Origin of the sequence: Kribbella sp. NPDC056861 (genome assembly GCF_040687575.1) — a bacterium.
Lineage (GTDB): Bacteria > Actinomycetota > Actinomycetes > Propionibacteriales > Kribbellaceae > Kribbella.
Genome location: NZ_JBFBNQ010000002.1, coordinates 1,380,738 through 1,424,805, shown reverse-complemented (window position 1 = coordinate 1,424,805; position 44,068 = coordinate 1,380,738). Strand labels below are relative to the sequence as shown.

Below are 44,068 nucleotides of genomic sequence, written 5' to 3'. Positions count from 1 at the left end.
GGTCCGCAAACCCCTTTCCCCCAACCCCCCGCTCTTCCGATCTTTTCGCTCTCGTGGCTCTTAGGGCCCCGCTCGTCACCACGGTGACGAGCGGGCCGATCGTCGTTTCAGGTCAGCGATACGTCCAGGAGAACGCGTAGCCGATCGAGCACTGGATGTCGTGACAGGCGTAGTAGTACTCGTAACACGACTTCACGATCCGGATCGAGCTGCTGTGACCGAGGCTGCGCTGGTTGGTCTGGCAGGCCTTCATCGTGTTGTAGGCGTTCGTGTACGTCGTACCGGCCTCGGCGGGACCGGCGGTGATGGTGAAGCCGGCGATGGCGAGACCGGCGGCGGCGATCGCGCCGGCCGTCCGGCGGCGGGACGAACGGGGGGCGGGTGAACTCATGGGCAAAGGTCTCCTCAGGACGATTGGGTCACGAAAATACTTGGGCGACGAGGTCGTCGGTTAGGTTAGGGGAACCTAATAACGACTGTGAGGTCCCTCTGATGCGTTCCATCCTCCGGCCGCTCGCGCTGCTGGTCGCTGTGCCGTTGCTCGCGCTCACTGCCTGTGGAGGTGGTGACGACCAGGCCGCCGATCCCCAGACTCGGACGGGGGCCGACGCCGGGGCGTTCCCGGTCTCGATCAAGAACAAGTTCGGCACCGCGGAGATCAAGGCGGCGCCGCAGCGGGTGGTCGTGGTCGGGTTGGTCGAGCAGGACGCGCTGCTGGCGCTCGGCGTCACGCCGGTCGCGACCACCGAGTGGTTCGGCGACAAGCCGGGCGCGCTGTTCCCGTGGGCGAAGGAGAAGCTCGGCAGCGGTGAGGTGCCGCAGGTGCTCAGCAACAAGGACGGCATCCAGTTCGAGAAGGTCGCCGCGCTGCGGCCCGACCTGATCATCGGCCTGTACGCCGGAATCACCGCCGACGACTACAAGAAGCTCACCGCGCTCGCCCCGACGGTCGCCCAGCTCCCCGGTTCGCCTGACTACGGCGTCGCCTGGCAGGACCTGACCCGCACCGTCGGCCAGGCCGTCGGCAAGGCGCAGGAGGCCGACGAGATGGTGAAGGGGATCGAGGCCAAGTTCGAGCAGGCCCGTGCCGATCACCCCGAGTTCAAGGGCAAGACCTCGCTGATGGCCTCGCCGTACGAGGGCTACTTCATCTACGGCAGCCAGGACCCACGCTCGCGGCTGATGACGGATCTCGGCTTCGCCCTGCCGGCCGACCTGGACAAGGCGATCGGCGACAAGTTCGGCGCCAGCATCAGCGCCGAGAAAGCCGACCTGCTGAACCAGCAGGTGGTCGTCTGGTTCCCCGAGAAGGGCGGCACCCAGAAACTGAAGGACGACAAGGTCTACCAGGCCCTCGACGTCCGCAAGCAGGGCCGGGACGTGTTCATCGAGGAGAACTACGACAACGACCTGTACGGCGCCACCACCTTCGTCTCGATCCTCAGCCTCCCAACCGTCCTGGACCAGCTGATCCCCCAGCTCGCCAAGGCCGTCGACGGCGACCCGGCCACCACCTAGGCCCAGACCACCCGATCCAGAAAGTCCTCGACCGCCGTCGCCACTTCACCAAGCACAGCGGCCGACGCCGCCAGCCGACCCGGGACATACATCCCGTGGTCGGCTGCCGCAATTTCCAGCACGTACGGCGTGAGCTCCCGCGCCAGTCCGGAATCCCACAGCGCATCAGCCGTCCCGCCCACCAGCAGGAACGGAGCTGTTGCCCGCCGCAACCCGTCGACCACCCACTCGCTCGTCAGCACCGGCGTCAACCACACCGCAGGCAACGCCAACTCGGCCGCCACGACGGAAGCATGGCTGGCCAGCGACTTGCCGATCAGCAGCGGCGTACCAGGCCCGGCCGGCGAGCGCAGGGACGGTACGGCGCGGTCGAGCTGGCTGACCACCCAAGGGCCGAACTCCTCCGGGGGCTTGGTGCGCAGTTGCTCGGGACCTTCCCAGTGCACCGGCGTCAGTTGGGCGCCGCGTTGTTCGGCCGCATCGCCGGCGAACATCAGCAGCGGGGCGTGCGGCCCGTTCTGTCCACCCGGCAGGATGACGGCTTCGCGAGAGCTCATAATTTCGACCCTATGCCCAGGTGAAAGCCGCCCGGGTGTGGTGAAGAGCCGGGTCGCTGGCAGAATCGGCTGCATGTCAGCAGCCGTCCCTGGGGACACCCCTGTGCAGGCCGCCGGATCGGAGCGACGCCCCCGCGTCCTCTCCGGTATCCAGCCGACCGCGGATTCCTTCCACTTCGGCAACTACCTGGGTGCGGTTCGCCAGTGGGTGGCGCTGCAGGAGGACCACGACGCGTTCTACTGCGTGGTCGACCTGCACGCGATCACGGTCGAGTACGACCCGAAGGTACTGCGGGAGCGCACCCGGCGGTCCGCGGCCCAGTTGCTGGCCGCCGGCATCGATCCGGAGCAGTCCACGCTGTTCGTCCAGTCGCACGTGCCCGAGCACGCGCAGCTCGGCTGGGTGCTCGGCTGCATCACCGGGTTCGGCGAGGCCAGCCGGATGACGCAGTTCAAGGACAAGTCCGCCAAGGGCGGCGCGGACCGGGCCACCGTCGGGCTGTTCACGTACCCGATCCTGCAGGCCGCGGACATCCTGATCTACCAGGCCGACCGGGTCCCGGTCGGCGAGGACCAGCGCCAGCACCTGGAGCTGACCCGCGACCTGGCGCAGCGCTTCAACCACCGCTTCGGCAAGACCTTCCGGCTGCCGGAGCCGCACATCGTCAAGGAGACCGCGAAGATCTCCGACCTGCAGGAGCCGACCGCGAAGATGAGCAAGTCGGCCTCCTCGCCGGCCGGCATCATCGAGCTGCTGGACGACCCGAAGGTGAGCGCGAAGAAGATCCGCTCGGCCGTCACCGACTCCGGTCGCGACGTCGTCTTCGACCCGGAGAACAAGGCCGGCGTCGCGAACCTGCTGACCATCTACTCCGCCCTGAGCGGCAAGAAGGTCAGCGAGCTCGAGGACGAGTACGCCGGCCGCGGCTACGGCGACTTCAAGAAGGACCTGGCCGAGCAGGTGGTCGAGTTCGTCACCCCGTTCCGGGAGAAGACGATGGCCTACCTCGACGACAAGGCCCAGCTGGACGCGATCCTGGCGGCCGGCGCCGAGCGCGCCCGCGCCGTCACCGAGCCGACCCTGCAGCGGGTCTACGACCGGCTCGGCTTCGTGCCCGGCCCAGGGTCAGCCTCCGGGCTGGGCCGGTAGGCGCCGGATGGCGACGATCGGCGTGGCGATCCCCATCGCGGAACCCTTCGGCACCGAGCTGCAGAAGTATCGCGAGGAGTTCGGCGACCCGATGGCGACCTCCATCCCGACGCACGTGACGCTGCTGCCGCCGACCGAGGTGGCCGACGGTGATCTGGCCCTGATCGACGAGCACCTGCTGGAGGTGGCGGCCCGGTTCCCGAGCTTCCGGATCCGGCTGCGCGGTACGGCGACCTTCCGGCCGATCTCGCCGGTGGTGTTCGTGCCGTTGGCCGAGGGGATCTCGTCGTGTGAGGTGCTGCAGTCCCAGGTCCGCTCCGGTCCGCTGGAGGTCGACCTGCGGTTCCCGTACCACCCGCACGTGACGGTGGCGCACGACCTGGACAAGGACGCCCTCGACCAGGCGTACGACGCGCTCTCGGAGTACGACTGCGCCTTCGACGTGGCGGCCTTCAGCCGGTACGAGCACGGCGCGGACGGCGTGTGGCGGCCGCAGCGGTCGTTCCCGCTGGCAGGGTAGGACTCCTTACCCGGGGTACAGGAGTCGTATGGGGATCATGGATCGGGCCAAGGCCGTCTGGGCACGCTTCAGCCGGACACAGTTGTGGCGGGCCTGGAAGCGGTACGGCGATCGGCGCGGAAACAGGTTGGCCGGAGCAACGAGCTTCTTCGGCTTCCTGTCGATGTTCCCGCTGATCGTGCTGGCCGCGGCGGTCACCGGCAAGCTGCTGAACAAGGACGCCGTCAGCCGGCTGAAGACCGCGCTGACCACGAACCTGCCGGGCATCGGCGACAAGATCGACCTGGACTCGCTGATCAACAACGCGGGCACCATCGGTCTGATCTCGGCCGCCTCGTTGCTGCTCACCGGCCTGGGCTGGATCGACTCGCTGCGCGCCTCGATCCGCTCGATGCACGAGCTGGACGACCAGCCGGGCAACGCGATCAAGCTCAAGCTGGAAGATCTCGGCGCGCTGGTCGGCCTCGGCGTGATCGGCGCGGTCGCCACCGGAGCCTCGTCGATCCTGACCGGCCTGTCCGAGAAGATCATGGGCTGGACCGGCCTGCAGGGCACCTGGTTCGCCAGCTGGGGCCTGGACGCGATCAGCATCGTGGTCGGGATCGCCGCCGGCGCGGTGCTCTTCCTGTACCTGCAGACCGCGATGCCGCGGATCATCCTGCCCCGCCGGGTCGCGCTGATCGCGGCCCTGGCCGGCGGCATCGTGTTCTACCTGGCGCAGAAGCTCGGCAACGGCTACGTCAACGGCGTGATCGGCAACAACGCGGCGTACGGCACCCTCGCCCTGCCACTGGCCCTGCTGGTCTGGATCTACCTGATGACCCGCGTCATCATGCTGATCGCCGCCTGGACCAAGGAAGCGACCCTCGACCACCGCTGGCACACCGGCGAGGCCGAAGAAGCAGCCCGAGCCGCGATGCCGTTCGAATCAGACCCCATCAGTACGCCCTACGCGCCTGCGGCCCGCTCAGCAGCCCCTGACGGCCTGCTGCCGGGCCCTCCCGGCAAGAAGTACAAGGTCGTCCCCATCCCGGCCCGCAAAGCCGACACAGTCGCTGTAGCCGCCGGCGCCTTGCTGGGAGTCACCGCCTCAGCCATCGCAGTCCAACTGGCTCGAGTCGGCCGCTCCCTCAAACGCTAACCATCGGACGCAGCCACCGCTCACCCTTGGGGCGGACTCCGCTCCAACAACTACAGCGGCGCAGCGGCGGGAAGCGAAGACGGCGTGCCCGCCGCCATTGAACCAACAGAAGCTAACGGAGTCTGGCTTTTGCTGCAGCTTTGGCTCGAGCACGAAGCGCCTTGGGCCGCCGGAGGAAGAGCGGAAGAAGCAGCAGCGGCGGCAACGCATAAGCCCACACCGGGATGCGATAGACAACCGACTGCGTCACCGCAGCAGCGACAAGAGCAGCGCGGTTCCGGCGCGGCGGCAGAGCCGAGGCCTTCTTCGAGGTGTTCGGCCCCGACGACTCACCCTCAGCGGTCTTCGGCGGTGCCGCGACAACCGGCTTGACCAGCGTGCCGACCGGCGACAGCGCGGAGTACGACGTGAAGCCCCAGTCGAGCAGCTTGGTGGCGTCCTCGGTGATCCCGTGTGGCGAGTTCATCAGCGTGATGACGAGCGTGTGCCCACCCCGACGCGCGGCGCCGACGAAGGTGTTGCGGGCCAGCGTCGTGTAGCCGGTCTTCACGCCAAGCGCGCCGTCGTAGTTGAACAACAGCTTGTTCTGGTTGGCGACCTGGTAGCTGCCGCCCTTCTTCGCCAACGGGAAATTCGTGTACTTCGTCGACGCGTACTTCGCGAAGTCCGGCCGCCCCAACCCAGCTTGCGCAAACAACGCCAGGTCGTAGGCGCTCGAGTACTGCCCATCGGCGTCCAGCCCGGTCGGGTCGGTTACATGCGTGTCCAGCGCGCCGATCTCGCTGGCCTTCTTGTTCATCCGCTGGATCGTGTCCGGCACCCCGCCCTCGTCGTGGCTGACGAGCGCGTTGACCGCGTCGTTGCCCGACGCCAGGAACATCCCCTGGAACAGCAGATCGACCGAGTAGCGCAGCCCGGGGTACACCCCGACCTTGCTGCCGATGATGCCGGCGTCCTGGTCGGTGCCGACCACCTGGTCGGCCTTGTTCAGCCGCGGCAGCAGTACCAGCGCGGTGAGCGTCTTGAGCGTGCTGGCCGGCCGCAGCTTGGCGTGCGGCGCCTTGGCCGCGAGCACGTTGCCGGTGTCGATGTCAGCCAGTACGTACGCCGACGCCTGGACGGCCGGCGGCGTCGCGCCAGTGGCGACAACCGTCGGCTCCGTCGTCAGCTGGGCGCCGCCGACCGGAGTACGGACACTCTGGTCGGCGGCGGTCGCAGCAAGAGGACCGGTCACCGCGAGAGCCGAGCAGGCTACCGCGGTGGCGCAGGCCGTCAGGAGGACACGCATCGCGAGAGACTCTAGACGGCCCGCGGTTCAGAAGTCACGCGCGGTATGCGGTCCACGCGTTGGAGATCCGGGTGCTCTGACCCGGGGTGAACTGGTTGTAGCAGGAGTCGTAGGAGTAGTCCATGTAGTTGTGGATCGGGTCCACGCCGGGCAGCGAGCAGGAGTTCCGGCCGGTCGGGCAGCCGGAGCTGGCGCTGCTCTGGGCCGGGGTGTCGCTGACCGAGTCGTTCGTGCTCGTGCAGCCACCCTGGAAGGTGTGGTAGAGCCCGAACCAGTGGCCGGCCTCGTGGGTCGCGGTCTTGCCGAGGTTGAAGTTGGTGGCCGAGCCGCCCGGCAGCGAGCTGTACTGCACCCGGATGCCGTCGATGGACGGGTTGCTCGAGTAGTCCCACGGGAAGGTGGCGATCCCGAGGTACGAGAAGTTGACCAGCCAGATGTTCAGCGCGTTCTTGCCACCCTTGCGGGTCTGCGCCCGGTACGTCGTGCTCTGGCCGTCGGTGTGCCAGGTGCTGTTGTTGTACCGGTAGGTGCCGGCCAGCGTGAAGGTGAAGCCGGTGTTCGCCGCGGCCGACGACTCGCCACCGGCGAAGTCCTGGTTCAGCTCGGCGATCTGCTGGCTGATCTGGGTCGCGGTCACGTCACCGGCGCCGGAGCTGCTGCGCATCACGTGGATGTAGACCGGAACGTTGGCGGCGGCGAGCTTGCCGGCCTTGGGGGCCAGCCCTCGCGCCTGCTTGGCGGCCACCAGCACGGCCGTCCTGGCGTCGATCGACTTCTGCTCGGCGGCCGACAACTCGCGGTGGTCGGCCCCTTGGCCGCCACGCGCCGAGGTGGTGTCGGCCGGCGTGTAACAGGGATTCGTGAGGTGTTCCACCGGCAGCTTCGCGTTGGCCTGACCACCAAGCGGGCTGAAGGCGAGCGCCGTACCGGCAACGAGAACGGCAACGGCGCGGGGGCGGATGCTGAGAGATCGCATAGGAGCGCTCCTCGGAGTTTGGCCGCTGGGCGGTGCGACCGGATCAGCCGATTTTGAGCGCGATCCCGGCAACTGCAAAGCCGTTCCCTGGCGGAAAAGTGCCAAGGCAGTGTCAGGACACGGGTCAGGACAGTTCGGATTCTGCTTGCTGGATGGCGGCGAACTCTTCCTCCGGGGCTGAGGCGACCAGGTGGTGGCGGCTGTAGAACCAGAAGTAGGCGAGGGCGACGACGAAGATGCCGGCGGTGATCGCGGCCGCGAACTTGTCGACGAAGAAGGTGGCGATGACGGCGGTGATCGCGAGCACGAGGGCGACGCTGGTGGTGCCTACGCCGCCAGGGGTTCGGTACGGGCGGTCCAGCGCAGGTTCGCGGACTCGCAGGACGATGTGGGCCAGCATCATCAGGACGTACGAGACGGTGGCGCCGAAGACGGCGATGTTGATCAGCAGCGCGCCGTCCTGGGTGATCGCGGCGAGCAGGAAGCCGATCAGGCCGGGGACGGTCAGGGCGAGGTACGGCGTCTTGCGCTTGCCGGTGACGGAGAGGAAGCGGGGGAGGTAACCCGCGCGGGATAAGGCGAACAGCTGCCGCGAATAGGCGTAGACGATGGAGAAGAAGCTTGCCACCAGGCCGGCCAGGCCGACGTAGTTGACGAAGTCGGCGACCCACGTTTCGCCGCCGAAGGCAGTACGCAAAGCCAGTGGCAGTGGGTTGTCGGACTCGGCGATCACGGCCGAGCCCGCGCCGCCGGCGGTGAAGACGAGCATCAGGGCGGCGAAGACGAGCAGGATCAGCATCGCGGTGATGATGCCGCGCGGCATGTCCTTGCGGGGGTCGCGGGCCTCCTCGGCGGCGAGCGGAACGCCCTCCACCGCGAGGAAGAACCAGATCCCGTAGACCAGCGCGGCCAGCACCCCGGCGTACCCGAACGGGATGAAGTCGCTCGCCCCGGCAGCGTTGTTGGGCACGATGTCGAACAGCTTGTCGGCGTCGAACTTCGGCACCATCGCGATCACGAAGACCACCAGCGCGACGACGGCGATCGCGGTGATCCCGAGGGTCAGCCGCAGCGCCTCGCCCACGCCGTACAGGTGGATGCCGATGAAGAGCACGTAGCAGCCGAGGTACACCGGCCAGCTCGACGTCAGCCCGAACAACCCGAGCGCCTCGATGTACCCACCGATGAAGGTGGCGATGGCCGCCGGGGCGATCGCGTACTCGATCAGGATCGCCGTCCCGGTGGCGAAGCCGCCGAGCGGGCCGAGCGCGCGCCGGGCGAACCCGTACCCCGCGCCGGCCACCGGGATCGCCGAGGCCAGCTCGGCCAGCCCGAACACCATGCAGGTGTACATCGTGGCCATCAGCACGGTCGCGATCAGCAACCCGCCCCAGCCGCCCTCGGCCAGGCCGAAGTTCCAGCCGGCGAAGTCGCCGGAGATGACGTACGCGACCCCGAGGCCGGCCAGCAGCACCCAGCCCGCCGCGCCGCGTTTGAGCTGCCGTTGTTCCAGATATTCCTGACCGACCTGCTGGTAGTCGACGCGGGCTTTCTTCCGGCTCATCGCTGCCTCCCAAGGGTCCTGAGTCATCTTGACATTGCGACCCGGGGTTGCGTCAATGGACTGACCGCATACCAATAGAACTCAGGAGTGCGACCGTGGCCGAACTGACCGTACAGAAACTGCGGGACCTGATCAGCGAGGGCCAGATCGACACCGTGCTGGTCGCGATCACCGACATGCAGGGCCGGTTGCAGGGCAAGCGGTGCGGCGGCCGGTACTTCGTCGAAGAGGTCCTCGAGCACGGCACCGAGGGCTGCAACTACCTGCTCGCCGTCGACGTCGACATGAACACCGTCGACGGCTACGAGATGTCGTCCTGGGAACGCGGCTACGGCGACCTACTGATGGCACCGGACCTCGACACCCTGCGGCTGGTGCCCTGGCTCGAAGGCACCGCGATGGTGCTCTGCGACGTCCAGTGGCTCGACAAGTCCCCGATGCCCGCTTCACCGCGGCAGATCCTCAAGGCCCAGCTCGACCGGCTCGCCCAGCGCGGCCTGAAGGCGTACGTCGGCACCGAGCTGGAGTTCCTGGTCTTCAACGACACCTTCGAGCAGTCCTGGACCAAGCGCTACCAGGGCCTCGAGCCGGCCAACCAGTACAACGTGGACTACTCACTGCTCGGCACCACCCGGGTCGAGCCGCTGCTGCGCGACATCCGCAACTCGATGGAGGGCGCCGGCCTGTACGTCGAGTCGGCCAAGGGCGAGTGCAACCTCGGCCAGCAGGAGATCGCCTTCCGGTACGACGAAGCGCTGGTGACCTGCGACAACCACTCGATCTACAAGAACGGCGCCAAGGAGATCGCCTCCAAACACGGCAAGAGCCTCACCTTCATGGCGAAGTTCGACGAGCGCGAAGGCAACTCCTGCCACATCCATCTGAGCTTCCGTTCCGACGCCGGCGAGGCGGTGCTGGCCGGTGATCGCGAGCACGGGTTCTCCCAGCTGATGGAGCATTTCATCGCGGGCCAGCTGGCCTGCCTGGAGGAGTTCACCTACCTGCTCGCGCCGAACATCAACTCCTACAAGCGTTTCGTACCAGGGAGCTTCGCGCCGACCGCTGTCGCGTGGGGCCTCGACAACCGCACCTGCTCTCTGCGCGTGGTCGGCCACGGCGAGTCCCTCCGGGTCGAGAACCGGCTCCCCGGCGGCGATGTCAATCAGTACCTCGCGGTCGCCGCGCTGATCGCGGCCGGCCTGCACGGCATCGAGAACGAGCTCGAACTGGAGCCGATGCTCGAAGGCAACGCCTACACCTCCGACAAGCCGCACGTCCCGACCACCCTGCGCGAGGCCGCCGCGTTGTTCGCCGGCTCGAGGATCGCCCGCGAGGCGTTCGGCGACGAGGTCGTCGAGCACTACGTCAACGCGGCCCAGGTGGAGTTGACCGCGTACGACGCCGCCGTCACCGACTGGGAGCGGATCCGTGGCTTCGAGCGCCTCTGAGCGGCCGCGCATCGGCATCACGACCTATCTGGAACCGACGATCTGGGGAGTCTGGGAGCGTGACGCAGCACTGCTGCCGCGGGTCTACCTGGACTCCGTGGCCGCGGCGGGCGGCGTACCGCTGCTGCTTCCGCCGGTCGGCACCGACCCGTCCGTGCTGGAGATTCTCGACGGCCTGATCATCGCCGGCGGTTGTGATGTCGACCCGGCCTCGTACGGCGCTGTGCCGCACCCCGAGACGGTCGGCACCAGGCCTGGGCGAGACGAGCACGAAGCGATCCTGATCGCGGCGGCGCTCGACGCCGACCTCCCGTTGCTAGCCATCTGCCGCGGGCTGCAGATGCTCAACGTCACGCTCGGCGGGACGCTGCAGCAGCACCTGCCGGATGCCGGCGCGCACGAGCAGCACCGGCCCGCGCCCGCGATCTTCGGCCGGACCGAGGTGAAGATCGAGCCGGATACCCGGACCAGTGAACTCTTCGGTGAGAGCACGACCGTGCACTGCTACCACCACCAGGCGCTCGACGTCGTCGCCGACGGGCTGCGGGTGACCGCCCGGGCCGGGGACGGCACCGTCGAGGCGGCCGAGGTGGATGGCCGGAGCTTCGCGCTCGGCGTCCAGTGGCATCCCGAGGAGAACCCCGAAGACCTGCGGCTGTTCGCCGCACTCGTTGCTGAAGGCAAGAAGAGGAGCAAGCGCCGGTGACGTACGACGTGATCAATCCCGCGACCGAGAAGGTGGTGCGGAGTATCGAGCTCGCCTCGGTCGAGGATACCGACGCCGCGATCGCCCGCGCGGCCGAGGCGTTCACCACCTGGCGTGCGGTCGCGCCCGCCGACCGGGGCCGGTTGCTGCGCCGGTTCGCCGACGCGGTCGACGCCGATCTGGGGAACCTGGCCGCGCTCGAGGTCGAGAACGCGGGACACACGATCGGCAACGCCCGGTGGGAGGCCGGCAACGTCCGTGACGTGCTGACCTACTACTCGGCGGCGCCCGAGCGATTGTTCGGGAAGCAGATACCCGTTGCCGGAGGCATCGATCTGACCTTCCACGAGCCGCTCGGCGTGGTCGGCGTCATCGTGCCGTGGAACTTCCCGATGCCGATCGCCGGTTGGGGGTTCGCGCCGGCGCTGGCGGCCGGCAACACGGTGGTGCTGAAGCCGGCTGAGCTGACGCCGTTGACCGCGATTCGGCTGGGTGAGCTGGCGTTGGAGGCAGGGCTGCCGCCGGGGGTGCTGGAGATCGTGCCTGGTGCGGGGACTGTGGTGGGGCAGCGGTTCGTGACGCATCCCGCGGTACGGAAGGTGGTCTTCACTGGGTCGACCGGGGTCGGTAAGCAGATCATGGCCGGTTGTGCGGATCAGGTGAAGCGGGTGACGCTGGAGCTGGGTGGTAAGTCGGCGAACATCGTTTTCGCTGACTCGGATCTGGCGAAGGCCGCGGCGCAGGCGCCGGCGGGGGTATTCGACAACGCGGGGCAGGATTGTTGTGCTCGGTCGCGGATTCTGGTGGAGCGGTCGGCGTACGAGAAGTTCATGGAGTTGCTGGAGCCGGCGGTCAAGGCGTTCAGGGTTGGGGATCCGGCTGACCCTGCCAGCGACATGGGACCGCTGATTTCTGCTCGGCAGCGCGAGAGGGTGGCGGCGTATACGGAGCGAGATGTGGCGTTCGTGGGGAGTGCGCCGGAGGGGCCGGGGTTCTGGTTTCCGCCGACGGTGATCACTCCGGCGCCTGGGTCTGCTGCGTTGACCGATGAGATTTTCGGGCCGGTGGTGGCGGTGGTCCCGTTCGAGGACGAGGCCGATGCGGTCAGGATCGCCAACGACTCGGAGTACGGGCTGTCGGGGTCGATCTGGACCCGGGACGTCGGTCGCGCGCTGCGGGTCGGGCGCGGGGTCGAGGCGGGCAACCTGTCGATCAACTCGCACTCGTCGGTGCGGTACTCGACGCCGTTCGGCGGTTACAAGCAGTCCGGGCTCGGCCGCGAGCTCGGACCGGACGCGCTCGACGCGTTCACCGAGACCAAGAACATCTACATCTCGACAGAGGACTGAGAACATGACAGACGTGCAAGCGACCCGGCTGGTGGGACGAGTCGCCGTGGTGACCGGTGGCGCGAGCGGGATCGGGCTGGCCTCGGTCCGGCGGCTCGCGGCCGAGGGCGCCAAGGTGGTGATCGGCGATGTCGACCCGGCGGCCGGCAAGGCGACCGCGGACGAGGTCGGCGGTTTGTTCGTGCAGACCGACGTGACCAGCGACACCGATGTTGAGAACCTGTTCCAGCAGGCCTACGACACCTTCGGCAGCGTCGACATCGCCTTCAACAACGCCGGCATCTCACCGCCCGAGGACGGCTCGATCCTGGAGACCGGCCTGGAGGCGTGGCGCAAGGTGCAGGAGGTCAACCTGACCTCGGTCTACCTGTGCTGCAAGCACGTCATCCCGTACATGCAGCGCCAGGGCAAGGGCTCCATCATCAACACCGCGTCCTTCGTCGCCGTGATGGGCGCCGCCACCTCGCAGATCTCGTACTCCGCGTCGAAGGGCGGCGTGCTCGCGATGAGCCGCGAGCTCGGCGTCGAGTTCGCCCGGCAGGGCATCCGGGTCAACGCGTTGTGCCCCGGCCCGGTCAACACCCCGCTGCTGAAGGAGCTGTTCGCCTCCGATGCCGAGCGGGCGCAGCGCCGGATGGTGCACGTGCCGATGGGCCGGTTCGGCGAGCCGGAGGAGATCGCCGCCGCGGTCGCCTTCCTGGCCAGCGACGACTCGTCGTTCATCACCGCCAACACGTTCCTGGTCGACGGCGGAATCTCGGGTGCCTATGTGACTCCGCTCTAGGGTGAGCCGAAGGCCAACGGGGAAGGTGGGAAGCAGTGGCGACTGCGGACGAGGCGGTGTTCCGGCCGGTCCGGGCCGGCAACCCGTTCGAGGAGACGGTCGAGCGGCTGCTGCAGGCGATCAAGCTCGGCGTGGTCGCGCCGGGGGAGCGGCTGCCGGCCGAGCGGGAGCTGGCGGCCCGGTTGAGCGTCAGCCGGGACACCTTGCGGGAGGCGATCAAGGTGCTCACCGACTCCGGGTACGTCGAACCCCGCCGCGGCCGGTACGGCGGCACCTTCGTCAACGAGCGGCTGCCCAAACCTCGCCGGGTCGGTGCCAAGCGGATCGCCCGCGAGTTGGGCAGCGGCCTGGAGGACGCCCTCGTACTGCGGGCCGCCCTGGAGGTCGGCGCGGCGGAGGCCGCGGCCGCACGGGAGTTGACCGCCGAGGAGTGCGAGCAGTTGCGGGGCCGGCTGGCCGACTCGGCCGGCGCCAAGCTCGCCGACTACCGCCGGATGGACTCGCGGCTGCACCTGGCGATCGCCGAGCTGAGCGGTTCGCCGTCGCTCACCTCGGCCGTCGCCGACGTCCGGATGCGGCTGAACGCCCTGCTCGACGCGATCCCGCTGCTCGAACGCAACATCGTGCACTCCGACGAGCAGCACCGGGCCGTGGTGGAGGCGATCCTGGCCGGCGACGCGCCGACGGCCCGGGCGGCCATGCAGGAGCATGTCGCCGGCAGCGCGGCACTCCTGCGGGCCTTCCTCACCTGAACCAGTCCACATACTGGTCTGACCGTCGATTTTGGCCGACACGCCGGTGAAATGCGCAATGCTGCGCGACGCGCCGGGGAGAACAGGTGGGTAACGAGCGTATGGCCGGACGATCTCCATATGTGACACTCGCCGTGTCCATTGGCACTCGACTGTGATGTCGGCGAATGTAATCCTTCGGGGAGAATGTGGATCGATGACTGACGACGAGCTGGTGGGGCGTGCCACGCTGGTCGAGCGCGCCAAAAAGCAGCTCGAGACCAGTGGCAGCGTGTTGCTCTATGGCCCGACCGGGATCGGCAAGTCCGCCACCGGCCGGGCACTGGTCGCTGACCGCGCCCGGGCCGGCTGTCGCGTGCTCAGCGCCGCGCCCTCCCAGAGCGAGGCCGGTCTGCCCTACGTCACGCTCCTCGACCTGCTCTCCAATCAGCTTGAGCTCGCCTGGCAGGTGCTGCCCGACCACCTCCGCCAGCCGCTGGAGGTGGCCCTGCTCAAGGCGAGTGCCCCCGACACCGTCCGCGACGAGCTGGCCGTGCGCCTCGCAGTACTGCACGTACTGCGTCGCCTGGCGGCCTCTGGTCCGGTGCTGCTGGTTGTGGACGACATCCAGTGGGTCGACCCGTCCAGCCTCGAGGTGCTCACCTTCTGCGCCCGCCGCTTGACCGAGGGTGTCCAGATGCTCGCCACGGAGCAGGTGGCCGACGGCGACCTGCCGGTGATGGCCGAGGCCTGCCCCGAGCCCGTGCTCCAACTTGAGGTCCCGCCGCTCGTCGAGGCCGACGTACTGGCCCTGCTCCGCAACAGGCTCTCCAGCCCCCTCCCAGTCCGTACTGCGCGCCGCATCTTCACCGCGAGCGCGGGCAACCCGTTCATGGCCCTGGAGCTGGGCCGGGCGATCCTGCGCCACCCGCAGGGCGTCTCGCCGAACGACCCGCTGCCGGTGTCCAGCCGCCTGAAGACCCTGTTGGGAGATCGGCTCGCTGACCTCACTCCTGCGACGTACGAGCTGTTGCTGCACGCCGCCTCGTCTCCGCGCCCGACGACCAACCAGCTGACCCAGTCGCTCAGGCGGCCACTCGATGCCGAGCTGGCCGAGGCGGAGGGGCTCGGGCTGATTGACGTGTCGTCGGAGCGGCTGCGGTTCTCCCACCCGCTACTCAGAGAGTTCGTGTACGCCGAAGCGACCTCTGCGGCCAGGCGGCAGGCACACGCCCAGCTGGCTGCCGTGGTGAACGAGCCGGTCGAGAACGCGACCCACAGAGCGCTGGCGACCCAAGAGGCCGACACCGAACTGGCAGCAACGATCGAGGCTGCCGCGGTTGTCGCCGGCGGTCGCGGTGCGCTCGGTGCCGCCGCAACGCTGTGGCGACTCGCTGCTGAGCGCACGCCGGTCAACGAGCAGGACGACCGCGCAATGCGGCTCTCCCAGGCAGCGGACGCAGCTGCCGCGGCCGGGCATCTGGTGGAGTCCGCGGAGATGGCGCGCCTCGCAGTACAGGCTGCTACTCGTCCTGACACCAAGGTGGCTGCCCTGCTGCTCCTGGTGGACGCTGCCTGGCCGGAGCGGGAGCAGCGGCTTGCCCTGCTCGCCGAGGCCTTCGAAGCTGCGGCTGGTGACCTGCAGCTCGAGGCGCGAGTCCGGATCCTGCGCAGCAACAGCGCGTACTTCGACCGCCGGCTCGACGACGCCCAGACCGATGCGCAGGAGGCCGAGCGGCTGGCCCGCGAGTGTGGCGACACGGAGGCGCTGGTCGATGCGCTGAGCGCGGCCAGCAGTGTCCAGATCGCCCGCGGTGGCGACCACAGTTCCGACTCCCTGCTGGAGCAGGCAGCGGAGTTGTCCCGTGGTCTGCCGCTCACCAAGGCGGTCGTGGGCGCTCGCCAGATGGCGGCGATGCGTGAGCTCTTCCGCGGCCGCACGGACGCGGCGATCGAGTCGATCAGCACGCTGGTCGACGAGGTCCGGACCGCCGGCGCGGTTCGCTGGCTGGCCTCGATCCTGATCTCCGCGACGGCGATCTACGAGCGCAGCGGTCGCGGCGCCGAGGCGCTGGCGGCCGGGCACGAGTGCTACCAGTTGATGCAGGACCTGGGTGACGAGCCCGAGGTCGGCATGGTCGTGGCCGGCCGCGCCGAGTGGGCCGGTGGGACGGCGACGATGGCGCGTGAGCTGGCCGACGCGGCGCTGGAAGGCTGCCGGCTGGTGGGCAACGAGGAGTGGACCGGGCCCGCGCTCACGTGCGTTGGCATCATCGGCGTACTGACCGGGGATCCGCAGCGTGCGGTGGAGGCGTTCGACGCGATCGCCGGCTCGGGCGAGGCGGCGATGCCGTACGACCCGGCCGTCATCCCGTGGCACGCGGACTATGCGGAGGCCCTGGTCGCTGCTGGTCGCCTGGACGACGCTGCCGCGCTGATCGCGGAGATCCGGGAGCGGGCCGAGGTCCTGGACCGGTCCGTCGTACTGGTCGGGCTGGCGCGCTCCGAGGCACTGCTGGTCGCCAAGCAGGGCGACCCAGCGGCGGCGCTGGAGTTGCTGGAGAAGACGATCACCACTGCGGGGGACCACGTCTACCCGCTAGACCTGGCCCGCTGCGAGCTGACGCGTGGCCGGGTCGCCCGGCAGGCTCGTCGCCGGTCAGTGGCGCGGACTGCGTTCCTGGATGCCATCGAGCAGTTCGAGGCGTACGGCGCTCCCGCCTGGCGCGAGGTGGCCGAGACTGAGCTGGCGCGACTCGACGTACCGAGCCGGAGCCGGCAGCCGTCCGAGCTGACCGACAACGAGCTGCAGATCGTGGCGATGGTCCGCGACGGCTCCACCAACCGGGAGATCGCAGCGGCGCTCTACCTGAGCGTCAAGGCGGTCGAGTCGCAGCTGACCCGGCTGTACCGGCGCTTCGGCGTCGCCAACCGCACCCAGCTGCTCCGCACAGTGGACCGCGGCGGACAATAGCTCTGTGAAGCTCGAGCGCAAGCACGCCCTGGTCCTGATCGGGATCGCCGTCTGGAACGTCGTCACCTATGCGACGTTCATCAAGAACCTGGCCGGCACCGAGGGCCGTCCGAAGGGCTACTACATCGCCCACAGCGTGCTGATCGTGGTGAACCTGGTGATCGCCGCCGTGCTCGGCAAGTGGGGCGTGACCGCCCTCAAATCCGCGCGAACCGCGAAGGACTGACCCCGAGCATCCTGCGGAAGTGCCGGTTCAGGTGCGACTGTCGTAGAACCCAGCCAGTACTGCGACCTCCGCCGCAGGCCGCCCGTCGACCAGTACTTCGTTCGGGGGCAGCAGCGACACCTGCGCCTGGGCCAGACCGTGCTCGCGGTGATCCAGGCCGTCACCTCCGCGCCGCCGCTCGTGATCAGAACATACGCTCGGAGGATGAAGGTCTACCTGAGCGCGGACATGGAAGGCATCACCGGTCTCGTCGACGCCGAGGACGTCCAGCCCGCTGGGCGCGACTACGAGCGCGGCCGGGTGCTGATGACCGAGGACGTCAACGCGGCCGTTCGCGGGGCCTTCGCGGGCGGGGCGTCGACGGTTCTGGTCAACGACGCCCACGGCCCGATGCGCAACCTGCTGCCCGATCTGCTCGATCCGCGGGTGACGCTGATCAAGGGCCGGCCGAAGCCGATGGGGATGATCGAGGGCCTCACCCCGGAGTACGACGCGGTGGTGTGTGTCGGCTTTCACGCGCGGGCCGGGATCCTCGGCGTGCTGAGCCACAGCTTCATGGGGCACGAGATCGAGGACATCTGGCTCGACGACCGCCCGGTCGGGGAGATCGGGCTGCTGCACGCGACGGCCGCGGCGTACGGCGTACCGGTGGCGCTGCTGACCGGCGACGACGCGGCGTGTGCCGAGATGACAGGCTGGGACTCGTCGGTGGCGACCGTCCCGGTCAAGTTCGCCAAGGACCGCTTCGCCGCTCAGCTGGTACCGGTCGCCGAGGCGCGGGCCGCGATCGAGACGTCCACCCAGGCAGCCCTTCGCGTCCAGCGGACCACCCCGACCGTGAGCCGAAGCGCCCATCGTTTGGCGGTGCGCTGGCAGAACGCCTCGGTCGCCTCGCACCTGCCGGCTATCCCCGGCGTCAGCCGCACCGACGATCGCACGGTCGTCGTCGAGGCCCCGATGCCCGATCTCTACCGGCTCTTCAACCTGTTCCTACGCGTCGCGACCGCCATCACCAGCAACCCGCCGTACTGCTGACAGCAGCAACTGCGGGCTCTCGAGCTGCGGCAGGTGACCCGTCTCAGCCAGTACTTCGAAGGTCGCGCCGGGGATCGCCTCGGCGAAAGCGCGACCGTACTCCGGACCGACGATCTGGTCGCTGTCTCCCCAGATGACGTGAGCCGGCACCTTGATGCCGGCCAGCCGGTCGCGCAGCGTCGGGTCGGTCATAGACGTCGCGTAGACCGCCAGGGTGGCGCGGTTGCCGGCCAGCACCGCCTGCGCGGCCGGCGGCAGGGCCGACGGGTCGATCCGGAACGTCTCGGGATCGAAGTAGCTGAGCTTGGCGATGGAGGGGAAGTCGAGCGCGAAGAAGTCGACCACCGGGTGGTCGGCCACCTCGATGCCGACCGCGTCGACCAGGATGATGCGGCTGACCCGGTCGGTGCCGAGCAGCGCGAGCTCGGCGGCGATCCAGCCGCCGATCGAGTTGCCGATGACGACCACCTCGTCCAGGTCGAGCTCGTCGAGCAGCTCGGCGTAGTGCTGGGCCAGGCCGGCCACGGTGGTCAGGTGATCGGGGCGCGGAGTACCGCCGAAGCCGGGGTGGGTGGGGACGACGACGTGGTGGTCGGCGCTGAGCAGCTCGCCGAAGGCGGCCACCGTCTGCGGCCCGCCACCACCGTGCAGCAGGAGAATGTTCATATCAGGAAACTTAGATCAGCATTCTTATATAAGCAACCTGGTAAGATGGCCGGATGGAAGCATCGGTACACGACCTCGGGCGCGCGGTGAAGCAACTGCAGTGGCGTCATCACAGTGAGGCGAGCAAGCAGTTGGCGGAGCTGGGCGTCTCACTGCCGCAGTGGGATGTACTCCGCCGCCTGCACGACGTCCCGGACGCGTCGCTGCACGACCTGGCCCAGCTGACCTACCAGACCGACCAGTCGATGGGCTCGCTGGCGACCCGGATGATCGCCCGCGGCCTGATCGAGCGGCTGGCCGGTCCCGGCCGGGCGATCCGGCACCGGCTGACCCCGGAAGGCGAGCGGATCCGCGAGGCAGGCGCCGAGCTGTTCACCGGCGTCCTGGAGAACTCGGTCGGCAACCTGTCACCGGCCGAGCGCAGTACCTTGCTGAAGCTGCTGACGAAGGCTCTTGGTTAGAAACGTACAAGACGTACGAGGATGCCGACGGCACGCGGTACCTGCCGATGTTCCGGCAGCCGGTGCTGGTCTTCGAAGGAGCAAGGAGTTCCTGCCGGTCGCCCACCAGCGCGCTCTCGGCCGCGGGCTGACCCTCGCCGTCTTCACCCAGGATCTGTTTGCTACCGGAAACGACCGCGACAACCGCGCGGCCGTGAAGGCGGTCCGGCAGAGCCAGCTCGACCTGGTCGGGCTGGCCCTGCACGGACCGAAGAACGCGGTGGACAAGATCCTGAAGGGATCCCGGATGCACCCCTAGCGCAGGGTGAAGCTCTCTCGGGAGGTGGATTCCGGTTGCATCAGACCCGGCGGAAGATCAGGGCGCGCTTGACCTCCTGGATCGCCTTGGTGACCTCGATGCCGCGCGGGCAGGCGTCGGTGCAGTTGAAGGTGGTCCGGCAGCGCCAGACGCCCTCCTTGTCGTTCAGGATCTCCAGCCGCTGCTCGGTGCCCTCGTCGCGGCTGTCGAAGATGAACCGGTGCGCGCCGACGATCGCCTGCGGGCCGAAGTACTGGCCGTCGGACCAGAAGACCGGGCAGGAGGTGGTGCAGGCGGCGCAGAGGATGCACTTGGTGGTGTCGTCGAAGCGTTCCCGGTCGGCCTGCGACTGGATCCGCTCCCGGCTCGGCTCGTGCCCGTCGGTGACCAGGAACGGCATGATCGCCCGGTAGGCGTCGAAGAACGGCTCCATGTCGACGACCAGGTCCTTGAGCACCGGCAGGCCCTTGATGGGCTCGACGGTGATCTCCTTGTCCGGGTTCAGGTCCTTGATCAGCGTCTTGCAGGCCAGCCGGTTGCGGCCGTTGATCCGCATCGCGTCCGAGCCGCAGACCCCGTGCGCGCAGGACCGGCGGAACGTCAGGGTGCCGTCCTGCTCCCACTTGATCTTGTGCAGCGCGTCCAGCACCCGGTCGCCCGGCTGCAGGGTGACCGCGTAGGTGACCCACTCGGACTCGTCCAGCACCTCGGGGTTGTACCGAAGGATCTTGACCTTGACGTCCATCAGTACTTCCGCTCCATCGGCTTGTAGCGGGTCTGTACGACCGGCTTGTAGTCCAACCGGATATTGATGTTGCCCTCGGCATCGACTGTCCGGTAGGCCATCGTGTGCCGCATGAAGTTCACGTCGTCGCGCTTGTCGTAGTCCTCCCGGAAGTGCCCGCCGCGGGACTCCTTGCGGGCCAGCGCGGAGACCACCAGCACCTCGGCCAGGTCGAGCAGGAAGCCCAGCTCGACCGCCTCCAGCAGGTCGGTGTTGAACCGCTTGCCCTTGTCCTGCACCGACACGTTGGCGAACCGTTGCTTCAGGCCCTCGATATCGGTGAGCGCCTGCTTGAGCGAGCCCTCGGTCCGGTACACCTGCGCGTTGATGTCCATGGTGGCCTGCAGATCGGTCCGGATCGCGGCCACCCGCTCGGTCCCGGCGGCGTCCCGCATGCCCTCGATCAGGTCGACCACGAAGGCCTCGGGGGCCTCCGGCAGCTCCTCGAAGACGGCCGTCTCGGCGTACTCCGCGGCCGCGATGCCGGCCCGCCGGCCGAACACGTTGATGTCCAGCAGCGAGTTGGTGCCGAGCCGGTTGGCGCCGTGCACGGACACACAGGCGACCTCGCCGGCGGCGTACAGGCCGGGGATGACGTCGTCGTTGTTGGCGAGCGCCTCGCCCTTGATGTTGGTCGGGATGCCGCCCATCGCGTAGTGCGCGGTCGGGAACACCGGGATCTGCTCGGTGTACGGCTCGACCCCGAGGTAGGTGCGGGCGAACTCGGTGATGTCCGGCAGTTTCGCGTCGATGTGGGCCGGCTCCAGGTGGGTCAGGTCGAGCATCACGTAGGCCTTGTCCGGCCCACACCCGCGCCCTTCCCGTACTTCGTTGGCCATCGCCCGGGCCACCATGTCCCGCGGCGCCAGGTCCTTCACGGTCGGCGCGTAGCGCTCCATGAAGCGCTCGTTGTCCGAGTTCCGCAGGATGCCGCCCTCACCGCGGGCGGCCTCCGACAGCAGCACGCCGAGACCGGCCAGGCCGGTCGGGTGGAACTGGAAGAACTCCATGTCCTCCAGCGGCAGGCCCTTGCGCCAGGTGATGCCCATCCCGTCGCCGGTCAGGGTGTGCGCGTTCGAGGTGGTCCGGAAGACCTTGCCGAAGCCGCCGGAGGCGAACACGATCGACTTGGCCGAGAAGATGTGCAGCTCGCCGGTGGCCAGCTCGTAGGCGACCACGCCGGTCGCCTTGCCGGCCACCATCAGCAGGTCCAGCACGTAGAACTCGTTGAAGAACTCGACGTTCTGCTTGATGCACTGCTGGTAGAGGGTCTGCAGGATCATGTGGCCGGTACGGTCCGCCGCGAAGCAGGAACGGCGGACGACGGCCTCGCCGTGGTTGCGGGTGTGGCCGCCGAAGAAGCGCTGGTCGATCTTGCCCTCGGCGGTCCGGTTGAACGGCAGGCCCATCTTCTCCAGGTCGAGGACCGCGTCGACGGCCTCGCGGCACATCACCTCGGCGGCGTCCTGGTCGACCAGGAAGTCACCGCCCTTGACGGTGTCGAAGGTGTGCCACTCCCAGTTGTCCTCCTCGACGTTGGCCAGCGCGGCGCACATGCCGCCCTGGGCCGCGCCGGTGTGCGACCGGGTCGGGTAGAGCTTGGTGAGCACCGCGGTCCGGGTCCGCTTGCTGGACTCCAGAGCGGCACGCATACCCGCTCCGCCCGCGCCGACGATGACGACGTCGTACTGGTGGCGCTGCATCTCAAACCTCTCTAGAAATTACTGGCAGACCGACAGCGTCGAGCTGGGGTCGAGGCAGGGGTCGAAGGTGAAGATGACCAGGGTGCCGAGCACCACGATCACGATCGAGGCGGTGATCAGCAGGCTCTTCAGCCAGAACCGGGTCTGGTCCTTCTCCGCGTAGTCGTTGATGATCGTGCGCATCCCGTTGGTGCCGTGCAGCATCGCCAGCCACAGCATCAGCAGGTCCCAGACCTGCCACAGCGGGTTGGCCCACTTGCCGGCCACGAAACCGAAGTCCAGCGCGGTGATCCCGCCGCCGAGCATCAGGTTGACGAACAGGTGGCCGAGCACCAGCACCACCAGGGCCAGCCCGGACAGCCGCATGAACAGCCAGCTGTAGAGCTCGAAGTTGGTCTGGCCGGACCGGTTCCGGCCGCCGCCCTTGAGGGTCCGGCCCCGGGTGGAGGACCGCGGTACTGCGATCTCGGACATACTCACTCCCCGCCGAAGACGTGCATCAGGTGCCGGACCACGAACGGCACGAACAGGACGATCCAGACCACGCCCACGCCGATCATCAGCTTGCGCTGGTTGCGCGGTCCCTTGGCCCAGAAGTCGACCAGGATCAGCCGGATGCCGTTGAAGGCGTGGAACAGGATGGCCCCGACCAGGCCGACCTCCATCAGGCCGACGATCGGGTTCTTGTAGGTGCCGATCACCTCGTTGTACGCCTCGGGCGAGACCCGGACGAGTGCGGTGTCGAGCACGTGCACGAGGAGGAAGAAGAAGATCCCGACCCCGGTGATCCGGTGCGCCACCCACGACCACATGCCTTCGTGACCGCGGTACAGCGTGCCGATTGGCTTGCTGGGCAAACCGATCCTCCGATCGGACGACAGACCAGAGCCGGTGAACGCGGCGACTCCGGGGCGTCTGAACTCAGCAAAGGGGCCGCGATCGGCTCGGCCCGGAAGGGAACCAGGCCGTTCTTGATGCTATCGCTGCGGTACCCCGCTACAGCGCCGCTCCCGTGTGACATCGCTCTCTGAAGGGCGCCGGATCGCTGACTGTCACCGCGCGATCACGCTCGACCGAGCAGTTTGTTGACTTCAAGTGCGGTCGAGGGCGGAGGCTGCAGTGGCCCGCGTGACGCGGGGTGAATTGGCCCGTGGCCAGGAGCCCTTCGAGCTCTAGCGTGGGGTCAGCCGAGACGACGAGGAGAACGACAGTGAGTTTCTGGATCTGTGAGACCTGTGCGGTCGAGCACTCCGAGCAGGTGCCGGTGTGCGCCATCTGCGCCGACGAGCGGCAGTGGGTGCCCGCCGACGGGCAGCACTGGACCACGCTCGAGGAGCTGAGCGCGGCGGGGTACAAGGTCGAGGTGAAGGAGGTCGAGCCCGGCCTGTACGGCGTGACCTCGACGCCCAGCGCGGGAATCGGTCAGCAGTCGATGCTGGTCCAGACCGCTGAGGGCAACCTGCTGTGGGACCCGATCGGCTACCTGGACGACGACGCGGTCGAGCAGGTCCTTGCGCTCGGCAACGTCGCGGCGATCATCGCCAGCCACCCGCACATGTACGGCGTCCAGGTGGAGTGGAGCAAGCGGCTCGGCGGCGTACCGGTGTATGTCTCGGAGGCCGACAAGGAGTGGGTGGCGCGGGACGACGAGGCGATCAAGACCTGGTCCGGGACCCTCGACCTGCTGCCCGGGGTGACGTTGATCCAGCCGGGCGGGCACTTCGCCGGCAGCGCGGTGGTGCACTGGGCGGCAGGGGCCGAAGGCAAGGGTGTGATCCTGGCCGGCGACACGATCTTCGCCAACCCGGACCGCACCTCGGTGAGCTTCATGCGCAGCTACCCGAACCGGATCCCGCTGTCCGGCGCGGTGGTGGACCGGGTCGCGAAGGCGCTGGACGTGTTCGAGTACGACCGGCTCTACGGCAACTTCGGCGGCTGCATCCCGGTCGACGCCCGGGCGGTCGTCCGGTTCTCGGCCGACCGCCACGCGGCGTGGGTCAGAGGTGACTACGACCACCTGACCTGAATCGAGCTGGGATCAGATCGGGCTGGAGCAGGTCTTCGTCCAGACGTTGGTGCCCGGGTTGTACTGCCGCCAGTTCATCGCCGAGCGGGTCTGCGGGCCGTACACGCCGTCCGCCGTGAGCTTGTGCAGCTTCTGCACCCGCTTGACCACGGCGGCGGTGTTGGCGCCGTACTTGCCGTCGATCCTCAGGGTGGAGCCGTAGCAGAAGTTCAGGTTGCGCTGCAGCGTCTTGATCGCCGCGGTCGGGTTGCCGAACGGGTTCTGCGGGTCGCGGTTCGGCAGGTCGCCGAGCTTCAGGTTGCAGCTGAAGTTGTAGTCCTCCCAGACGCCCGGGAGGGTGATCTGCCAGCCACGGGCGAGCTTGACTGGGTAGGCGTCGTCACACTGGCTGAGCTTGGCGGAGGCCTGGGCCGGTGCCGCGGAGGCGGGCAGTGCGAGTGCCAGAGGCGCCAGCGCCATACCGACGACGGCCATCGCTGTACGAACGATCATGGTGAGACTCCCTGTATCGGTCCGGGCGGCCCCTCTGCCAGCCCAGTGCCGATTGAGACTCCGCCCGGCCCGCGATAGTTCGAGCGTTCTTGATGCTGAGATGTGGCTGCAACAAACTCGGCTCAGGCCGCCAGCCGCTTCATCGCCAGCCTGGTGTGCAGGTTGAGCATGTGCCGCACGCAGGTGTCCCAGTCGTAGAGCTCGGCCCTGCGCCGCGCCGCCTTTCTGCGATCCGGCTGCTTCGCCAGTTCCAGTACTGCGTCCGCCAACGCCGCCGCGGTCGGCCGTCCCCAGCGGCCGCAGGTCTCGTCGATGAGTTCACGCGCTCCGCCGGTATCGGCCGTGACGACCGGCGTACCGGCTGCCAGCGCTTCCAGTACTGCGAGGCCGAATGTCTCGCCCGGGCAGACGGACAACGCGATATCGGCCTCCGCGAGATGCGTCGCGAGCTTGACCCGGCCGTCGACGTACCCGTGGAAGACGATCGGCGCGCTGCCTGCGATCGCGACCAGCTCGTCGAGGTGAGGGCCGGATCCGTAGACGTCCATCCGGAGCTTGACGCCTCGCCTGTGCAGCTCGGCCGCGGTGGCGACGGCGAGGTGTGGGCTCTTCTCGCGGGACAGCCGGCCGGCGTGGACGAGCTTGAGTACGCCGTCGTCGGCTGGTTGGGCTCGGGCCGGGTGGAAGGTGTCGAGGTCAACGCCCAAAGGGATCCGGACCAGCGGAGTGGTGACTTCGTCGAACTCGGCGGCGGCGTAGCGAGACGTCACCACGACGGCGTCGTACGTGCGGCTGAGCAGTTTGTAGAGCGCCCCGACACCCGCTGCCACCCCGAGTTGGCGGCCGGTGCGGAGGGACAGCATCGCGTCCAGGCGCTCGTGGCTGAACAGCACCGAGCCGATCTCGTTGCGGCGCGCCCACCTTGCCACCGGCAACAATGTTGACTTGTCCGAGATCTCGACGGTGGTGGGACGGAAGCGTTCGAGGGTCTCGATCACTCGCCAGGGATCGGTGATCAGCCGGTAGCCGCCGCCGACCTTGGGGGCCTTCATCCGGACGATGGTGCCGAGCTCGGTCTCGATCACGGTGTCCCGCTCGCCGGGGGTGATCAGGATCCGCTCGGCGCCGGCTTCGCAGTACCCCTGGCCGAGGTGCTCGATCGCGGTCCGCATCCCCCCGGAGGTCGGCCCGACGAAGTTGGCCAGCTGGGCGATCCGCAGGCTCATGCGGCGACCTGCTTGGCGGCGGCTTCTCGCAGTACTGCGGTGTAGTGGTTGTCGACCAGGTCATCGACCACGGCCGGCCAAGTCCTCGTCTGCACTCGCTGCTGCCCAGCCGCCGCCATCTCCGCGCGCTGCCCAGGGTTGTCCAGCAACTGCGCGACGGCCTGCCGCAACGACCCGGCCAGCCCAGGCTCGAACAGCAACCCGTTGACCCCCGGCAGAATCAGATCGAGCGGCCCGCCCGCCGCCGGTCCGACCGTGACCACCCCGGACGCCTGCGCCTCCTGGATCGTCTGGCAGAACGTCTCGTGCTCACCCGTGTGCACGAACACGTCCAGCCCGGCGAAGATCGACGCCAGATCGGCGCCCCGCCGCATCCCGAGGAAGGTTGCATCAGGCAACGTGTTCTCCAGTGCTGCCCGATCCGGCCCGTCGCCGACCACGACCACGTGACAGTCCAGGCCGGCCAGCTCGGCCAGCCGCTTGACCTTCTTCTCCGCGGCCAGCCTGCCGACGTACCCGACGATCGGTTTGCCGTCCGGCGAGATCTCCCGCCGCCACTGCTCGTCGCGGTTCGCGGGATCGAACAGCTCGAGGTTCACTCCCCGCCCCCAGGTGTGCACCCGCGGCACCCCGGCCTGCACCAACTGAGCCACCGAGGCCGACGATGGCGCCAACGTCCGATCCGCCCGCGAGTGCACGCGCCGGATCCATGCCTGCACCCCACGGTCGGCCTTCGCGAACCACGGATACTGCCGGGCGAACGCGGCCAGATCGGTCTGGAAGACCGCCACCGTTGGCAACCCCAACCGACGCGCGCTCCGCAACCCGTAGGCCCCGAGCACGAACGGCGACGCCAGATGCACCAGATCCGGCCTGAACTCCGCCATCGCCCGCTCGATCGCCGGATCGGGCAACCCGACCGGAAACTCCTTGTAGCCAGGAATCCCGAAGCTCCGGGCCCGGACCACCCGGACCCCTTGATAGCTGTCAGGCCCGGGCCCGGCAGCAATGACCAGCACCTGGTGCCCCTGCACCAGCAACCGGTCGGCGACGTGGCGAACCGTGTTCGCCACGCCATTGATCTGCGGCAGGAAGGACTCAGCGACCAGCACTATGCGCACACCGCGAGGTTCCCGACCCCGTGTGAACCCTGAGCGACACTGCCATGACTCGCAGTCGACGCTTCCCCGTCGGACAACCTGCCGGGCCGGGCGAGATCTCGGTCACGTAGAGGTGCTGGATGTCACCAGCATGGTGCGTACCAGTGTCGGGGTGGTTCGGCCTACGGTTGTGGGATGAGTCATCAGACCGAGTCGGGATGGGACTTCGAGGCGGTCTACGGGCCGGACAAGCTCGAAGGGTTCGACGCAGCGGAGAAGTTGGGCGTGCCGGGGGAGTATCCGTTCACCCGGGGCGTCTATCCGACGATGTACACCCAGCGGCCGTGGACGATGCGCCAGTACGCCGGGTTCGGCACCGCGGCCGAGTCGAACCAGCGGTACCACCAGCTGATCGACGCCGGCACGATGGGGTTGTCGGTGGCCTTCGACCTGCCCACCCAGATGGGCTACGACTCCGACGCGGAGATCGCGTCCGGGGAGGTCGGCAAGGTCGGGGTGGCGATCGACTCGATCGACGACATGCGGATCCTGTTCGACCGGATCCCGCTGGACCAGGTCTCCACCTCGATGACGATCAACGCGCCCGGGTCGGTGCTGTTGCTGCTGTACCAACTCGTCGCGGAGGAGCAGGGCGTCTCCGGTGACAAGCTCACCGGCACGATCCAGAACGACGTGCTGAAGGAGTACATCGCCCGCGGCACCTACATCTACCCGCCGAAGGAGTCGCTGCGGCTGATCAGCGACATCTTCGCCTACTGCCAGACCGAGCTGCCGCGCTGGAACACCATCTCGATCTCCGGCTACCACATGGCCGAGGCCGGCGCGACGCCCGCGCAGGAGATCGCCTTCACGCTGGCCGACGGGATCGAGTACGTCCGGACGGCGGTCGCCGCCGGCCTCGACGTCGACACCTTCGCGCCGCGGCTGAGCTTCTTCTTCGTCTCCCGGACCACGCTGCTCGAGGAGGTCGCCAAGTTCCGCGCGGCCCGCCGGATCTGGGCGCAGGTGATGCGTGACGAGTTCGGCGCCAAGAACCCCAAGTCGCTGATGCTCCGCTTCCACACCCAGACGGCCGGCGTCCAGCTGACCGCCCAGCAGCCCGAGATCAACCTGGTCCGGGTGGCGATCCAGGGCCTGGCCGCAGTACTGGGTGGCACTCAGTCCCTGCACACCAACTCGTACGACGAAGCGATCGCGCTGCCGACCGAGAAGGCGGCCCGCCTCGCGCTGCGCACCCAGCAGGTGCTCGCCTACGAGACCGACATCACCGCGACCGTCGACCCGTTCGCCGGCTCGTACGTCGTGGAGTCGCTGACCGACGAGGTCGAGGCGGCGGCCCGCGAGCTGATGGACCAGGTCGAGGAGTTCGGCGGCGCCGTCGCGGCGATCGAGAAGGGTTTCCAGAAGCAGGAGATCGAGCGGTCGGCGTACCGGATCGCGCAGGAGATCGACCACGCCGAGCGGGTCGTGGTCGGGCTGAACAAGTACCGGATCGCCGAGGAGGAGCCGTACGAGCCGCTCCGGGTGAACCCGGCGATCGAGGCCGAGCAGGTCGCCCGCCTCGCCAAGCTGCGCGCCGAGCGCGACCAGGCGGCCGTCGACAAGGCGCTCGGCGACCTGCAGGCCGCTGCCCGCGGCAACGACAACTGCCTCTACCCGATGAAGGAAGCCCTCAAGGCCCGCGCCACGGTCGGCGAGGTCAGCAACGCACTTCGCGAGGTGTGGGGCGTCTACGTCCCCGCGGACACCTTCTAGTCCAGCAGTGCGGCAGCGGTCAGTACTCCGGTGCCGAGCGCGATGGCTTCCTCCGACGGGTTGAAGCCCGGCGTGTGCAGGTCGGCGGAGGTCTCGACGCCGACCGGGCGGACGCCGAGGCGAGCCATCGCGCCGGGCACGTGTTCGAGGTACCAGGCGAAGTCCTCGCCACCGAGACTCTGGTCGGTCTGCGCGATCGCACCCGAGCCCATGGTCTGCTCGACGGCCGCGCGGAACACGTCGATCGCGGCGCCGTCGTTCATCACCGGCGGGACGCCGTGCGTGACCTCGGTGTCCACCTGTACGCCGTACGGCGCGACGAGCTGCTCCGCGAGCGTCGGGATCAGCTCGGCCGCGAGGCGCCAGGCGTTGACGTCGAGGCAGCGCAGCGTGCCCTCCGCCTCGCCACGAGCCGGGATCGCGTTGGCCGCTGAGCCGGACGTGATCCGTCCCCACACCAGCGACATCCCGGCGCGAGGGTCGACCCGGCGGGACAAGGCGGCGGGCAGTTCGGTGACGAGCGTGGCCAGCGCGTAGACGAGATCGCCGGTGAGGTGCGGGCGGGACGTGTGACCGCCAGGACCGGTGAGCCGGACCAGGATGCGATCGGCGGCAGCGGTCAACGCGCCGGTCCGCAGTCCGACCTGACCGACCTCGAGGCGTGGGTCGCAATGCAGCCCGTAGATCCGGTGCACGCCTTCGAGCCCACCAGCGGCGATCACTCCGAGCGCACCGCCGGGCATGACCTCCTCAGCAGGCTGGAAGATCAACCGCACGCGACGATCGAGCAGCCCGTCGCGAGCCATGCCCGCGAGCACGAGACCGGCGCCCAGCAGAGCAGCAGTGTGTACGTCGTGACCGCACGCGTGCGCGGCCCCGTCGATGGTGGATCGCCAAGGCGCCTCCACCGCATCCGGCACCGGCAACGCGTCGATGTCGGCCCTGAGCGCGACACACATGTCGCCGGACCCGATATCGCAGATCAGCCCGGTCCCGGTCGGCAACACCTTCGGTGAGAGCCCGGCTTCGGTGAGTCGCCGCATCAGCAGTTCCGTCGTCCGGACCTCGTGCCAGCCGAGCTCCGGGTGGGCGTGCAGATCACGGCGTACCGCGACCGCCTCGTCCCGGCCCTCGTCGACGCGAGCCTTCACGTCGGCCAGCAGCAGACTGTGCGAAGTGGTCATCCCCGGATGATTGCATATCGCCACCGGACCGAATCTCAGCCATCCAGCGCGCGGATCCCGAGTTCGTTGCCCTCGGGGTCGGTAAGCGTTAGCCCGTCGGGCAGCAGTTCTCCACCGGCCGCAAGGCCTGTGGCGACGCGAGTCTGGACCTGTTCCCGGGGCACCAGCAGCTCGAGATGGACGCGGTCGCGTTGCTGCCGGCGCGGATCGTCGGCGTCCAGCTGCTGGAACATGATCACCGGGTTGAGCCGGCGCGGGTCGTAGATGTCGCTCAGGAACTCGCGCGGATCACGCTGGTAGCCGAGCACCGCCAACCAGAACGCCTGTACTGCGGGGATGTCGACGGCATCGAAGGCGAACTGGACTAAGCGCACCCGCGTCGGGTCCGCCGTCAGGCCCAGCTCGCGGGCGGCGGTCTGGACCTGAAGGGCCAGCGCCTTGAAGGCCTCTTCGTCGTTCTCCCACTGGTCCTTCCCGGTGTCGATCGCGACACCTTCGGGTCGGAGATCGATCAGCAACGGCCAGCCCGCGGCATCCGCCAGCTCGGCGACTGCGGTCGCCAGTTCGATGGCCTGCTTCGACGAGGTGGTCGGGTAGAAGGTCATTGCGCCGAACAACAGCCGCCAGTCGGGGGCCTCCGGCAACTCATCACCCGGCACCAGGTCTATTTCGTTGCCCTCGGCATCGGCCAGGGTCAGGCCGTAGGCGCCGTACGGCTCCAGCCCCTCGGCTGCCCGGAACGCCTCGACGGCTTCCGCCGTACGGACCACGTCGACATGGATCCGGTTCCGCAGCACCCGCGGCGGATCCTGTGGACCGAACGAGAGCGCCGGATCCCGCCGCAGCGGATCCACCAGCCCGTCGTACCCGAACGCACCCTGCCAGAACGCCCGCACAGCCTCTTGGTCCACAGCATCGATCTGCACCTGCATGCTCTGCACCGCAGTGTCATCCGCGGTCAGCCCGAGCTCCGGTAGCTCCGCGCCCACCCGTACGCCGCCGGCGCGCAGCTCCAGATCCGGCAGCGGCCCACCCAGCTCGGCGATCCGGGCGGCCAGCGCCGCGCTAGCGGTCAGGGACGAGGTGTCGTACCAAGCAGTCATCACCCCAGGCTAGGACTGTTCGCGGACGATCCCCGTCCGCAACCACTCCGTACTCCGGCGCAGCAGCTCGGCGTGCTCGGGGGATTCGTACGAGCGTTCGTCGTGGCCCAGCGCGCTGTAGACGACCCGCCCGGCGCCGACCTCGTGCGCCCACACCAACGGATGAGTCACGCCGTCGTGCTCGTGCACATAGAGCGGCTCGGTGGCGAGACCGTCGGCGAGGACGAGATCGGAGTACCGCTCGTCCTCCACCCAGAAGTCGCCCAGGCCGTCGGCGATCGGGTGCTCGACCTTGGTACGGCGTACCAACGTCCGGTCGAGCGGTGGGTGGAAGGACTTGCCGTGCTCCCAGCTCGCACCGATCGTCCGGTGCCAGGTCTCCAGGCCGGGGAAGGCGATGGTCGAGCTGTGGACGGCGAGCAGCCCGCCGCCGCGGGCCAGGAAGCTGTCGAGCAGGCGGCCGAACTGCTGGTCCGCGGGGGACGGACCGGTTCGGTCGGCGCCGGCACTGGCGTTGACCACCAGTACTGCGGCCTGGTCCAGCCGGGCAGCGAGTTCGTCGGGCGTGCTGACGATCTGGGCGGGACCGAAGTCACGCAGTACGTCCGACAGCCGGGCCGTCGTCTGCGGCAAGGCGTGCCAGGGATCGGCGTCCGGGCCGGCCCCGGAGTAGATGATCAGGTCGGTAGGCAATGGGTACTCCTCGGTGATCACTCTGCGTGACCGACGGGCGGCGGTCAGCAGATGTTTCGTTGCAAAGCTTCTCGTGCCGGTCACTTTCCGGTATCGAGCGTCTTTGGCCGTTCATAGATGGGCGGAGTCGCACCTATAGTCTGCGGATGCGGCACCTGGGAAGGCCTGCCGTTGACAGAACTTGGTCGACAAAGGAGACGTCCGGTGAAGAAGTACGTGCGGGGACTGGCGATCGTGAGCGTAGTGACGCTCGCCGTCGCTGCTTGTGGCAGCAAGCCGACTGAGGACACCGCCGGGGGGAGCGCCAACAAGGACTTCAAGGCCTGCATGGTCTCCGACTCGGGCGGCTTCGACGACAAGTCGTTCAACCAGACCTCGTACGAGGGGTTCCAGGCCGCCATCAAGGCGAAGGGCCTGACCGAGCAGAAGGCCGAGTCGAAGTCGGACAACGACTACCCGACCAACATGACCGCGATGGTCAGCGCCAAGTGCAACGTGATCATCGCCGTCGGCTTCAAGCTGGAGGACGCCACCGACAAGGCGGCCACCGCGAACCCGGGCATCAAGTTCGCCATCGTCGACTCCGCGCCGGAGAAGCCGATCGAGAACGTCAAGCCGCTGGGCTTCAACACCGCCCAGTCCAGCTTCCAGGCCGGCTACCTGGCCGCCGCGATGTCCAAGAGCGGCAAGGTCGGCACCTTCGGCGGCCTGAAGATCCCGCCGGTGACCATCTTCATGGACGGCTTCGCCGAGGGCGTGCGCTACTACAACAAGCAGAAGTCGAAGAACGTGGCCGTGCTCGGCTGGGACGACGCCAAGCAGGAAGGCCTGTTCGTCGGCGGCTTCGAGGACAAGGCCAAGGGCCAGAACACCGGCCAGAACCTGATCACCCAGGGCGCCGACATCATCTTCCCGGTGGCCGGTCCGGCCGGTCTGGGCGGTCTGCAGGCGGCCAAGGCGAGCAACGGCAAGGTCAACGCGATCTGGGTGGACACCGACGGCTGCGTCAGCGCCGCGGAGTACTGCTCGGTGCTGATCTCCAGCGTCAAGAAGGGCATGGACGTCGCCGTCCAGGACGCGGTCACCTCGGTGGTCGACAACAAGTTCGACAACAAGCAGTTCATCGGCACGCTGGAGAACGGTGGCACCGGGCTGGCCCCGTTCCACGAGTTCGACTCCAAGGTCCCGGCCGAGCTGAAGACCGAGCTGGACACCCTGAAGGCCGACATCATCGGCGGCAAGATCACGCTGGAGTCCAAGGCGCAGCCGAAGGCCTCCTGAACCACCCGGTGATCCCGTAGTACGGTGCGAGCCAGGAAGACGGCCCCTCACAAAGGGCCGCGCTTCCTGGCTCGCCGTCTGAAGGCCGATGTCCACGAAGGGGGCATGCCCGCATGCATCTAGAGCTCTCGGGGCTGACCAAGAGTTTCGGCTCCCTGGTCGCCAACGACCACATCGACCTGGCGATCGAGCCCGGCGAGATCCACTGCCTGCTCGGTGAGAACGGGGCCGGCAAGTCGACCCTGATGAACATGCTCTACGGGCTGCTCCAGCCCGACTCCGGCGAGATCCTGATCGACGGCGAGAAGGTCTCGATCAGCTCGCCGAGCGACGCGATCAAGCACGGCATCGGGATGGTGCACCAGCACTTCATGCTGGTGCCGGTCTTCACCGTCGCGGAGAACATCATGCTCGGCCGGGAGAACACCCACCCCGGCGGCGTGCTGGACCGCAAGAAGGCCAACGCCCTGGTTACTGAGCTGTCCGAGCGGTACGGCTTCGAGGTCGACCCCGAGGCGCTGGTCGAGGACATCCCGGTCGGCGTCCAGCAGCGGGTCGAGATCATCAAGGCGCTCACCAACGACGCCAAGGTGCTGATCCTGGACGAGCCGACCGCGGTGCTCACCCCGGCCGAGATCGACGAGCTGATCACGGTGATGCGCCAGCTCAAGGACAGCGGCACCTCGATCGTCTTCATCACCCACAAACTCAAAGAGGTCAAGGCGATCGCGGACAAGATCACCGTGATCCGGCGCGGCAAGGTGGTCGGCCAGGCCGAGCCGTCCGCGACCGAGGAGCAGCTGGCCGAGCTGATGGTCGGCCGGGCCGTCGACCTGGTGGTCGACAAGGCGCCGGCCCAGCCGGGCGAGGCGGTGCTGCGGATCGAAGGCCTGACCGTGATCGACGAGCGTGGGTTCACCGCCGTCGACGGGGTCGACCTGGAGGTCCGGGCCGGCGAGATCCTGGCCGTGGCCGGGGTCCAGGGCAACGGCCAGACCGAGCTCGCCGAGGCGCTGCTCGGGCTGACCCCGATCGCGGCCGGCCGGATCTCGCTGGACGGCAAGGACCTGACCGGGGTCTCCACCCGGCAGCGGCTGGACGCGGGGATCGGCTACGTCCCCGAGGATCGTGGCCACGACGGTTTCGTCGGCCCGTTCAGCGTCGCCGAGAACCTGGTCCTGGACCTGTTCCGGCAGGAGCCGTTCGGCAAGGGCCTGGTGCTGCACACCGACGAGATCGAGAAGAACGCGCGGGACCGGATCGAGGAGTTCGACATCCGTACCCAGGGGTCGGACCAGGCGGTCTCCTCGCTGTCCGGCGGTAACCAGCAGAAGGTGGTGCTGGCCCGCGAGCTGTCCCGGCCGCTGAAGCTGCTGGTCGCCTCGCAGCCCACCCGCGGCGTCGACGTCGGCTCGATCGAGTTCCTGCACACCCGGATCGTGCGCGAGCGCGACCAGGGCACCGCGGTGCTGATCGTGTCCACCGAGCTGGACGAGATCGCCGCGCTGTCCGACCGGGTCGCGGTGATGTACCGCGGCAAGGTGGTCGGCGTCGTCCCGTCCGACACCCCCCGCGACGAGCTCGGCCTGATGATGGCCGGCGCCTCCCGGACCGAGGCGCACGAAGTCGCGATCGAGAACCCGACCACGTTGGGAACCATCTAGATGAGCAACGAAGCAACCACCGTGCCGGTCGAGCCGCCCGCGCCGGCCCCGGCCAAGGAAGCGAACCGGTCCAGCCTGCCGAGCTGGGCGGTCCAGGGTCTGGTCTCGCTGAGCGCGATCGTGCTGGCGCTGCTGGTCGGCGCCGTGCTGATCATCATCGGCGACGACCAGGTGAAGGCCGCCGTCTCGTACTTCGGCGCCGCGCCGGGCGACACCTTCTCGGCCGCGTTCACCGCGGTCGGCAACGCCTACCAGGCGCTCGCCACCGGCGCGCTCGGTGGGATCAGCCCGATCACCGAGTCGCTGACCGCGGCCACTCCGCTGATCTGCGGCGGTCTGGCCGTCTCGCTGGCGTTCCGGACCGGACTGTTCAACATCGGCGCCCAGGGCCAGCTGATCATCGGCGCGATCCTGGCCGCCTGGGTCGGCTTCGCCTGGCACCTGCCGCCCGGGATCCACCTGGTGGTGGCGATCCTGGCCGGCCTGCTCGGCGGCGCCCTGTGGGGCGGGATCGCCGGGTTGCTGAAGGCCCGCACCGGCGCGCACGAGGTGATCGTCACGATCATGCTCAACTACGTCGCCATCTACCTGCTCCAGTGGTTGCTGACCACAACGACCTTCAAGCGGCCCGGCCGCGAGGACCCGATCAGCCCGATCGTCGACCCGAGCGCGCAGTACGCGCAGTTCGGCAGCACCCGGTTGCACATCGGCTTCTTCCTCGCGCTCGCCGCCGCGGCCTTCGTCTGGTGGCTGCTGAACCGTTCGACCGTCGGCTTCGAGCTGCGGGCCGTCGGCGCCAATGCCGACGCCTCCCGGACCGCGGGCATGTCGGTCGGCCGCGCGTACTTCATCGCGATGGTGGTGGCCGGCGCGCTGGCCGGTCTGGCCGGCACGCAGCAGGTGCTCGGCACCGACCTGCCGCTGACCGACGGTGTCGCGGCCGAGGTCGGCTTCGACTCGATCACCGTCGCGCTGCTGGGTCGCGGTACGCCGCTCGGCACCGTGCTGGCCGGGCTGCTGTTCGGCGCCCTCAACGCGGGTGGTCTGCAGATGCAGCTGCAGACCCAGACGCCGCTGACCCTGACCACCGTGCTGCAGGCCGTGATCGTGCTGTTCGTCGCCGCCCCGGCGCTGGTGCGCTCGATCTTCCGCTTCCTGCCGAAGGATCGCGGTCCCGGTGCCGTCCTCGCGAAAGGCTGGAACGGATGAGCGAGTCGACCAAAACCGCCGATACTCCGCCGACTCCGGTGGCTGCTACCTCTACGACACTGCCGATCGAGGCACCGGCCGAGCGGACCCGCCGGTTGCGCGTCGGCGGCCTGATGGTGGTCTTCGCCCTGATCGGGCTCGCCCTGGCGATCGCCACCAAGGGTGGCAAGGCGACCTTCCAGCTGGTCTCCGGCGACCTGGAGCACAACCTGGTCGGCATCCCGGCCCAGCCGGTCGCGATCCTGCTCGGCGCCCTCGGACTGCTGGCCGCCGTGGCCTACGTGCTGCGCCGGGTGCCGACGAAGTACGCCGGCTGGCTGGCCGCAGTACTGGGCGTCAGCTTCATCGGCGCGTTCCTGTGCTGGGCCGCGGCCGGCAAGGTCTTCCCGCTGGCCAACCAGTTCCAGGGCACGCTGAACTTCGCCACCCCGCTGATCCTCGGCGCGCTGGCCGGCGTCCTGTGTGAGCGGGCCGGTGTCATCAACATCGCGATCGAGGGCCAGTTCCTGGTCGGCGCGTTCACGGCAGCCGTCGTCGCCAGTACTACGGGCAGCGCGGCCGCGGCGTTGGTCGCCGCCGCCGTGACGGGCGTGCTGATGGCCTCGCTGCTGGCCGTGTTCTCGATCAAGTACCTGGTGAACCAGGTGGTCCTCGGCGTCGTGCTGGTGGTCTTCGCCTCCGGCATCACCGGGTACCTGTTCGACCAGTTCCTGCAGGCCGACTCGGCGAACCTGAACACCCCGGACGTGCTGTCCGCGGTGAAGATCCCGCTGCTCGGCGACATCCCGTTCTTCGGGCCGATCCTGTTCGACCAGACCGTGCTGGTCTACCTGACCTACATCGCGGTCGCGGTGGTCACCTTCGTCCTGTTCCAGACCCGCTGGGGCCTCCGGGTCCGCGCGGTCGGCGAGCACCCGAAGGCGGCCGACACGGTCGGCATCAAGGTCAAGCGCGTCCGGTACTCCGCGGTGCTCTGGGCCGGCGTGCTGGCCGGTCTCGGCGGCGCGTTCTTCACCGTCGGGTACGCCGGTTCGTTCAACAAGGACATGACCGCCGGCAACGGCTTCATCGCCCTGGCCGCGCTGATCATGGGCCGCTGGCACCCGATCGGCGCGATGGTCGCCGCGCTCTTCTTCGGCTTCGCCACCCAGCTGCAGTCCCAGCTGCAGATCATCCAGACCCCGATCCCCGGCGAACTGTTGCTGATGGCCCCTTATCTGGCCACCATCATCGCCGTGGCCGGCCTGGTCGGCCGGGTCCGGGCCCCGAAGGCGGACGGTGAGCCCTACGTCACCGAGTAGCCGGCCGTCGCCCGCCTCGCCTCCGGCGCACCGGCCGGAGGCCGAGCCGTCCATGGCGGTCGCCGGAGCCAGTCCGACCTCGACAGCTCCCGCTCAGCGCCCCGGCTCTTCACCCGCGTTTCTCCGCCCGGAGGGCGGAGAAACGCGGGAGGTGGCGTCGTGAGGGATGCTGGTGGAGTGACTGTGGACTGGGTGGAGCTGCGAGCGGCTGCTGTGGCTGCGATGCGCAGGGCTTATGCGCCGTACTCCGGTTTTCCGGTCGGGGCTGCCGCGTTGGTCGACGACGGCCGGATTGTTGCCGGGTGCAACGTGGAGAACGCGTCGTACGGGCTGACTTTGTGTGCCGAGTGCGGGCTGGTGTCCGCGCTGCACGCGAGTGGCGGCGGCCGGCTGGTCGCCTTCACCTGTGTGGATCACAACGAAGAGCTCCTCACCCCGTGCGGCCGCTGCCGGCAGTTGCTGCACGAACACGGCGGACCGACTCTCCTGGTGGAGTCCGCGACCGGCAGCCGCCCTCTGCGCGAGCTGCTGCCCGACGCGTTCGGGCCCGAACGACTGGAGGATTAGTGTCTTTCGACGCGGTAGACGTCATCCGCACCAAGCGGGACAAGGGCGAGCTGAGCGACGGTCAGATCGACTGGGTGATCGACGCCTACACCAAGGGCGCGGTCGCCGACGAGCAGATGTCCTCGCTGGCGATGGCGATCCTGCTGAACGGGATGAACCGGCGCGAGATCGCCCGCTGGACCGCGGCGATGATCGCCTCCGGTGAGCGGATGGACTTCGCCAAGCTGTCCCGGCCGACCGCGGACAAGCACTCCACCGGCGGCGTCGGTGACAAGATCACGTTGCCGCTGGCCCCTTTGGTGGCGGCCTGCGGGGTCGCCGTGCCGCAGCTGTCCGGTCGCGGCCTCGGCCACACCGGCGGCACCCTGGACAAGCTCGAGTCGATCCCCGGCTGGCGCGCCGCGCTGTCGAACGACGAGATGATGCGCCAGCTCGAGGACGTCGGCGCGGTGATCTGCGCGGCCGGTGACGGTCTCGCCCCGGCCGACAAGAAGCTGTACGCGCTCCGCGACGTGACCGGCACGGTCGAGGCGATCCCGCTGATCGCCAGCTCGATCATGAGCAAGAAGATCGCCGAGGGCACCGGCGCGCTGGTGCTGGACGTCAAGGTCGGCACCGGCGCCTTCATGAAGGACCTCGCCGCCGCCCGCGAGCTGGCCTCCACGATGGTTGCCTTAGGCACTGATGCCGGCGTCAAGACCGTTGCCCTGCTCACCGAGATGTCGGTCCCTCTCGGCCTGACCGCCGGCAATGCCCTGGAGGTCAGGGAATCCGTCGAGGTGCTGGCCGGTGGCGGCCCCGCGGACGTGATCGAGCTGACCGTCGCCCTCGCGGTGGAGATGCTCGCGGCAGCAGGCGTCACCGACGTCGACCCGGCAGAGAAGCTCCGTGACGGTACGGCGATGGACGCCTGGCGCCGGATGATCGCAGCCCAGGGCGGCGACCCCGATGCCGAGCTGCCGATCGCCCCCGAGCAGCACGTCGTCAAGGCGGCGTCGACCGGTGTCCTGTCCACCCTGGACGCGTTGTCCGTCGGCGTCGCGGCCTGGCGCCTCGGTGCCGGCCGCGCTCGCAAGGAAGACCCGGTCTCCGCGGTCGCAGGCGTCGTACTGCACGCCAAGCCGGGCGACCAGGTCACCGAGGGTCAGCCGCTTCTCACCCTGCACGCCGATGACGCAACCCGCTTCGATCGCGCCCTGGAGTCGCTGACCGACGCGATCGCGATCTCCGACTCCTACACGCCGACCCCGCTGGTGATCGATCGCATCACGGCCTGATCCGCAGTACGGCTGGTCAGCCTGACTTGGTGGTCAGGCGGGCTTGCTGCAGGCGAATCACCGCGGTGGCCAGCTTGAGGTCCGGGACCGGCGGCTTCTCGAGGCTGCCGGTCTGAGTAACGGTGACTTCGGCAACCATCGTGCCGACGGTGATGCTCGCCTCCGCAACCGCGACCACCTTGTCGGTCGCCCCGGTGATCGCCGTGCGAGCGTCGGTGAGCGCGCCCGGCAGACCCGGTACTGCGAACGGCTTGGCGTGCTCGGTTTGGTTCCAGAAGCCTTGCTGCAGGTCATGCGCTTTGGGCTTCGAGGCGGTCTTGAAGAGTTGCACGGTGACCCGCTTACGCCGGTCAGGGCTGAGCCGGAAGGTCTGGTAGCCGTCCTTGCAGCCTGCGTTGAGCAACAGGGCGAGGTCCTCGGCAGGTACGGCGGACAAGGTGTCGACGAAGGTCTGCCGGGTGAACGGACCAGTCAACTGGGTCGGGTCACCGGGAGCGCCCTTCAGGAAGCCGCCGGGGACAACGGCCAGCGCTGCCAGGCCATTGGTGGGTATCGCGACAGCGGCAGGGGTCGTGGTCGGCGCGGTCGTAGCGGCTGGAGTGGTGGCGGCGCCGGCGTCGTTTCCGCAGCCGGTCAAGGCGGCCAGCCCGGCCAGGGCCACGACGGCAACACCTGGCGTGACTCGCCTCACAATTCCTCCGCTGGGTCTGGTGGACTACCGAAGCAGCCCACCAGACCAAGGTGAACGACAGGCAAATTGGGTCAGTAGCGAGTGCTGATGGTGACGCCGCCGCAGGCGGTTGCGCCGTACAGGCTGAGGTAGTGGTAGCCGGCGGTCGGGTTGGTGACGGTGATCGATTCGGTGTTGCCGGAGGCAATCGATCGCTGGGTGTAGGCGGAGGTGGTCGCCCAGGTTGCCCGGTTGTAGTACAGGTCGCAGTTGCCGGTGCCGCCGCTGGTGGTGATCTGCAGTTGGGTCGTGCCGGCCGGCAGGTTGAGGTAGAAGTAGTCGTAGTTGCCGGTGGTCGTGCCCCGGTTGCCGCGCTGGCAGTTCTTGCCCAGGACCCGGGCATCGCTCGCGGTGCACTCCGGCAGGGTGGTGCCGCCGCCACCTCCGCAGTTGCCGGCTCCGCAAGCCGTCAGCCAGCTGGACCAGTCAGCGTCGTACCGGGTGCCGATGGTGGTGCGGAGATAGTTGTTGGCTGCGGTCCAGTTGCCCGATCGGTAGTAGTTCAGGACGGTGGTGATGTCGCCGCGATGCGACTGCAGCATGTAGCGGACGGCCAGGTAGCCCCACTGGTAGATGCGGGTGCTGTCGTTGCTGTAGGTGGTGCCGAACAGAGTGCTGAGCGTGTAGGTGCGGCGAGCAGCCTCGGTGATCGCCGCGGTATAGGTCTCGTTGCGGTACGAGTAGGACACGTACTCCGCGAAGCCCTCGATCCACCAGATCGTCGGGGTGGTGACGCCGGCGGTGAAGTCGCCGAACATGTCGAAGCGGCCGTCGAGGTAGTGGGTGTACTCGTGGTTGAGGTTCCAGATCGCGAACGCCGGACGCAGCCACTCGGCCTCGTAGGCAATGAATCTGGCCTGGTTACCGACCGCGGCCGGGTCGCCCTCGAGGTACATCCCGCCGTTGTTGGTGTCGATGCCCCACATCGCCCCGGCGTAGGTCTGGTAGTCGGTGCTGGAGTTGTAGACCACCACCTCCAGGCTGGTGTTTCGATCGTTCGCGACCGGGCCGGGATCGGCGACGATGCCGTGGAAGTAGGCATCCTGGTTGGCCAGGCTGGTGCAGCTCGCTGCCAGCTGGGCGGCCGTCATCTCCTGGGCCCGGATGCGCAGGGTGGAGCTGCAGGTGTGGTTGATCGGCAGTACTGCGGCCGCCAGCCTGGCCTGCAGATTGCAGATTCCGTAGTACGCGCAGTTGGCGTTGTCGTGGTAGTCGGCGAGCTCGGCGACGCCTACCCAGAGTGGCGCGGTCGGCCCTTGGATGGAGGTCTGCGTCAGCAGGCTTTTCGCCAGCGGCCGGACCTTGGCCAGCAAGGCGGAGTACTGGAGGAAGCGGGTGAGTTCGCGGCCCGCGTTCGAGGTGAGGTAGCTCTGCTCGCCGGACAGCAGGTCCTTGTGGTTGGAGGCGAAGCTGTACAGGGTGTCGATCACGCTCGGATCGGCCTGTACCGCGGACACGAACTCCGGCACCTGGTGACCGCGGAACAGGACGACGTACACGTTGTTGACCGCGTTAAGCATCCACCAGGACGCGTTGTAGGTGCTGTTGTAGCCGGTCAGCATCCGCTTGACGACGGACAGGTAGCGGGCGTTCTGGGCCGAGCTGTCGATCAGCGTGATCGCCTCGGACAGGGTCTCGCCGTTGGCATCGCTGACCTCGAACGCGTAGGCGTTGGCGAAGAAGCGGTCGAGGCCGGCCTGGATCGCGGTGCGGAGGGTGGGGCCGTAGGTGCCGACGGTGGTGGGGTCGTACCACTGGACGTAGTAGCCGGCTCGGAGATACAGGGTCAGTTGCGCAGTACCGGTTGAGTTGTTGCCGGGGTAGCTGATGCCGTTGTCCCGCAGGCCGTAGGCGACGGTGGCCATCTGGGCTTCGCGGAAGGCGGAGTACGCGTTGGCGCCGGTGAGGCTGAAGAGGGAGTTCACGCAGTCTGTGGTGGAGGCCTTGATCTGGTTGACCAGGGCTTGGCCGGTGCGGCTGGTGAAGTCCGCGATGTTGCAGGCTGCTGCGGCCGTCTTTCGGGCGGGGAGGTCGTAATCTCGGCGTAGTTCGTGTTTTGCCGCGGGCAGTGGAGCCCGTTGGTTCACCGGCAAGGTCGCGTCGGCGACGTGCGCCGGCTCGTCGTTGGCGGTGGATGGGCCGAGACCGAGGGCGGGGGCGGGCGCCTTCGCTGCTGGCGCCGCTTGGACCGGACCGGCGGTGAGACCGAGCCCGGTCAGGGCGACGGTGGCGGCCAGGAAGACCACCAGGCGTTGTGGGGGTTTCATCAGTTTCGTCCTCCGGGGCGGGGGCACGCGAGCCGCGTGGCTACGGTGGGAGAGTGGCGGTGATCCGCAACGTTTCGGAGCGTGCCACGACGAGCAGTGCCGCGGTCATCCCAACAGCGATAGCCTCATGTGATGGATCCGGAAATCCGCCATCTGCGGGCGATTTGCGCGATCGCCGAGGCGGGCAGCGTGACCAGGGCCGCCGCGCTGCTCGGGATCTCCCAGCCGGCCCTGACCGGGCTCCTGCAACGCTTCGAGCGGTCGCTCGGCGGCACGCTGTTCGAGCGCGGCCGAACCGGCGTCCGGCCTACCGCCCTGGGAGAACGCGCCCTGCAGCGAGCCCGGCTAGTGCTGGCCGAGCTCGACTCGTTCGCCGGCGATCTCACCCTGGCAGCCGGTACGACGCCGATGCTGCTGCGAATGGGATCGGCGCACATGGAATGCGTCGGCACCATGGTGGAGCGGGTCCAGGCTGCGCTGTCACCCGTCGAGCTCACCGTCCAGATCGACCCGTCCGCGATCAGCCTCGCGCAGGGGCTGACCCACCATCGGACCGACTTCGCGGTGATCGGCATGAACGACGACAGCGACGTACCGCTGGCGCCTGATGTCGCCCAACGCACCGTGCTGCCCCGGCTGCCGTTCTTCATCGCGCTCTCGGCCGACCACCCGCTCGCCGACCGCGAGGAGATCAACCTCGCCGACCTCGCGGACGAAGCCTGGATCAGCCCGCCCGGCGCCGACGACGGCTCACTGGCCGCACTCCGTACTGCGTGCCGCCGCGCCGGGTTCAGCCCGAAGGTCCGCTACGAGGCGCCCAGCGGCGGCGGCCGCCAACTCGTCCAGACCGGCCGCGCCGTACAGCTGGTCGAACCCACCTCGATGGGAGCCGAAGGGCTGGCGATCCGCCGCCTGATCGGCGATCCGCTTTGCGGCCGCCTGGTCCTGGCCTGGTGTCGCAGCCGAGTCACCGCCGACCAACTGGAGGCCATCTACCTGGCCGTCGCCGGCGCCTACACCGACCACGCGCTCCGCAGTACGACGTACGCTCCCTGGTGGGCAGCGCACCCCGAAGTCCACCCGCGCACGACCTGAGGTGCGCCGCGGCTAAGCGTGGTTGGCAGCAGCCAGCAACTGCACGATGCGCCGCCGGGCGGCCTTCGGATGCAGCGGCTCGCAGCCGGCGTCGACACACCGCTTCACCACCCGCGGATCGTCCTTCAGCAACAGCAATCCGCGCCGCAACAACGTGAACGGCGGCTTCCGGCGCTCCCGCAGATCCCGCTGGAACCGCCGGACGAACGTCACCACCCGATGATGCCGAACACAGATCCCGGCCGCCAGCAATCCCCGCTCCCGCAGGGCTCCCACGATCTGGTCAGCAAAGATGCCCTCGGCAACCACCAACGGCGCCCCACCGGTCTCCACTGGCCGATGCCCCACCGTCCCGTCCGCCGAAATGCTGTAGATCGGCATCTCCGCGGCCCCGGTAGCGCACAAAACCTCCAGGGCTGCCACCGCCCGCTCTCCGTCCCAGGACCCCGGATCGTCCCAGTCGACGATCCCGAGCGGCGACCGAGGCATCGCCTCGTCGTCCCCGTCCCGGTAGAAGTCGTCGAGCCGCACCACCGGCAACCCCACACCCTCCGCCAACCGCGACTTCCCAGCCCCCGAAGGCCCCGCCAGCAACACCACCCGAGCACTCACCCGCCGCATTCTTCCTTATCGAACGGCGGTCAGCCGACGCAACTACAGGCGGAGAGCCTCGATCAACACCGCGCGCTGGCTGGCGAACCACGCGTTCGTGCGCTCGGTGAGGGTCGATTCCCCGGTGACCCATCGCTGGTGGAACCACGGGTGGCCGGACTCCGCGCCGCGGCGGACGTAGTCCATGCACCAGATGTGGTTGGCGGCGGCCGCATCGACCAGGCGGTGGCGGTCGGGGAGTGACAAGCGGTAGGCGTCGGCGAAGAGGCGGAGGCGGGTGAGCGACTCGCCCTGGCGGGGGTCGTCGATGTCGGCGTCGGGGCGCAGCGGAGCCCACAGGCGGACGGCGGCCGCGACGTCCCAGAGCGCGGAGCCGGGGCCGGCGAGGTCGAAGTCGATCAGGGCGACGGCCACTCCGTCGCGGAAGACGATGTTGTCGAGGTTCGGGTCGTTGTGGCCGACCAGCCCGACGTCGTACTCCGTGGGCACATGCTCGGCCCATGGGTAGCCGGAAGGGTCGAAGCCCAGCACCGCCTCGTGGTAGCGCCGCAGCAGGTGAGCGACGCTCTCGAGTGCCACTGAGGTC

General features: G+C 68.5%; 43 protein-coding genes (1 of these 43 running past the window's edge). 23 read left to right on the top strand and 20 right to left on the bottom strand.

Annotation, left to right across the window (positions count from 1 at the left end):
• Positions 1-112 precede the first annotated feature (112 nt).
• Entirely contained in the window at positions 113-391 is a 279-nt protein-coding gene (locus tag AB0P21_RS13705; protein ID WP_363696458.1) for a hypothetical protein, read from the bottom strand.
• Positions 392-492: 101 nt separating this feature from the next.
• Between AB0P21_RS13705 and AB0P21_RS13700 the strand changes: the two genes are divergently transcribed.
• On the top strand, positions 493-1,518 hold the full coding sequence (locus tag AB0P21_RS13700) for an iron-siderophore ABC transporter substrate-binding protein (protein WP_363696457.1): 1,026 nt from the start codon (positions 493-495) through the stop codon (positions 1,516-1,518).
• Here the strand turns inward: AB0P21_RS13700 and AB0P21_RS13695 are convergent.
• On the bottom strand, positions 1,515-2,075 hold the full coding sequence (locus AB0P21_RS13695) for an alpha/beta hydrolase (protein WP_363696455.1): 561 nt from the start codon (positions 2,073-2,075) through the stop codon (positions 1,515-1,517). The two genes, AB0P21_RS13700 and AB0P21_RS13695, sit on opposite strands and share 4 nt — an antisense overlap.
• A 73-nt stretch (positions 2,076-2,148) precedes the next feature.
• On the opposite strand from AB0P21_RS13695, the gene trpS reads away from it, so the two are divergent.
• The 3 genes from trpS to AB0P21_RS13680 are packed head-to-tail and all read left to right on the top strand — an operon-like array spanning position 2,149 to position 4,886.
• The gene (gene trpS, locus AB0P21_RS13690; RefSeq protein WP_363696453.1) at positions 2,149-3,225 is read left to right on the top strand and encodes a tryptophan--tRNA ligase; all 1,077 of its coding nucleotides are present in this window, start codon (positions 2,149-2,151) and stop codon (positions 3,223-3,225) included.
• A gap of 7 nt (positions 3,226-3,232) precedes the next feature.
• A complete protein-coding gene (locus tag AB0P21_RS13685) occupies positions 3,233-3,745 on the top strand; it encodes a 2'-5' RNA ligase family protein (RefSeq protein ID WP_363696452.1) in 513 nt (170 codons plus the stop codon).
• Between the two features lie 28 nt (positions 3,746-3,773).
• Positions 3,774-4,886 (top strand): YihY/virulence factor BrkB family protein, encoded by a 1,113-nt coding sequence (locus tag AB0P21_RS13680; protein WP_363696451.1) that lies wholly within the window; start codon positions 3,774-3,776, stop codon positions 4,884-4,886.
• Between the two features lie 112 nt (positions 4,887-4,998).
• On the opposite strand, the gene AB0P21_RS13675 is transcribed toward AB0P21_RS13680, so the two are convergent.
• The 3 genes from AB0P21_RS13675 to eat all read right to left on the bottom strand — a co-directional run bounded on the left by AB0P21_RS13675 (position 4,999) and on the right by eat (position 8,714).
• Complete coding sequence (locus AB0P21_RS13675) at positions 4,999-6,174, bottom strand: D-alanyl-D-alanine carboxypeptidase (protein WP_363696449.1); 1,176 nt, start codon at positions 6,172-6,174, stop codon at positions 4,999-5,001.
• A 34-nt stretch (positions 6,175-6,208) separates the two neighbouring features.
• Positions 6,209-7,150 (bottom strand): zinc metalloprotease, encoded by a 942-nt coding sequence (locus AB0P21_RS13670; protein WP_363696447.1) that lies wholly within the window; start codon positions 7,148-7,150, stop codon positions 6,209-6,211.
• Between the two features lie 124 nt (positions 7,151-7,274).
• Positions 7,275-8,714 carry an ethanolamine permease gene (eat, locus tag AB0P21_RS13665; RefSeq protein ID WP_363696445.1) on the bottom strand — a complete coding sequence of 480 codons (1,440 nt, stop codon included), beginning with the start codon at positions 8,712-8,714 and terminating at the stop codon, positions 7,275-7,277.
• A gap of 95 nt (positions 8,715-8,809) precedes the next feature.
• Between eat and AB0P21_RS13660 the strand changes: the two genes are divergently transcribed.
• The 8 genes from AB0P21_RS13660 to AB0P21_RS13625 all read left to right on the top strand — a co-directional run bounded on the left by AB0P21_RS13660 (position 8,810) and on the right by AB0P21_RS13625 (position 17,967).
• Entirely contained in the window at positions 8,810-10,162 is a 1,353-nt protein-coding gene (locus tag AB0P21_RS13660) for a glutamine synthetase family protein (protein WP_363696443.1), read from the top strand.
• Positions 10,143-10,868 carry a gamma-glutamyl-gamma-aminobutyrate hydrolase family protein gene (locus AB0P21_RS13655; protein WP_363696442.1) on the top strand — a complete coding sequence of 242 codons (726 nt, stop codon included), beginning with the start codon at positions 10,143-10,145 and terminating at the stop codon, positions 10,866-10,868. The genes AB0P21_RS13660 and AB0P21_RS13655 overlap by 20 nt, the downstream gene beginning before the upstream one ends.
• Positions 10,865-12,217 (top strand): aldehyde dehydrogenase family protein, encoded by a 1,353-nt coding sequence (locus AB0P21_RS13650; protein ID WP_363696440.1) that lies wholly within the window; start codon positions 10,865-10,867, stop codon positions 12,215-12,217. Before AB0P21_RS13655 ends, AB0P21_RS13650 begins: the two co-directional genes overlap by 4 nt.
• Before the next feature lie 4 nt (positions 12,218-12,221).
• On the top strand, positions 12,222-13,001 hold the full coding sequence (locus AB0P21_RS13645) for a 3-oxoacyl-ACP reductase (protein ID WP_363696439.1): 780 nt from the start codon (positions 12,222-12,224) through the stop codon (positions 12,999-13,001).
• A 35-nt stretch (positions 13,002-13,036) separates the two neighbouring features.
• Positions 13,037-13,753: an FCD domain-containing protein gene (locus AB0P21_RS13640; protein ID WP_363696438.1), complete on the top strand. Its 717-nt coding sequence runs from the start codon at positions 13,037-13,039 to the stop codon at positions 13,751-13,753.
• 196 nt (positions 13,754-13,949) lie between these two features.
• Complete coding sequence (locus tag AB0P21_RS13635) at positions 13,950-16,706, top strand: AAA family ATPase (RefSeq protein WP_363696436.1); 2,757 nt, start codon at positions 13,950-13,952, stop codon at positions 16,704-16,706.
• A 4-nt stretch (positions 16,707-16,710) separates the two neighbouring features.
• Complete coding sequence (locus AB0P21_RS13630) at positions 16,711-16,932, top strand: hypothetical protein (RefSeq protein WP_363696435.1); 222 nt, start codon at positions 16,711-16,713, stop codon at positions 16,930-16,932.
• Positions 16,933-17,136: 204 nt separating this feature from the next.
• A complete protein-coding gene (locus tag AB0P21_RS13625) occupies positions 17,137-17,967 on the top strand; it encodes a M55 family metallopeptidase (protein ID WP_363696434.1) in 831 nt (276 codons plus the stop codon).
• Here the strand turns inward: AB0P21_RS13625 and AB0P21_RS13620 are convergent.
• Positions 17,923-18,633, bottom strand: coding sequence for an alpha/beta hydrolase (locus tag AB0P21_RS13620; RefSeq protein ID WP_363696432.1), 711 nt, complete (start codon positions 18,631-18,633; stop codon positions 17,923-17,925). The two genes, AB0P21_RS13625 and AB0P21_RS13620, sit on opposite strands and share 45 nt — an antisense overlap.
• A gap of 53 nt (positions 18,634-18,686) precedes the next feature.
• On the opposite strand from AB0P21_RS13620, the gene AB0P21_RS13615 reads away from it, so the two are divergent.
• Both AB0P21_RS13615 and AB0P21_RS13610 read left to right on the top strand, forming a co-directional pair.
• Positions 18,687-19,094: a MarR family winged helix-turn-helix transcriptional regulator gene (locus tag AB0P21_RS13615; RefSeq protein WP_363696430.1), complete on the top strand. Its 408-nt coding sequence runs from the start codon at positions 18,687-18,689 to the stop codon at positions 19,092-19,094.
• Positions 19,087-19,392 carry a DUF2000 domain-containing protein gene (locus tag AB0P21_RS13610; protein WP_363696429.1) on the top strand — a complete coding sequence of 102 codons (306 nt, stop codon included), beginning with the start codon at positions 19,087-19,089 and terminating at the stop codon, positions 19,390-19,392. The genes AB0P21_RS13615 and AB0P21_RS13610 overlap by 8 nt, the downstream gene beginning before the upstream one ends.
• Positions 19,393-19,432: 40 nt before the next feature.
• On the opposite strand, the gene AB0P21_RS13605 is transcribed toward AB0P21_RS13610, so the two are convergent.
• Genes AB0P21_RS13605 through sdhC form a run of 4 tightly spaced genes read right to left on the bottom strand, consistent with a single transcriptional unit; the run spans position 19,433 to position 22,736 of the window.
• The gene (locus tag AB0P21_RS13605; RefSeq protein ID WP_363696428.1) at positions 19,433-20,137 is read right to left on the bottom strand and encodes a succinate dehydrogenase iron-sulfur subunit; all 705 of its coding nucleotides are present in this window, start codon (positions 20,135-20,137) and stop codon (positions 19,433-19,435) included.
• Positions 20,137-21,879 carry a succinate dehydrogenase flavoprotein subunit gene (sdhA, locus tag AB0P21_RS13600; RefSeq protein ID WP_363696427.1) on the bottom strand — a complete coding sequence of 581 codons (1,743 nt, stop codon included), beginning with the start codon at positions 21,877-21,879 and terminating at the stop codon, positions 20,137-20,139. The genes AB0P21_RS13605 and sdhA overlap by 1 nt, the downstream gene beginning before the upstream one ends.
• A gap of 18 nt (positions 21,880-21,897) precedes the next feature.
• Positions 21,898-22,353 carry a succinate dehydrogenase hydrophobic membrane anchor subunit gene (locus AB0P21_RS13595; RefSeq protein WP_363696425.1) on the bottom strand — a complete coding sequence of 152 codons (456 nt, stop codon included), beginning with the start codon at positions 22,351-22,353 and terminating at the stop codon, positions 21,898-21,900.
• Between the two features lie 2 nt (positions 22,354-22,355).
• Positions 22,356-22,736: a succinate dehydrogenase, cytochrome b556 subunit gene (sdhC, locus tag AB0P21_RS13590; protein ID WP_363696423.1), complete on the bottom strand. Its 381-nt coding sequence runs from the start codon at positions 22,734-22,736 to the stop codon at positions 22,356-22,358.
• A 353-nt stretch (positions 22,737-23,089) separates the two neighbouring features.
• Between sdhC and AB0P21_RS13585 the strand changes: the two genes are divergently transcribed.
• On the top strand, positions 23,090-23,905 hold the full coding sequence (locus AB0P21_RS13585; protein WP_363696422.1) for an MBL fold metallo-hydrolase: 816 nt from the start codon (positions 23,090-23,092) through the stop codon (positions 23,903-23,905).
• A gap of 12 nt (positions 23,906-23,917) precedes the next feature.
• On the opposite strand, the gene AB0P21_RS13580 is transcribed toward AB0P21_RS13585, so the two are convergent.
• The 3 genes from AB0P21_RS13580 to AB0P21_RS13570 all read right to left on the bottom strand — a co-directional run bounded on the left by AB0P21_RS13580 (position 23,918) and on the right by AB0P21_RS13570 (position 26,744).
• Positions 23,918-24,397, bottom strand: a complete 480-nt coding sequence (locus tag AB0P21_RS13580; protein ID WP_363696421.1) for a peptidoglycan-binding domain-containing protein — start codon at positions 24,395-24,397, stop codon at positions 23,918-23,920.
• A 122-nt stretch (positions 24,398-24,519) separates the two neighbouring features.
• Positions 24,520-25,623, bottom strand: coding sequence for a glycosyltransferase (locus tag AB0P21_RS13575; protein ID WP_363696420.1), 1,104 nt, complete (start codon positions 25,621-25,623; stop codon positions 24,520-24,522).
• The gene (locus AB0P21_RS13570; RefSeq protein ID WP_363696418.1) at positions 25,620-26,744 is read right to left on the bottom strand and encodes a glycosyltransferase family 1 protein; all 1,125 of its coding nucleotides are present in this window, start codon (positions 26,742-26,744) and stop codon (positions 25,620-25,622) included. Before AB0P21_RS13570 ends, AB0P21_RS13575 begins: the two co-directional genes overlap by 4 nt.
• A 174-nt stretch (positions 26,745-26,918) precedes the next feature.
• Here AB0P21_RS13570 and AB0P21_RS13565 point away from each other — a divergent pair, with 174 nt between their 5' ends.
• On the top strand, positions 26,919-28,499 hold the full coding sequence (locus AB0P21_RS13565) for a methylmalonyl-CoA mutase family protein (RefSeq protein ID WP_363696417.1): 1,581 nt from the start codon (positions 26,919-26,921) through the stop codon (positions 28,497-28,499).
• Here AB0P21_RS13565 and AB0P21_RS13560 read toward each other — a convergent pair.
• Genes AB0P21_RS13560 through AB0P21_RS13550 form a run of 3 tightly spaced genes read right to left on the bottom strand, consistent with a single transcriptional unit; the run spans position 28,496 to position 31,479 of the window.
• Positions 28,496-29,683, bottom strand: a complete 1,188-nt coding sequence (locus AB0P21_RS13560; RefSeq protein WP_363696415.1) for an amidohydrolase — start codon at positions 29,681-29,683, stop codon at positions 28,496-28,498. The two genes, AB0P21_RS13565 and AB0P21_RS13560, sit on opposite strands and share 4 nt — an antisense overlap.
• 35 nt (positions 29,684-29,718) lie before the next feature.
• The gene (locus AB0P21_RS13555) at positions 29,719-30,786 is read right to left on the bottom strand and encodes a VOC family protein (RefSeq protein ID WP_363696414.1); all 1,068 of its coding nucleotides are present in this window, start codon (positions 30,784-30,786) and stop codon (positions 29,719-29,721) included.
• Positions 30,787-30,795: 9 nt separating this feature from the next.
• Complete coding sequence (locus AB0P21_RS13550; protein WP_363696412.1) at positions 30,796-31,479, bottom strand: ThuA domain-containing protein; 684 nt, start codon at positions 31,477-31,479, stop codon at positions 30,796-30,798.
• A gap of 204 nt (positions 31,480-31,683) precedes the next feature.
• On the opposite strand from AB0P21_RS13550, the gene AB0P21_RS13545 reads away from it, so the two are divergent.
• The 6 genes from AB0P21_RS13545 to AB0P21_RS13520 all read left to right on the top strand — a co-directional run bounded on the left by AB0P21_RS13545 (position 31,684) and on the right by AB0P21_RS13520 (position 38,778).
• On the top strand, positions 31,684-32,760 hold the full coding sequence (locus AB0P21_RS13545) for a BMP family ABC transporter substrate-binding protein (protein ID WP_363696410.1): 1,077 nt from the start codon (positions 31,684-31,686) through the stop codon (positions 32,758-32,760).
• 113 nt (positions 32,761-32,873) lie between these two features.
• Positions 32,874-34,424: an ABC transporter ATP-binding protein gene (locus AB0P21_RS13540; protein WP_363696408.1), complete on the top strand. Its 1,551-nt coding sequence runs from the start codon at positions 32,874-32,876 to the stop codon at positions 34,422-34,424.
• A complete protein-coding gene (locus tag AB0P21_RS13535) occupies positions 34,425-35,633 on the top strand; it encodes an ABC transporter permease (protein WP_363696406.1) in 1,209 nt (402 codons plus the stop codon). It abuts the gene before it with no gap.
• Positions 35,630-36,934 carry an ABC transporter permease gene (locus AB0P21_RS13530; protein ID WP_363696404.1) on the top strand — a complete coding sequence of 435 codons (1,305 nt, stop codon included), beginning with the start codon at positions 35,630-35,632 and terminating at the stop codon, positions 36,932-36,934. Before AB0P21_RS13535 ends, AB0P21_RS13530 begins: the two co-directional genes overlap by 4 nt.
• 177 nt (positions 36,935-37,111) lie before the next feature.
• Entirely contained in the window at positions 37,112-37,501 is a 390-nt protein-coding gene (locus tag AB0P21_RS13525) for a cytidine deaminase (RefSeq protein WP_363696496.1), read from the top strand.
• Positions 37,501-38,778, top strand: coding sequence for a thymidine phosphorylase (locus AB0P21_RS13520; protein ID WP_363696402.1), 1,278 nt, complete (start codon positions 37,501-37,503; stop codon positions 38,776-38,778). The genes AB0P21_RS13525 and AB0P21_RS13520 overlap by 1 nt, the downstream gene beginning before the upstream one ends.
• Before the next feature lie 16 nt (positions 38,779-38,794).
• Here AB0P21_RS13520 and AB0P21_RS13515 read toward each other — a convergent pair whose 3' ends face one another.
• Complete coding sequence (locus AB0P21_RS13515) at positions 38,795-39,469, bottom strand: hypothetical protein (RefSeq protein WP_363696400.1); 675 nt, start codon at positions 39,467-39,469, stop codon at positions 38,795-38,797.
• Between the two features lie 71 nt (positions 39,470-39,540).
• Positions 39,541-41,775: a M9 family metallopeptidase gene (locus AB0P21_RS13510; protein WP_363696398.1), complete on the bottom strand. Its 2,235-nt coding sequence runs from the start codon at positions 41,773-41,775 to the stop codon at positions 39,541-39,543.
• Positions 41,776-41,907: 132 nt separating this feature from the next.
• On the opposite strand from AB0P21_RS13510, the gene AB0P21_RS13505 reads away from it, so the two are divergent.
• The gene (locus AB0P21_RS13505; protein ID WP_363696396.1) at positions 41,908-42,870 is read left to right on the top strand and encodes a LysR family transcriptional regulator; all 963 of its coding nucleotides are present in this window, start codon (positions 41,908-41,910) and stop codon (positions 42,868-42,870) included.
• Positions 42,871-42,882: 12 nt separating this feature from the next.
• On the opposite strand, the gene AB0P21_RS13500 is transcribed toward AB0P21_RS13505, so the two are convergent.
• Both AB0P21_RS13500 and AB0P21_RS13495 read right to left on the bottom strand, forming a co-directional pair.
• The gene (locus AB0P21_RS13500) at positions 42,883-43,482 is read right to left on the bottom strand and encodes an ATP-binding protein (RefSeq protein WP_363696394.1); all 600 of its coding nucleotides are present in this window, start codon (positions 43,480-43,482) and stop codon (positions 42,883-42,885) included.
• A 42-nt stretch (positions 43,483-43,524) separates the two neighbouring features.
• Positions 43,525-44,068, bottom strand: the 3' portion of a protein-coding gene (locus AB0P21_RS13495; RefSeq protein WP_363696392.1) for a phosphotransferase. Its footprint extends 245 nt past the window's final position; only the last 544 of its 789 coding nucleotides appear in the window; the start codon falls outside the window, past its right edge; it ends in the stop codon at positions 43,525-43,527.

Coding starts and splice junctions, on each gene's coding strand:
- AB0P21_RS13705 (WP_363696458.1), bottom strand. CDS start 391: ATGAGTTCACCCGCCCCCCGTTCGTCCCGCCGCCGGACGGCCGGCGCG.
- AB0P21_RS13700 (WP_363696457.1), top strand. CDS start 493: ATGCGTTCCATCCTCCGGCCGCTCGCGCTGCTGGTCGCTGTGCCGTTG.
- AB0P21_RS13695 (WP_363696455.1), bottom strand. CDS start 2,075: ATGAGCTCTCGCGAAGCCGTCATCCTGCCGGGTGGACAGAACGGGCCG.
- trpS (WP_363696453.1), top strand. CDS start 2,149: ATGTCAGCAGCCGTCCCTGGGGACACCCCTGTGCAGGCCGCCGGATCG.
- AB0P21_RS13685 (WP_363696452.1), top strand. CDS start 3,233: ATGGCGACGATCGGCGTGGCGATCCCCATCGCGGAACCCTTCGGCACC.
- AB0P21_RS13680 (WP_363696451.1), top strand. CDS start 3,774: ATGGGGATCATGGATCGGGCCAAGGCCGTCTGGGCACGCTTCAGCCGG.
- AB0P21_RS13675 (WP_363696449.1), bottom strand. CDS start 6,174: ATGCGTGTCCTCCTGACGGCCTGCGCCACCGCGGTAGCCTGCTCGGCT.
- AB0P21_RS13670 (WP_363696447.1), bottom strand. CDS start 7,150: ATGCGATCTCTCAGCATCCGCCCCCGCGCCGTTGCCGTTCTCGTTGCC.
- eat (WP_363696445.1), bottom strand. CDS start 8,714: ATGAGCCGGAAGAAAGCCCGCGTCGACTACCAGCAGGTCGGTCAGGAA.
- AB0P21_RS13645 (WP_363696439.1), top strand. CDS start 12,222: ATGACAGACGTGCAAGCGACCCGGCTGGTGGGACGAGTCGCCGTGGTG.
- AB0P21_RS13635 (WP_363696436.1), top strand. CDS start 13,950: ATGACTGACGACGAGCTGGTGGGGCGTGCCACGCTGGTCGAGCGCGCC.
- AB0P21_RS13625 (WP_363696434.1), top strand. CDS start 17,137: ATGAAGGTCTACCTGAGCGCGGACATGGAAGGCATCACCGGTCTCGTC.
- AB0P21_RS13620 (WP_363696432.1), bottom strand. CDS start 18,633: ATGAACATTCTCCTGCTGCACGGTGGTGGCGGGCCGCAGACGGTGGCC.
- AB0P21_RS13615 (WP_363696430.1), top strand. CDS start 18,687: ATGGAAGCATCGGTACACGACCTCGGGCGCGCGGTGAAGCAACTGCAG.
- AB0P21_RS13605 (WP_363696428.1), bottom strand. CDS start 20,137: ATGGACGTCAAGGTCAAGATCCTTCGGTACAACCCCGAGGTGCTGGAC.
- sdhA (WP_363696427.1), bottom strand. CDS start 21,879: ATGCAGCGCCACCAGTACGACGTCGTCATCGTCGGCGCGGGCGGAGCG.
- AB0P21_RS13595 (WP_363696425.1), bottom strand. CDS start 22,353: ATGTCCGAGATCGCAGTACCGCGGTCCTCCACCCGGGGCCGGACCCTC.
- AB0P21_RS13580 (WP_363696421.1), bottom strand. CDS start 24,397: ATGATCGTTCGTACAGCGATGGCCGTCGTCGGTATGGCGCTGGCGCCT.
- AB0P21_RS13575 (WP_363696420.1), bottom strand. CDS start 25,623: ATGAGCCTGCGGATCGCCCAGCTGGCCAACTTCGTCGGGCCGACCTCC.
- AB0P21_RS13565 (WP_363696417.1), top strand. CDS start 26,919: ATGAGTCATCAGACCGAGTCGGGATGGGACTTCGAGGCGGTCTACGGG.
- AB0P21_RS13560 (WP_363696415.1), bottom strand. CDS start 29,683: ATGACCACTTCGCACAGTCTGCTGCTGGCCGACGTGAAGGCTCGCGTC.
- AB0P21_RS13555 (WP_363696414.1), bottom strand. CDS start 30,786: ATGACTGCTTGGTACGACACCTCGTCCCTGACCGCTAGCGCGGCGCTG.
- AB0P21_RS13540 (WP_363696408.1), top strand. CDS start 32,874: ATGCATCTAGAGCTCTCGGGGCTGACCAAGAGTTTCGGCTCCCTGGTC.
- AB0P21_RS13535 (WP_363696406.1), top strand. CDS start 34,425: ATGAGCAACGAAGCAACCACCGTGCCGGTCGAGCCGCCCGCGCCGGCC.
- AB0P21_RS13530 (WP_363696404.1), top strand. CDS start 35,630: ATGAGCGAGTCGACCAAAACCGCCGATACTCCGCCGACTCCGGTGGCT.
- AB0P21_RS13510 (WP_363696398.1), bottom strand. CDS start 41,775: ATGAAACCCCCACAACGCCTGGTGGTCTTCCTGGCCGCCACCGTCGCC.
- AB0P21_RS13505 (WP_363696396.1), top strand. CDS start 41,908: ATGGATCCGGAAATCCGCCATCTGCGGGCGATTTGCGCGATCGCCGAG.